This is a genomic window from Acidobacteriota bacterium, from assembly GCA_004299485.1.
Classification (GTDB): domain Bacteria; phylum Acidobacteriota; class Terriglobia; order Terriglobales; family SCQP01; genus SCQP01.
In genome coordinates this window covers 1-56,397 of record SCQP01000020.1, presented here as the reverse complement: position 1 = coordinate 56,397, position 56,397 = coordinate 1, and the positions used below count along the sequence as shown (strand labels likewise).

Sequence of the window (56,397 nt, the reverse complement as noted above, 5' to 3'; positions counted from 1 at the left end):
TGCCGGCGCCGGGACGCGCCGCTCGCACTTGCTCGCGCAGTGGTTCGGCGTACACGCTGTGCGCGCGGCGGGCGTTCATTTCGTCGGCGTAGGCGCCGATTTCTGCATCGAGGTCGCGGTCGGCGGCGCGGCAATGCAGCAGGTTGCGGGTGAGCGTTTTGAGCCAAGCCATGGTGCACTACTCCTGTGGCAGCGCCAGCGCCTGATTGACGGCGCCGGAGATGGTTTTCCAGCGAGCGGTCTCCTGTTGCAGTTGCCGGCGGCCGGAAGCGGTCAGACGGTAAAACTTCGCCCGGCGGCCTTCCTCGGTGGTGCTCCACTCCGAGGCCAGCCAACCGCGCGCTTCCATGCGGTGCAGCGAGGTAAACAGCGAACCGGGGCCGACCTGAAAGGTGCCGCGCGTAAGCTGCGCCAGGCGGTCGGCAACGCCTACGCCGTGGCGCGATTGCAGCGCGAGGGTGTTGAGAATGAGGAGATCAAGGGTTCCGGGCAGCAGATCGGTGGTTTTGGTCATGGGATGGCGTTTTCGTGTCGCAGTTCGATATCGACTACCGATATTACACTTACGCAGGGGTGCGTACAATAGTTCCCATGCAAAGTGCAATTTCCGATGCCGAAGCAGCACGCGCCCGGATGGCGGGGCTGGCGATCCGGACGCCGCTGGTACGACTGGGGCGGGAAGAGGCGCCGGAGGTGTGGTTGAAGCTGGAGAATTTGCAGCCCATCGGGTCGTTCAAGATTCGCGGCGCGGCTAACGCCATGCTGCAGCTTGGGCGCGAGCGGCTGGCCAAAGGCGTGCTGACGGCATCGGCGGGCAATATGGCCCAGGGGGTGGCGTACTGCGCGCGGCGGATGGGGATTCCGGCTACTGTGGTCGCGCCTGATACAGCGCCCCGCACGAAGCTGGACGCGATCACGCGGCTGGGCGCGCGCATTATTCAGGCGCCGTTTGCGCAATGGTGGCAGTGCTTTGCCGACCGCACCTGGCCAGGCGTGGATGCCACGTTTATTCACGCGTTCGATGATTCTGCCGTGCGCGCCGGCAACGGAACCATCGCCCTTGAGCTGTTTGAGGACTTGCCGAAGGTGCAAGCCGTGGTTGTGCCGTGGGGCGGCGGCGGGCTGGCGTGCGGCATCGCGGCAGTGCTGCGCGAACTGGCGCCTCAGGTCAAGGTCTACGCCGCTGAGGTTGAAACCGCAGCGCCGCTGACCGCCTCGCTCGCCGCCGGCAAACCCGTTGTGGTGAGTTACGAGCCGTCGTTCGTGGATGGCATCGGTAGCAAGTCGGTATTCCCGAGCATGTTTGCGCTGGCGCAAGAGCTGCTGGCCGGCTCCCTCGTGGTCTCGCTGGCAGAGGCTGCGGCGGCGATGAAGCTGGCCGCCGAGCGCAACCGCGTGATTCTCGAAGGCGCTGCGGCCTGCGCCGTGGCCGCCGCCCTCAGCGGCCGCGCCGGCGAAGGTCCGGTGGTTGCTATCGCCAGCGGCGGCAACATTGATCTCGCCAAGTTTGCCGAGCTGACAAGTAAATGAGTGCGGCAGCACCTATCGCAGACTTCGAGTTCAGCGCGCACGCGCATGGAGAGATGCGACGGCGCGAGTTGCTGGAAGCTGTCGTGCGTGGGGTATTGGCCTCCTGAACGAGCCTCTGGCCGTGGTGGTCACCGCCTACTGAACGAGTAAACTGGACAAGTACTGGAGGCGCGAGCGATGAGAGTTGCTTATGATGCGGCCACCGACTCCCTCACCGTAATCCTAAAGGAGGAGGCGGTGGTAGCGGAAAGCGACGAGGACAAACCCGGCGTCATCCTCGAGTACGACGCCGAGGGTGATCTGGTGTCGCTTGAGATCATGGACGCGTCGCGGCGCATGACCGATGCGCGGAGGGTTGACTTCCCCGAAACGGCTGGCAGCACGGCTTAGGTTAGGCGCGTTGACCGCCCGCTCCTACAGGATGGGCGCGTCCCAGCCCTCGAGGCGGTCGCGGAGGAAGGCCATGGCCTGCTCGGCGGTAGCGCCATCCACGATGCGGTGATCGAAGCTGAGGGTGAGGTAGACGACCGAACGGATGGCGATGGCGTCGTTGATGACCACCGGCGTTTTGTGAATGCCGCCGATGCCGAGAATCGCCGCCTGCGGCTGGTTGATGATGGGCGTGCCCAGCAGCCCGCCGTAGATGCCGTAATTGCTGATCGAGAAGGTGCCGTCCTGGACTTCATCGGGCGAGAGCTTCTTGCTGCGGGCGCGGCTGGAGAGATCATTGATGGCGTGCTGCAGGCCGAGGAAGTTCTTCTCTTCCGCGTGCTTGATGACGGGTACGATCAGGCCCCAGTCGAGCGAGACGGCGATGCCGAGGTTGATGTCGTTCTTGTAAACGATCGATTCCTCCTGCATCGAGGAGTTGATCACCGGGAACTGGCGCAGCATGGCGACCGTCGCCTGGCAGAAGAAGGGCATGAAGGTCAGCTTCTGGCCGGTGGTGGACTCGAAACGGGCCTTTTCCTGCCGGCGGAGGTTGTCGATGTTGGTCACATCCACGGCAAAAATCGTATAAACGTGCGGCGAGGTGCGCTTGCTCAGCACCATGTGCTCGGCGATGCGCTTGCGCATGGTCGACATGGGCTCGATACGCACCGAGCCGGGCGCGTAGCGCACCGGCGGCGGAGGGGTGTAGCTGGGTGCGGCAGGCGCGGGCGCGGCGGGTGCAGGCGGCCGCGGCACGGGAACTGCGGCCGGAGCTGCAGCCGCCGGTTTCGCACCCGATTCAATAAAGTTCATGAGGTCGCGTTTCGACACGCGGCCGCCATCGCCGGTGGCGGGCACTTGCGAAAGATCCACCTGATGCTCGGAGGCTAAGCGGCGCACGAGCGGGGAGGAGCGCACTTCGGCCTGGGTGGCAGGAGCGGAAGGTGCGGGCGCGGCAACAGGAGCCGGGGCGGACGGAGAGGGCCCTGCTTCGCGCTCTGCGCTACGCAGGGCGCCGCCGCTTTGCGGCGGCGGCGGCGCGGGGGCGGCTGCTGCAGGCGTAGGCACGGGGGCACCGGCGGTGGCGCCAGCGTCGATCACGGCCACAATGGTGTTGACCTCGACGGTTTGCCCGGCGTTGACCTTGATCTCCTTGAGCACGCCGGTGGCGGGCGACGGAATTTCGGCATCGACCTTGTCGGTGGAAATTTCAAACAGCGGCTCATCTTGCCGCACCGCATCGCCGGGTTTGCGCAACCACTTGGTTACCGTACCCTCGACCACCGATTCGCCCATCTGGGGCATCACCACGTCCACAGCCATACCTGTCCTCACTTGCCAAAGAGTTTTGCCAGCTTCTTATCGTCCCACAAATCAGGCGCTGGCACCAAGACCCGTGCGAAAACTTCGACAAATTCGCCCTCGAGAATTGTCTCGATGGCTCCCAAATCCCAGCTTCGTCCGGTTTCCCGCCGCAGTGACGTCACGCCGTGATCGCGGATGCCACACGGGATGATGAAGTCGAAGCCGCTCAGGTCGTTGTTCACGTTCAGCGCAAAACCGTGGCTGGTGACGCCGCGCGCCACATGCACGCCAATGGCGGCCAATTTGTTCGCCGGCTCGCTTGCCGTCCAGACGCCGGTCATGCCTGGCAGACGCTTGCAGGCGACGCCGCAGGCGGCGGCCGCGCGAATCAGAACCTCCTCGAGAGCACGGACATAATCGACCGGCCCCAGATCGAGCCTGCCGGAGCGTGGCGGCAGAAAGGCGGGCCGCGGGCACGAATGCAAATCTAAAATCGGATAACCGACGATCTGGCCGGGACCGTGATAGGTAACATCACCGCCGCGGTCGCACTCGGTGACTTCGATACCCCGCGCCCCCAGCGCTGCGGCACTGTGCAGCACGTTTTCGGCGTGGGCGTTGCGCCCGAGCGTGATCACCGGATCGTGTTCGAGCAGCAATAGCGTATCGGGGATCTCGCCTGCCTGCCGTCGAACGACCAGAGCCTTCTGCAGCCCCTCCGCCGCGGCATACCCTACGCGCCCGAGGTGAGCCACCCGAAGTTCCGTCGCGACTATTGACTGGCGCGGGGCCGGGCGTGGCTGCACCACGGCGAACGACGCACGTGCGTCGTTCGCCGCTTGACGCTCGGCCGGGCTGGGGGCCCCGGGAGCCCCAGCCCGGCCTCCGCATTCTGAACACTGACCACTGATCACTGAACACTGCTCTTATGCGTTAATCGTCAATCCGTAGACGCTGTTCGCGGCATCGAGCATCGCTTCATACACCGTGGGATGCGCGTGGATGGTCTCCATCAGCTCGTCGGCCGAGGCGTTCAACTGCAAGGCGAGGGTGGCTTCACTGACCAGTTCGGTGACTATCGGGCCGATCATGTGCACACCGAGCAGCGTGCCATCCCTGGCGTCGGCGACCATCTTGATGAAGCCTTCGTGCATGCCCAGAATCGTGGCTTTGGAATTGCCGATAAAGGGAAACTTGCCGATCTTGACGTTGATGCCCTGCGCCTTCGCGGCCGCCTCGGTCAGCCCGACGCTGGCCACCTGCGGCTCGCAGTAGGTGCAATTGGGCACGCGGGTGTAATCCATGGTGCGGAAGGGCTTGCCAGCCATGTGCGCGACGGCAACCATGCCCTCCATGGAGCCGACATGCGCGAGCAGCGGCGAGCCGGCCACAACGTCGCCGATGGCGTAGACGTTGGGCTCGGCGGTGCGCATGTAATGGTCAGTTTTGATGAAGCCGCGCTCGGTCTGGATTTTGGTGCGCTCCAGGTGCAGACCTTCGGTCACCGGGGCACGGCCGACCGCGACCAGGAGGTGATCGGCCTCGACTACCTGCGGCTTGCCTTCAGCGTTGGAGTAAGTGACCTTGACGCCGGCGACGGTCTTTTCGACCTTTTCGAACTTGGCTCGGGTTTCGATCTGAATGCCCTGCTTTTTGAGCGATTTTTCGAGCTCTTTGGAGATTTCCTCGTCCTCGACCGGCACGATGCGCGGCAGCATTTCGAGGATGAGCACTTCGCTGCCAAAACGGCGGTAGATCGAGGCAAACTCGACGCCGACGGCACCGGCGCCGATGATCACCAGCTTTTTCGGGATTTCCGGCAGCTTCAGGATCTCGATGTTCGTCAGGATGCGGTCATCGGCCTTCAGGCCGGGCAGCATCCGCGCGGTCGAGCCGGTGGCAACGATGATGTTCTTGGCGCGGACGGTCTGCTTGGTGCCGTCGGGTTTATGCACGTGCAGCTCGCCCGGACCAGAAAAACCCGCGGTGCCCTGCATCCATTCGACCTTGTTCTTGCGGTAGAGAAACTCGATACCCTTGGCGTGCTTGGCGACGATTTTGTCCTTGCGCGCCAGGATTTGCGCCCAGTTGACGGCCACCGAGCTGACGTCAAAACCCAGCTCTTTGGCGTTATTGAAAGTATCCATCACGTCGGCGCCATAAAGCAGCGCCTTGGTGGGGATGCAGCCGACGTGCAGGCAGGTGCCGCCGAGCTTGGGATCTTTCTCAATGCAGAGTGTTTTCAACCCATACTCGCCTGCACGGATGGCGGCCCAGTAGCCTCCCGGGCCGCTGCCAATGACGACAAGATCGTAAGTAGTTGCAGATTGCGAATTCGGGGCGGGCGTGGGCATTCCAAGCATCCTTTCGTGGGGCAACTTTCAAGGATACCCCAGCCGCACGTCCGCCCCTTGCTGCTAGAGGTTGCCGCCAGGGATGGAGCCGAAGTTGCCGGTGTTTCCTACGCGGTTCCAACTGCTGCCAGGAGGGACCCCGGTGCCGGGACCGGTGAAGGTTCCGAATTGAGAGAAGGTGATCGGCGTCGCGACGAACAGGGCTTTCGCGAAATTGTTCAAGGCGGATTGCGTCAAGGAGCAACTAAGGTGGGCCTGGACAGTGAAGCCAGCGGGCACCGTAAGAATCCCGGTCAGCGTTTCGCTTGTGCCCGCAGTCAAGACCAGGTTCGCCGGAGGCGGGAGATATTGCACCAGGGTTTTGCCGGTTGCCGGCAGACCATCACTGGATAGTTTGCAGAAAAGCGCCGTGGCACCCCTCGCCGTGATCTCAGCATGGAGCACATAGGTACCAGCGGTCAGGGGCAGGTCAATCATATCGTTGCTGGGATCCTCCAAGCTGCCGGCATAGGTAGCGCCGACGCTTGCAGCCGGTGTGCCGGCGGGGCCTTGCGGACCGGCCGGGCCTTGTGGACCCTGCAAACCGGTGGCGCCGATGGCGCCCTGCACGCCTTGCGGGCCTTGCGGACCCTGCGGACCATTGGCCCCCAGCGACAAATCGAACGTTGCGCGCTCGTGACCCCAATTCACGCCCAGCGTGAGGCTGCCGACCGGAACCGGAGAGGGCAGCGAGACTTCAATCAGGCCGGTGCTCTCCTCGTTGTGATGGCGGTGATCCTTGGCCTTGGTTGGAGACACCGGTGCAGTGCTGAATTGCAGCACGCTCAAGGGGCTGCCGTCCAGCAGCACCGCGGGCGCCGCCGGATTGGCTGCGAGGGGCCCGGTAATCGCAAGGGTGAGCGTGCCATGCGTGTAATCGGGCAGGGCGGAAACGACCGTCAGCCGAGACTGCGCGAAAGCCGAAATGGCCAGGGCGAAGCTGAGCAGGGCGGCCAGGCCGAAAGAGCGGCAAAAGTTATTTTGGGTCAGAACGTAATCTCCATGATCGAAGTAGCGCCCGCGCGCGGGTCACAGTATATCAATAGATACTACAGAGCCGCCATCATGCCGCCCCGCAATCGGCCGGCCGGGCTCAGCGTCACTGCGCTAGAATGCGCAGGATGGTGGTGACTCCCTTTGTTTGGCGGCCGGACGCAACTGCGGTTGCCGATCTGCGGGCGCGGCTGCGGGCCACGCGCTGGCCGCATGCCCTCGCCGGCTCCGACGAGGTGCGTATGGCTTTCCGCTGGGGGAGCTGCAGGCGATTTGCCGCACCTGGGCCGAGGAGTTTGACTGGACGGCGGCGGAGCGGGCGATCGCCGCCACGCCGCAGTTTACCGCCGCGATCGACGGCTATCGCATTCACTTCGTACATGTGCGCAGCGCGCGACCGAGGGCAAGGGCGCTACTGCTGACGCACGGTTGGCCGGGATCATTTCTCGAATTTCTGCCATTGCTGCCGCTGCTCGATGATTTTGACCTGGTCGTCCCCAGTCTGCCCGGATTTGGTTTTTCCAGCATCCCGCAGGCGCTCGGCTGCAACACTTTCGCGATTGCCGAGGTGTGGGCGCAGCTCATGACCGCGCTCGGCTATGAGCGCTTCGGCGTGCAGGGCGGTGACATCGGCGCCAGCGTGAGCACGATTCTGGCGTGGAAACACCCCGAACGTGTGCTCGGCATTCACCTCAATTACTTGCCGGGCTCCTACCGGCCGCGGATCCGCGCGGGTGAGCGCCTGAGCGCAGAAGAAGAGGCATTCTTTGCAGCACAGGTGCGTTGGGCAGAAGCGCACGGCGGGTACGAGCATGTGCAGAGCACCGAACCGCAAACGCTCGGCTATGGCCTGAACGATTCACCGGCCGGGCTGGCGGCGTGGATTTTGCAGCGATTCCGGGACTGGAGCGACGGCGCGGGACCGCTGCGCGACTGCTTCCCCCTGGATGACCTGCTGGCCAACGTGTCGCTGTATTGGCTGACGGGGACCATCGCTTCCTCCTGCCGGCTGTACCGCGAGTGCGCCGGCGCGCCGCTCGCGCTCGGTGCAGGCGAGCGCATTGCACCCCCGATGGCCTTCGCGCGGTTTCCGCAGGAGATTTCCTCGCCGCCACGCGCCTGGGTGGAGCGGGGCTACAACGTCACCCGCTGGACGGAAATGCCGCACGGCGGCCACTTTGCCGCCCTGGAGGCGCCGGAACTGCTGGCCGCCGACATCCGCGCCTCCTATTGACTGGCGCGGGGCCCGCTAAGGCGTAGCTCGTATATACTCTCCGAGAGGTAACGCTTATGGGTGAGTCCATCCTGCAACATAACCAGGGGCCGGCCGCCGTCTGGAGTTCCGGCGGGGCCAACTACGACCAGATCAGCCGGCAAATCGCCAGTGCGCTGGAGCACTGCGTGGAGCGGCTGGCGCCGCAGCCGGGCGAGCGCATTCTCGACGTCGCCACCGGCACCGGCTGGACTTCGCGCCTGCTGGCCCGGCGTGGCGCCCGGGTGACCGGCTGCGATTTCGCCGCCGACGCTCTCGCCACCGCCCGCACGCTGGCGCAGGCGGAGCATCTCGACATCACCTACGATTTGGGCGATGCCGAGCGGCTCCCCTACGCCGACGCGCAGTTCGATGCGGTGGTTTCCACCTGCGGCGTGATGTTCGCCAGCCACCAGGAAGCCGCGGCGGCCGAGCTGGCGCGCGTGTGCCGTCCGGGCGGACGGCTGGCGCTGGTCACCTGGCCGACCGACAGCTCGGTGTTTGACATGTTCAAAATCCTGAAGGAGTACATGCCGGCGCCGCCGGTGCCCGCGCCGCCCTCGCCCTTTGCCTGGGGCAGTTCCGATCATCTGTGTGTGCTGCTTTGCCGGGCGTTCGATTTGAAATTTGAGGAAGGCGTCAGCATGTATTACGGACCGAACGGCGCTGCCGCCTGGGAAGCCTTCGTCACCGGTTACGGCCCGGTCAAAAAACTGGCAGCTTCGCTCGATGGAGCGCGGCGCGCGGAACTGGCAGAGAAATTTGCCGCCCTGCACGACGCCCACGCCACGGCACTGGGCTTCGCGCTGCCGCGCAAGTACCTGCTTACGCTGGGCATGCGCCGGGCCTAAGGCACGCTGGACTAGGCTGACGCCGCAGGGCCGCGCCCGGCGGGAGCCTGCAGCTCGGGCATAGGGGCGGCGGAGAAAAGCCGCCGCGTGGGGCGGGCCAACAGTGCCGCCCAGTGCGCCGATTTGCTGACGCGCGCGCTGTCGCTGGAAATGCCAGTGTTGGCGTACATCTGGCGGTAGAGCTTCGAAATCAGCAGGAACGCCAGCCGTCCCTTCAGGCTGCCGACGCAGCGGGAGCGCCCCCAGATCGCCTGCATGCTGTAGAACTGATCCCACACCCCCTGCGTGCGGGAGCGGATCTCCTCGGCCGGCATGGTGGGATGCGGCACGTACACCTTGGGACGCAGGGCCTGGGGAATGAGCCAGTGCCGGGAGAGCGGCACGCCGGCTATGGGCGGCGCTTTCGAGGCAACCGTATCTTCCCATTTCTTGAAATCGAGCGTGCCGGGAAACGGCGTCAGCATGACAAACTGGGCGAAGGTGATGTGGGCGCGCAAGGCGACATCGAGGGTGGTGGCAAACGTCGCAGGCCGGTCGCTGGGCAGCCCAAAGATGAACGAGCCGAGAACGTGCAGGTCATTCTCGCGGAACGCTGCCAGCCGCCGGACCAGCTCCTCGCCGCTGGAGTTGAAGTCTTTGTACACGTCTTTGAGGCCCGCAGGAGTGACCGCTTCGATGCCCACCAGGGCGCCGCAGATGTGGGCCTTGCGCATCGCCTGGAGAAATTCGGCATCATCGGCCGCCTCCATCGTGATCTGGGTGAAGAAAACCAGATCCGCCGGCAGTTCGGCAAGCTGGCGCATCAACTCGAAGCGTTCGCTGCGGATGGCGCGCAGCTCGGCCAGCCGGGCAACTGCTTCCGGCGAACTCCGGGTTTGCACCTGCCGCTCCGCCAGCCGCAAATCATTGAGTGAGGCGGGGTAGAAGTTATCGTCCGCGAGGGCGATGAAGCGGTAGCCGCGGCGCCGCAGCTCGACCACTTCGCCCACCACCAGCTCGGCCGTGCGCTGGCGGGGCTTCTGGCCGTCAGTGCGCCACACCGAACAGAAGGAGCAATGCTTCGGACAGCCCCGCACGGTTTGCACCGAACCCCACATGTAGCGCCCCGGCGGCAGCAAGTCCCATCGCGCCGGCAGGAACTCCTCCGCGCCCACCCGGCCACCATCATAGGTCGCCTGCAGCAAACCGGAAGCGCAATCATCGAGCACGCGCCGCCAGATGACATCGCCGTCGCCACGCACGATGGCGTGCGCCTGGCCTTCGGTGCGCGCTTCCTCAGGGAACAAGGTGGCATGTATGCCGCCAAAAATCACCGTCGCTCCGCGCGCACGGAGCTGGCGCCCCAGCTCGTAGCCGCGCAGCGCGTTGCCGGTGTGGATTCCAATGCCACAAATATCGCCCGGCTGAACCGTCAGCGGGTCAAGCGCCGCCAGACATTCATCGCTGATGATCGGATCGCCATAGCGTGCCGGGGTGGCCGCGGCCAGTACAAACAGCCAGCGCGGCGTGATCACCGCAGTGCCAAAGGAAAGATGGCTTGGGTTGATAAGGTGAATGCGCACTGCTGCGATGGTAGTCGCATTAGCGAGGCTATGCACGGATAATCGGCGCTGCCGCAAAATGGACAAGAGGTACACTTTGCAGCGTAGCGGGGTGCCGATCCCGTGTACACTGACGCAAGTGACTGCTGGGGGGTGAAAAGGGATCGCTCATGAGAAAGTGGCCGATGTCTGGTTGGGTTTTAACCGTTCTGCTGGCGGCGCTGCCGCTGAGCGCTGCAGCACAGCAAGGGAAACAAGCAGAGGCGCCCACGGCGGCCAAAGAGGCGCAGACGGCGAAAGCTCCCCAAGAGCGAGCTGAGGTCAGCCACGCCACGGTTACGATCAACGGTCAGACGATTCATTACACCGCGACCGCGGGGACGCTGCTGCTCTATAACGACAAGCAGGAGCCTACCGCCAGCGTTTTCTACATCGCCTATACCAAAGACGGTGTCGCGGATCCTGCGACGCGGCCGGTCATGTTTGCCTACAATGGTGGCCCGGGCGGAGCGTCGGCACTGGTGGATATCGGCGGATTCGGTCCCCGCCGGATTGATTTTCCCAAGCCCGGCGACTTCGCCGCCTATGCGCCGCCCTATCGCCTGGTGGATAACGGCGACAGCATTCTCGACGCGACCGATCTGGTCTTTGTCGATGCCGTGGGCACCGGCTACAGCCGCATTCTCCAGGCCGGCAATCCGAAGATGTTCTACGGCATCAGCGAGGACGGCGCTACCTTCGCGCAGTTCATCGAGCGCTACCTGAAGCACTTCCATCGCTGGAATTCGCCCAAGTTCCTGCTCGGCGAAAGCTACGGCACCACGCGCAACGCGGTGCTGGCCTACGATCTGGTCAACGACGGCGTGTATCTTAACGGCGTCGTCATGTGCTCGACGGTGTTGAACTTCGCTACATCGAGCTTCGGCAACGATCTGGGATACGAAACTTACCTGCCTTCGTACGCCGCCGCGGCGTGGTATCACCACCGGGTCACGCCGCAGCCGGCGAGTCTCGAAACTTTCGTCGAGCAGGCGCGCAAGTTCGCCGCCGGGCCGTATGCCACGGCGCTGTTTGCCGGCGACACTCTGCCGGAAATGCAGGAGAAAGCTATCGCCGATCAACTTCAGCACTTCACCGGCGTTCCCGCCGATCTGTGGATGAAGTCGCATCTGCGCATTTCGCTGGGCATGTTCATGCGCCGGCTGATGGGTCCGGAAGGCCCGGAAATCGGCCGTTACGATTCCCGCTTCACCGGTCCCGAGCTGGAGCCGCTGATGCCCGTGCCCGGCGACGGCAGCGGGGAACCTTCGTCCAATGCGGTAATGGGTGCGGTCACGGCAGCGTTCAATCATTACTTAAGCCAGACGCTGCATTACACCAGCAAGCGCCTCTACGCGCAGCTCAGCTTCGAGGTGAACCGGCAGTGGAGCTTGAAATACCAGCCGCCGTTGAGCGCGCTGCACGGCGGTTTTGGCAGCGCTCCGAACGTGGCGCCCGCGCTGGCGGTGGCCATGAATAACGACCCCGCGATGCACGTGCTGTTCAACAACGGCTACTACGACATGGCGACGCCGTTTTTCGCTACCGAGTACACCGTAGCGCACATGCCAGTGGCGCCGTCGGAGCGCAGCCACATCGAGTTCAAGTACTACCCGGTGGGCCACATGCTATACATAAACCCGGAGGCGCTGCCCGCGCTGCATAAGAACATCGATGCCTTCATCGCCGCGTCAGCGCCGAAGGCGCAGTAGGGGCGCTCAGGCGAGCCGTTCGCACTCACCGGCGCTGAGGTGCGCTTGGCAACATCTGGCGGCAGCTTGGAGGAGTCCTGAGCGCCAGCGGGCGGACCCTGCCGGGAATCGAAGCCCGCATTCCAAGCGACCAACGGGAGCGACCAGGGCAAAAAGTGGCGAGCCACAACGGGATGTACCAGTCCCCTTCTTGCCATTCGGTTGCCGACCGGCGCGACGCGGCCTCCGTCAGAAGATCTTCCCGACTCCGTGCTCGATATCGGGCCAAAATTCAGCCTCAAGATTGAAGATCGCGGTGCCGCCGAAGTCCCAATAGAGGCGGGAAACGGTGTGATTGAAGTTGCGCTCGTCTTTCGGGTAGTACAGGTTTGAGCCAGTGGCGGCCAGCAACGAACCTGCGGTGGCGCCGCTGGCGAAGGTCCAGCCGCCGCTGTCGGTTCGGGTGACGAAGACCCGCGACACCGCGTACCAGACGCGCGCGCGGAAGCTCGCCTGCGGCCCCAGACGGAAGTAGCGCGGGTCCTGGTGCAGCCAGGAGATGAACAGGTAATCGCCAAAGAAGCTGGAAATATTGGCATCGAGCATAGCCGAGCCGTAACATTTGCCGTAACTATCCAGGCCGCTGCCGTAGCCGCAAAAGCCGTCTTTGCGGGAGTGTTCGAGGCCGGCCTCGACCGCATCCGCCGCCCGGCCGATGGGGTCGTAGGCGCCTTGCGCCCATTCGAGGAATTTTTCGTGCTGCGTCATCGGCACGAACTTGTGCTGGTAATCCACGTTGTAGGCAGGGATCACGAAGAAGATGTGCTTGGGCGACTTCTCCGTTGCGGGTTTGGGCTGCTTCTTGCTCTGCTTCTTATGGGCCTGCTGCGGGCCGGGCAAGGCCGCCCCTTTGCTGGCTGGCGGCGTACTCTGTTGGCACGCGGCCCGAGGCAACAATCCGGTCAAGGACAGAGCCACGACCGTTAGGCCGGCACAGATCAAGACGCTGGGAACGCGCGGTCGGTTGGTCAATTTGGTAAAGCTCAATCTAATAGGCAGACGCACAGGACGCGGATTTCGTTTCCGTCATATTGACGGTTAGATGCGGCTTTAGCGACTTGGCAGCGCTTTTGGGGGACGCAAAACAAGCGGACTTCGAGCCGGAACGCCATTGCGCGAGTGCTGGAGTTTGGTGACCGGCGCGCCTACGCCTGGCAGACCTCGCTGTTCCCCGCTGCTGAGGTCGCCCACGTCATCCGTAGCGAGCACCGTCTGCCGCGACGCTCGGCCGGCTTTGGGGCGCTCGTGTACAGCATCCCTGCCGGCGAGGTCACGGCTCTCAAGGAAACGGCATGAGCGCGGCGCGGGCGACCCTCCTGCTATGATGAGGGGCGAGCCGTACTATTCAGGAAAGCCGGAGAGGTGGCCGAGTGGCTTAAGGCGGCGGTTTGCTAAACCGTTGTACGGTCAAAAGCTGTACCGGGGGTTCGAATCCCCCCCTCTCCGCCAGATTTCAGTCGATTTCAGCCAATTCAATCCGCATCCTGACTGTCCTATGCCAAGGCTCGTTGGCATTTGTTGTCATATATAGCAACACTCGTGGGCCTAGCGCGGGAGCCGTGGGGGAAACTAGGAACACCGGGACAATCTCGTGGTTTAAACCTGCTTTGCGGGACTTTGAGAGGTCCCCGCAGGCGTGCACTCCGTATGTCTCGGCGCACTGACAATTGCCGCCGAGGACGCCAAGGCCGACGTCGCCAAACCAATGCAGGGTCTCGACTCCGGTATCTTCGAAATCGCCTTGCCGTTTAAGGGCGAAGCGTACCGGGCCGTCTATGCCGTACAGCTCGACGATGACATCTGGGTGCTACACGCGTTCCAGAAAAAGGCGAAAAAGGGCCGTGCAACGCCGGAACTCGAGATCGAACTGATCAAAGAACGGCTGAAAAGGTTGAAGGAGATGCTGGCATGAAAGATAAAACCGACGTGGTGCGAGGGAGCGGAAATGTCTTTCGCGACCTGAAGCGCGACAGCGCCGACGTAGAGCAGTTCAAGGCGCTCCTCGCGGCTGAGATCATCAAGGCTACCGACCGTGAGCATCTGAGCGTGCGGGCAGCAAATCGACGAACCGGCATCGCCGCCGCGGATTTTTCGAGCATCCGCAATGCGAACCTGGGCCGGTTCACCGTGGACCGGCTTATGCTCATCCTGAACCGGCTGGGCGCAAGGGTCGAAGTCCGGGTACGGATACGCCGCAATCGAGCAGCGTAGAACGGGCTAATCACGGCACGCATCCCGGCGCGGGCAGCGTGCCCGTTGGCGCTTCAGCGCATCAAAGTGACGTGTAAGCTGGGTTATGCCTCGGTTTAACACGGCAGTGCCCCTGCTTTGGCTGCGTCTCGACGCCGGCCGCACCTACCCGTTTGTACCGGGCTTGACGATCGCCCCGATCCCCGATTGGCTACGGGGCGACACCGGAATCCTTAACCGCTGCTTGAGCGGAAACGATCGCGCGCTCCTCAAGGAATGTTCGCATTGTCTGTTGTTCGATTACGCGGCCGAGGCGCTGCACGCGCCTGACCCTGGGTGGGTGCAGGGAATGCCACACTCTATCCAGGACGCCAAAGCAGAGCAGGCATTCATCGTTAATCTCGCGCTGTGGCTGCGTCGTCCCACACCCGTCGGTTTCACTTTTGTCGCCCATGCCCCAGAGTCGAACGGCGAGTTCGTCATACAGAGCGTTGAGGCAGGGCATCAGCCGTTCTTGTGTCTCCGCAGGGAACGTGATCAGCAGTACAGCGAGCCAGATCTGGAGGCTGCCGCCGCATTTTACGAAACGCTGGTTGCGATCCCACGCGCCTCCTCGCCGTGGGCGGCAATCCGAACGCTAACGATTGCGCTGCGTACGATGGCGTACGACCTGCGCTTCCTTCTTTTTTGGATGGCGCTGGAATCTCTGTTTGGCACGAGTTCCGGAGAGCTGGCATTCAGGATCTCCCAGCGCATAGCATTTTTCATCGGCGACGATGACCTAGATTCGCGCAAGATCTTCGCGTTCATGAAGCGCAGCTACGGTCTGCGCTCGAAGATCGTACACGGCGTTCGTGCGGGTGCCGCTCACGAAATGGGCATCTCTGAAGAGAGTCTTTACGGACTCGAGACATGCGTACGGCGGGCGCTTGGGATAATTCTCCAGGACCGGGATATGCGAGCCAAGTTCATCGACCAACGCGCGACGGTTGAGAAGTATCTCGACCAGCTCGCGTTTTCGAAGCGGGGTGACCCGCCGACCGGCGTCTCGACAGCGAAATGATCCGGTGCGGCCACCTCCCAAGAGGTTCGTATGGCACACTGACTCTGCAGTCAGTTGGCGAAGGACGAAGCACCTGTTCCGACTTATTTCTGAAAGCCTGTCGACTCGCGGGGGTCACATGGTGCCGCGGGCGATGGGGAGGTGGCGATAGACCCAGTCTTTGGCGAAGCTGCGAGGGAGCACGAGGACGCGCAGGCGGGTGAAGCCCATGGCGTGCAGGGCGGCAAACGCGGGGCGGATGTTGGGGCACTTGGTCATGGGGCAGCAACCGCAGTAGACCACCAGATTGGTTGTCCGCGGCAGCGGGGCGGCCCATGCCTTCAAGGCGGCCAGGCCTTGCGGACGCGAGGGGGGTCCGGCAAACGCGGCGCCGGGAACATGCGCGCCGCGATAGAGGACCTGAAAGCCAGCGCAGACTACGACTGGGCGCGCAGTACGGTCTGGATTCTTGAGTTCCTTCACGAGTGCATCGGGCATGACCGTCTCGGCTGTCGTCCAGCGCTGGGCGCTTTTCTGCGCGCCGACGGTTACGCTGCCCAGCGCCAGCACGCCGCCCAGAAGAATTGCCATCACCGCGGTACGTTGTGCCTTTCGCATTCGCCTTGCCTCCCGCTCTGGACGTAATTGTACGCCGTCGGTGCGCTACTGTTGACCTATGCCCACCCGGGTTACCATCGATGACCGGCTGATCGAGGCGGCGAAGCGAGTCGGCGGGCACCGGACTAAAAAAGAAGCTGCGACCGCCGCGCTGCGCGAGTACATCGCACATCAGGAGCGGCTGCGCCTGATCGAGATGTTCGGACAGGTGGACTTCGATCCGGCCTACGACTACAAGATCGCACGACGCAGGCCGAGGCAGCCTATTGCGTGACGGTGGTGGCGCGGCCGCGGGATTCGCCGCGCAGCCAGATGTAGAGCGGGGCGTGGGGCGAGGGCGGCGGCCAGGGCATGGCGATGGCCAGCGTCTGCGCGGCAGAGGACGGATTGACGCGCATGGGGACGCTGGTGACGGGGATGCCGGTCGAGGCGTTCCAGCCGGTTTTAGCGATCAACTGCAGGTTGTCGCCGCTCAGCGTGCCGGCAAATTCGCCGGGCGCGGCACTCTGATCGGAAAGCGTCAGGGAATGAATGCGGGGCAGCAGCACCACGCGGCCGAGGAGGTAGGCGTTCGAGTTGCCGGCGGAGGCGTCGGGAACGATCATCTGCAGGTCGCAGCCAGGGGCGCCGATTTTGCCAGCCACGGCGGCGAGGTAGTAACGTCCGTTGCCGCTCGATTCCAGCTCGGCGGTGCCGGAGGTGTCGCCGGCGTGCAGGGTCAGCGGCTGAATCTGGTCATTGGGTGACTGGCAGCGCAGATGTACCTCGGTCACGGGCGGCGCGTGCTCGATGGTGAAGGCAAAATTCACGGTGGCGTCGGCGGGCAGCTCCTTGGGCTTCAGCGCCACCGTTTGGCCGGCGTTCACGCTTTGATCGACTGCACTGATGCGTGGCCGCGGACCGAGTACGTTGATTGCGTGGGCTAGCCCGAGCGGGTCGGCTGAGCCGACGACGTAGACCTTGGCGGAAAGAACCTGGCCGGGCTGCGCGCTGGCGGTCAAGTGAACGATTGCTGGGCGCTGGTCGAGGCCATTCGCGGGAATCGAGGCCGGCAGCCTGGCCAGCGTGATGTCTGCATCCGCGCTGGTCAGACGTGCAATCCGCTCCAGGTGCGTGCCGTGAAGCGTGATCCTCTGTGAGCCCTCATCCACGTTGGCGCGAAAAGCATCGACGCGTGGGTTGGGCGGCAGCACCGTAAGCGCTAGCTCACGCGCACTGCCGGCGGCCTGCTCCAGTCGCAATTGATGCACGCCAGCGGCCAGTTGCGCGGTGTCGATCGTCACGTGTAACTGCTTGCCGCCGTCGGCCAGTGCGAACGGCTCGCTCGCGCCGGCCAGCTCGACCTTGTTCACGAGCGAGAAATTGGTGCCGGCCACTGTCACTGTGACTACGCCCCCCTCGGCAATCAGCCTGGCCGCATCGCCGGGCGCGAGCGTGGCGCCTTGCAGTCCGGTCGGCGCCTGCACGGCGATCGTGCCGGCGACGTTGACCGGCGTCCAATCCCACATGGCGGCAAGGTAATAATCGCCGGTCAAATGGGAATCATGCGTCAGATCGAGCGTGAGCGTATCGTTTAAAGCTCCGGGAGCAACCTGGACCTTGATGGACACGGGCTTGCCCTTGACCGGAACCAATTCCCACTGCCGCGCACGCATCAGGTCACGCAATTGCGCCACGCTGGCACAGGTGACCTGCAGGCGCGCATTGGTGCCCGCTGCGAGCGTCGCGGTTGTGGCTTTGGCCAAGCGCACCGACGGCGCTGTGCCGGTTGGCAAGTTCGCCATCCATATATAGACGGTATGCTTGTTGGGCGGCGGCGCAGTGTTGGCGCCGCACAAGCGCGCGCCACCCGCGTCGGGCTGCGCGAAGGCGCCCTGAAACTGCATTCCCGGAAACATGGTCTTGTGCAGGGCGCGGAAAAGCGGCATGGCGTCGCTGGCCAGCCCCATCACCGGACCGTAATAGAGCGTAGCCAACGCGGTCGCCGTGCTGGTCGAACCGGCAGTGAGGTCGGCATGCTTCGAGGGGCCAGGCTCGGCCGTCGGCGGCGCCACCGCGGCCAGCATCACCGCGGCCTCCTGATCCGGCGGCAGTGCCGGGTTCGCCTTAGGCATCGCGACGCCATATTCCCGCGAATACTGCTTGAGCAGTGTATTCAGGTCGAGCGTACCCGGCGGCGAGTTCTCATAGCGCGCCAGCAGTGCCACCAGCGCTTCGACGCGTGAGGCCTGCTCAGCGTAGGTGATGAAATGAGCTACCAACTCAGGATGCTGGTCGAGCATGCGGCGCGTATTGTTCGCGTTCAGGCCCTTGGGGCCAAACAGAAATGCAATCGCAGCCGTCTGTTCGGGCACTTTCCAGGACGCGGTCCGGTCGGCGCGTCCAGTAAAGACCGCGAGATGGGCGCTGGCGCTATAGGCGGCCGGCACCAGCAGCGCTGCGACACGCGCTGATTTCCGCCACTCCGGCGGCAGCGCCTGCGGCGCGTAGTGCAGGACGTCACCCTGATCCAGATTGTTGATTTGGGTAAACGGGATCGCGGCGCTTCGCCCCGGCGCACTGACCTGCAACTGAAATCCGGTCACGAAACGCCCGCCCGGGCAGGGAGCGCCCTGCGCAGCGGCGCCGGAGGCCGTCAAAAGGCCCAGCGCAAGCACAAAGCAGGCAAACGAAACGGGATATCGTGCGCCGAAAACTCGCATAGCTGCTCTCGCCAGAACCGAATAGGTCTATTGTAGCGGGAGTAGCGAGTCCAACGACCGGCGGCCATCAGTGCGAGCTCAGCAATTTCCCCGGGGAAGCTTGTAGGGAAAGAATCAGTTGGTTGAAAGGCTTTGGCTGGGAACCACTTGCGTTCGGTCCCCAGGAGTATTGGGCGGAAAAGCGGACACTGCCGAAATCGACTCCCGCGCCGAACATGCGAAGCCAAAATGTATGATTGCCAATGCCGGCTTGCGTGGCAATCGCCTCAGGAGCAATTTCGCGCCCGAAACTGAAATCACAGAAAATGTCGCCGGTGTTGTTCAGCGAGAAAACATCGCTATAGACCTCAACGGGCAGTTGCACGATTCCGGCAGTGACGTTGGATCTCGCCCCCGAGCCCGACACGTTGGCGCCAAGCGAAGGTGCGAAAATAGCGAGGACCTGAGCAGGGCCAAGGCCCTTCTGCAACAGCGGCCACTGGCCCCGGATCACGAGATTGCCGCCGTGAAGGAGCTGCTCCACACTCTCCTGTTGTGCCGTCGGCTTCGCGGTGCTGCTGCCGGCGGGGCAGTTCGACGCGTCCGGGCAGCCGACCGAGTTGACCTTGCCGCTCAGGGTCAAATCGAAGCCGGGTGCGAAGCGTAGCGATACGAGATTGGCGCCTACGGTCAAGGTGCTGGCCGAAGCCGAGTACAAGAAGCTCATCTGGGTAGCGAGTGCGATAGGCGACGAACCCGAGGCGTCGTCGAACCAGCACTGTACCACCGGCGCTGGTGCGCCCATGAGCGGCAGCCAGGTATGCGCCGGCGCGGGGCAGCCATCCGCCGCGCCTCCCAGCACCGGCACCGAGATCGTTGTGCGCGTGACGGAACCCCCTTGCTGCGGGTACTCGACAAATGTCACCGCCAAAGCTTCCTCCGTCAGGCCTATCTGGCGCGGGCTGAACCAGACGATCAGGTCACAGGTCTTGCTGAGAATATTTTCCGGGCAGGTGGTTACGGGTAGGGGACTGGCGCAGGTTGCACCCTTTTTTCCGGCCGCGTCCTGGCACATAGCGAAGGCATTGACTGCGGAGCCGGTCAGAAAACTGGTATCTGCAGCGCCGGACGGGTCGCGGAACGACACGGCGCTTATGTACCAGGCCCGGTCGGGTTTGCTATTGGTCATGCTGATGTGCACCGGCGCCGAGCTGTTCAAGGGCAGCCAGATCGACTGATCTTTCATTTTCACCGTAATCCCCTGGTCACGTGCGCTCGGTTGCGCCACGTTCCCCGGCGACACACGAGCGGCCGTGCGGGGCCCCTCTCGGGAACCGGTAATCTGCCCAGCCAGACACGGCGCCAAAGCTACCGCGACAGTCAGTATTGCCGTCCGGAATCCGAAGCGGTTGCCTCCAAGGCCCATTTGGACCACCTCGGCAATAGGGATCGATCTTTCGCAGGCTTTTCCTTCAACGATTTCACATTCGCACAAAATAAATCTGCGGGTGGGCGGGGCTGGTGCGTATTCCACAGTAGAAGCCGATGGAGACGGAGGCATTCGAGCAGGCGGTGCGGGAGCACCAGCGGATGGTGTTCAGCATGGCGCTGAACGCGTTGCGCAACCGCGCGCTCGCCGAAGAGATCGCCCAGGATGTGTTCCTGGCGCTGCTCGAACATGGCGGCCGGATCGAGTCGGCTGCGCACCTGGTGTATTGGCTCCGGCGCGTTACCGCGCGGCGCTGCATTGACCAGATGCGGCGGCAACGCTTCCGGCGCTGGCTGCCGTTACGCGACGTGCACGCGGCCGCGAGCCCGGCAGCCGGGGCGCCCGGGCGTGATCCGCTGCTGTCGCAGCGGCTGGCACGGCTGATTGCCGCCCTGCCGGCGGCGACGCGCGTCGCGCTGGTACTGCGCTATCAGGAAGACCTGGAGCCGGCCGATATCGGGCGGGTGCTCGGCATCCCGGAAAACGCCGTCCGCAAGAAACTACGGCACGCCCTCACGAGTTTGAAATTACGTCTCACGCCGCCACGGCCATCGGACGTGGCGGAAGCCCACCTGGAGCAGCAATGACTGAAGCCGAACTGGAACAACATTTGCATGATCTGTACCGCAGCGAGGACCCGCCTGCGGTGTTGACCGGGCGCATTCTGGCACATGCCCGCAAGGCCCGCGCGCGCACCCATGGCCCCTGGCTGCAGCAGCGCGCGGCCCTGGTCAGCCTCTGCGCCCTGCTGCTGGCGGCGTGTGCGTATATCGCTATCGGTGTGGTGCACCGGCGGCAAGTCCAGGCGCAACGGGCGCAGGAAGCGCAAGCGCGGCTGGCGTATGCGCTACAGATCACGACCGGCGAGCTGAATTGGGCTGAAGCGCAAATCGCCGAGGACATGCACGCCGGCCAGAGAGGGGCAGACCGATGAAAAAGCTCGTCCATTGTCTGTACGCCATGCTCACGGTGGCCGCGCTAGCAGGCGCGCTCGCAGCCCAGCAGCCGGGCCGCATTCAGCTCACCTTCAACGGCCTGGCGCAGCGCGCCGCGGAGGTCAGCGACGTGACCCTCGACGGTCCCATGCTGCAAGTCGGCATCCGGATGCTCTCGGCCAAGGAGGCAAACGACGGCAACGGCCAGGCGCGCCGTGTTCTGCAGCAACTCCAGGGCGTCTACGTCAAAAGCTTCCGCTTCGGCCACCGCGACGACTATTCGTCCCGCGACCTCGCCGCAATTCACCACCAGCTTGACGCACCGGGGTGGTCGCGCATTATGAGCGTCCACAGCCACCGCGGCTGCCGCACCGTGGACATTTACCTGATGGCCGCCGGCAAAGGCGTGGCCGGCATGGTGATCATTGCCGCCTACCCGCGCGAGCTGCGGGTGGTGAACCTGGTGGGGCCGATTGATCCGGCCGCGCTCAGCCAGCTTGGCGGGCACTTTGGCATCCCCAGCGTGAACCCGAGGAATTAGCCATGAAAAACCGTACGCTCGTCCCGATCCTCACCCTCGCTCTCGCCGCCCTTACGCCGGCGGCACTCGCCGCGCAAGCCGCCGCTGCGCCCACCGATTTCGCGCAGCTCACCCAGCGCGTCTCACGGGCACTGCACGCGCAGCCGCATCACCGCCGCCTGATCGGCGTCTCGCAGTTGCTCGTGCGTGGCGCTGGCCATATCGGCTCGAAGGATACCCATCTGGCGCTGTTCGATCTGCCCGGCGAGGCGTCGCCCTCCGAACGTGCGCAACTCAACGCGGTGCTGGCAGCCGCGCTCACACCGCCGTGGCAGTTGCTCGAGCATCGCACCGCGCGCTACGGCGAAAAGGAGACCTGGATTTTCGCGCGTCCCGAAGGCGCGCGTGTGACCACCGTCGTCTGCCTGCTCGAACGCGGCCAGGCCACGCTGGTGATGGCCAACGCCGATCCGCAGGCCGTGCTTGACAGTCTGCAAGGCGAGGGCATCATTCTCTGGGGCAACAAGTCCGTGGTGCGGGGCCTGTGGGGCGGCCTGGGCGATGGCTCCGGCTTCGGGCCTGGCATCGCCTTCGCTACACCTGCGGGCGTAATCAACATGGTGCAGGTGCACGGCAGCGCGCAGGTCACGTTTGAGAATTATCTCAAGACCACGCTCGGCTTCCGCTTCGATCCCACGGGCGGCAACCTGCAGACCTATAGCCTCGATCTGACCGGCCGCTATCAGGTCAGCCCCAATGAAGATTTCTTCGGCCTCGGTCCCACCAGCCCGGCGCAGCGCGCCATGTACGACTTGCAGGAGCGCGGCCTGCGGCTGACGTTTGGCGTACGGCCGGCGCAGGCGCTCAGCTTCGGCGTGGGCGAAGACTACTCCGGCACCCGCGTGTTTGGCGGCCGCGAGGGCGGCTTCGCCAACGCCCAGGCGATCTTTGCGACGAGCGCGATTCCCGGCCTGGCGCGCGGCGCCAATCTACTCAGCACCTTCGGTTATTTCCAGCTCGACACGCGCGATTTTCCGCTCAGCCCACATCGCGGCGTTTACCTGCGCCTAAGCGCGTCGGACAATAACGGCACCGGCCACAGCAACTTCGGTTACTGGCATTATCAGGCCGACGCGCGCGGCTATCTGCCGCTGACGGAGTTCAGCGATGGGCTCGCCTGGCGCGGCCTCAGCATCTGGAACGTCGCCAAGCCGGGCGAACAGGTGCCCTTCTTCGATCTGGCGCGGCTGGGCGACAGCTCCCTCCTGCGCGGCTACCGGCCCTATCGCTTCTATGGCCTGAACGCGGTCGCTTCGAGCCTCGAATACCGGCATTATTTCTCCGACGATTTCGGCGCCTTCCTGTTCGGCGACATCGGTCAGGTCTACGACGTCCGCTCCCAGCTCACGCGCTCGAACATGCGCCACACCTGGGGCGCGGGCCTGCTATTCAACGACAACCGCCGGAAGACGTTTTTCAAGCTCTACTTCGGCATCACGCCCGATGAAGGCCACCGCTGGTTCCTGACGCTGGGCCCGACCTTCTGAGCCTCACTTCAGTCGGAATCACAGCCGAGCGCAAAGCGCAGCGCGGCGCAAACCTGTTCCATGCGCTTCGGGCTGAGCTGGGCGAGCAGCGGCCCCAAGCGGTCCTGGCGGACGGTGATCGCGCCGTGCAAATTCACCGCACAAGGGAATTTCATGCCGTCATCCTCGTTGAGCACGACTTCCGAGGGCACGCCGCGAATCGATGAAGTAACCGGCGCGACCGTAGCCATCGACAGCAGCCCCAGCGCACTGTCGCGGGTGAGAACGACAACCGGCCGGCGCTTGTCCGGGGGAGCAAAGGTGTAGAGCCGCACCTCCCCTCGCTTCACCATCGCCGCATATCAGTCCTCAGAGACGGCCTGACTTTCCCAAAACTTGGCTTCTTCGATGTCTTCGGGAATGCGCTTATAACCTTCGCGCTCCTGATCTTCCCATGCCTTGATCTGTTGCCGCCTTAGGTACTCGCGCAACGCCTCGCGTATCAGCGCCGAACGATTGCGTTTGGTGCGGCGCGCCTCAAGATTGGCCGCCTGCAGAAGCTTGTCGTCGAGCACCACCTGCACGATCATCGACGGGCGCGGAGCCTCGCGTGGATCGTCCACGGTGAACCTGGCAGCCCCAGCGTTGCTGGATCCACGCCGTGTTTTTTGCCGTGGGCGGTTCGCTACTGCGCGAGATGCGCGGCCCGCCGTGCGAACGGCGCGGCCCCCGCGTTTTGCTGTTGAACCCATACCACAGTATATTCCACAGCATGGCCGCAAGCCTGAGGGGTCCGGCGTACTTTGTGCCCGTAGTTAGGGCGCCCCAGCGCACTCAGCAACCCCAGCCTACAGCGACGCGGGGCTGACGACGCAGTGCTTGCAACGGCTGGCGAAGTAGACAATGGCGCCGCTGGCGGCGGCAGCGGCCAGGGCTTCGCCGGCGACGGTGAGCAACGGCACGCCGGGGCCTTTCATGGCGACCGGCGGCGGCAGCGCCTGTGGATCGCGGAACTTGACGGTCTTGCCCGCCGGTACGGCGTAAGCGCCGGCGGCGGAGCGGATGGCGACCGCACCCGTCACGGCGGTCACATAGACTTCACCGGAGAAATCATAGACATTGAAGCGGCTGCGGGCGCTCGCGGGCCACACGATGCGCGCCGCCACCGCAACCGGCAACTGGCCGGCAATTTCGACCAGGCCCGATCGCAGGCGGATTTGCGTCGTACCACCGGCGTTCTCCATCCGAAAACGGGTGTTGGCGGCGGCCAGAAGCGAGGCGCCGGGCAGCACCAGCCGCGCGCTGCCGTTGGCGTTGGTGGCAATCACGTCGCCGGGCAGGAGTGCCGAGCCGGCGCTGGCCGTTTGGCCATTGATGGCAACTGTCCCTGCCGTCGGTGTGACGATGGCGCCCGGCGCAGCAACGAGCGGCAGGCCGGCAACAAGGACAATCAGGCTCAGGGCAGTGACAGGGCAGCGAAGGCGCATGCGAGTAGCTCCTCGGGACATGGTAGCGTGAAAGGCGGAGGAATTTCATGCCGCCAAAACACGAAGACGCCCGGTTGATTTTGAAACTGTACGATTTGCGCCGCGAAACGGTGATGCGCAAGGCGCGCACCTGGTTTGCGCAGGAGTTTCACCCGGCCAGCGCCGACGACTACATGGCTACGCTACGCAGCGATAACAGTGCCTACCTGCGCCAAGTCGTGTCGTTCTGGGACATGGCCTGCGCACTGGTGCTGCAGGGCGCCATCGACCAGGAGATGTTTAACGCCACCAACGGCGAGCACATGTTCGTGTTTGCTAAAATCCAGCCGTTCCTCGCAGAACTGAGAAAGAAGCAGAATTCTCCCAACATGCTGACCAATCTGGAGAAGGTGGTCCTGGCGCGGCCGAACGCCCAGGAAATCCTGAACCGCATGCGCGAAAACCAGAAGCAGACAGCGCAAGCAGCGCGGGGATAGCGGGGCCCGGAGTTTGGCCGCGGCGCCCGCCATCATCGAAGCCCGGAGCGTGCAAAAGTGGTTCCCGGGTCCGGAAGGACGGCGCATCGAGGTCATCGCGCCGACCGATCTGGCCGTGTACCCGGAGCAGGTGCTGGCGCTGCTGGGACCGTCGGGATCGGGCAAATCGACACTGCTGCGCATGCTCGCCGGGCTGGCAGCGCCATCGAGCGGCACGGTGCTCTGGCATGGCGAACCGCTGCGCGGCCAGGTCCCAAACGCCGCCATCGTGTTTCAGGGCTTCGCGCTGTTTCCCTGGCTGACGGTGCAGGAAAATGTCGAAGCGCCGCTGGAAGCGCGCGGCCTGGATGCAGGGGCGCGCACAGCGCGGGCGCTGCGCATGCTTGACACCGTCGGCCTCGACGGCTTTGAAACCGCCTTTCCCAAAGAGCTTTCCGGTGGCATGAAGCAGCGCGTGGGCCTGGCGCGGGCGCTGGCGGTCGAGCCCGAAGTCCTGTTTATGGACGAGCCATTTTCGGCCGTCGACGTGCTCACCGCCGAAAACCTGCGCGGCGAGCTGATGGATTTGTGGCTGCAGCACAAGCTGCCGACGCGGGCTATCTTCCTGGTGACCCACAATATTGAAGAAGCCGTGCTGCTGGCGGATCGCGTCATCGTGCTGGCGCGCAATCCTGGCCGCATCCGCGCCGATTTTGCGGTGCCGCTGGCGCACCCGCGCGAACGCAAAGAAGCGCGCTTCACCGAATACGTCGATTACATCTACACCATCATGACCCGACCGGAGGCCGAGTTGCCGCCCGCCCCTGGCGTTCCCGCGGCAGCGCGACCGGGCGCACCCAGCTACCCCATGCTGCCGCATGCGCTGCCGGGCGGCATTAGCGGTCTACTCGAGCTGCTGGTCGACCGCGGCGGCCACGCCGATCTGTACCAGTTGGCCGACGACCTGCAGATGGAACTCGACGACCTGCTGCCCACACTCGAAGCCGCCTCGCTGCTGGGCTTTGTAAAACTCACCGAGGGTGATGCCGACATCACGCCCGAGGGCCGAGCCTTTGCCGCCGCCGACATTTTGCAGCGCAAGGAACTGTTCCGCCACGCGGCTCTGGAACATGTGGCGCTGCTGCGATTGATGGAAGGCACGCTGCGCGCCAAGGCGGACCATACCATGCCGGAGGATTTCTTCCACGATCTGCTCGACGAGCACTTCAGCGAAGCCGAAGTGCAGCGCCAGCTCGACACCGCGTTAAACTGGGGCCGCTACGCCGAACTCTTCGACTATGACGCCGAAACCGGGCTGCTGACCGCGGCCGAACCGGTTTCTCCACCAGGAAAAGAATGAGCGAGCGCCGCCAGCCCGCGGAGCAGCCGAGCGGCGCGCGAGGGGGGCCGTGGTCGCTGCTGCCGCTGGGCGCGTGGCCGCACGTCAGTGATATTTTTCTCTTTGCCGCCGTCTTCGCGGGCATCTACGCCTTCGCCCACGTGGCGAGTAACTGGCTCGGGCCGGCGGCGCCGCACGTCGTCATCGAGAGCAATCCATGGTTTCTGTTTGGCTATGCGGGCGCATCGCTGCTGCGCATGCTCATTGCCTACGTGCTCAGCCTGGCGTTCGCCATCGCCTACGGCTACTGGGCCGCCAGCAGTGCGACGGCCGAACGGCTGCTGATCCCGCTACTCGACATTCTGCAGTCGATCCCGGTGCTGAGCTTTTTGCCGGGCGTGATGCTGGGCATGGTGGCGCTGTTTCCGGGCCAGCAGATCGGCATCGAAATGGGCGCCATTCTGCTGATCTTTACCGGCCAGGTGTGGAATTTGGCGTTCAGCTTTTACGCCTCGCTGCGCAGCATTCCCAGCGAAATGCGCGAAGCTTCGCGCCTTTATGGCTTTACCTGGTGGCAGCGTTACCGGCAAATCGAGATGCCGGCGGCGACGATCGGGCTGGTGTGGAACTCGATGATGTCGGTCGCGGGCGGCTGGTTTTTCCTGATGGCGTGCGAGCAGTTCGAGCTGGGCAACCGCGACTTCCGCCTGCCCGGCCTGGGATCGTACCTGCAAACGGCAGCCGGCGCCGGCGACACGCATGCCATCCTCTGGGGCATCGCCGCCATGGTTATCGTGATCGTGCTGCTCGACCAGGTGCTGTGGCGGCCGCTGATCGCCTGGTCCCAGAAATTCAAGCTGGAGCAGGGCGCGAGCGCCGAATCGGCCAGTTCCTGGATGCTGGACTGGCTGCGTCAGTCGCAAATGCTGGCGCGCTTGCACGATGCCGTGGTCGCGCCGCTCACCGAGCGCATCGCCATGCGGGCCGCGCGTATTCCGCCCGAGCAGTCCGGCGCGCCCCCCAGCGGCGTGCGACGCTGGGCGCGGCGTAGCCTTGCCGCCGCCGGCATTCTGGTCATCGCCTACGCGGTAGCGCGCGCGGCGATGCTGCTGGGCGGGCTGAGCCCTGCCGAGGTCGCCGACGTGGGCAAGGGCCTGGGCACGACGCTGGTGCGCGTCTTCGTGACGCTGGCGATTGGCGCCGCCTGGGCCATCCCCACCGGCGTCGCCATCGGGTTGAACCCGAGGCTCGCGCGCATCGCCCAGCCGCTGGCGCAAATCGCCGCGTCCATTCCGGCGACGGCGCTGTTCCCGGTGGTGCTGCTGCTGCTCATCGGCTGGGGACGCGGCATGGAGCTGGCCGCGATCGTGCTTATGCTGCTGGGCACGCAATGGTACATCCTCTTTAATGTGATCGCCGGAGCCACCGCGCTACCCACCGAACTGCGCGAGGCGGCGCGCGTGTTCCGCTTCCGGCGCTGGGACCGGTGGCGGCGGCTGATTCTGCCGGGCATTTTTCCCTATCTCGTGACCGGCCTGATTACCGCCTCCGGCGGCGCCTGGAACGCCAGCATCATTGCCGAGTATTTTCACTTCCGCGGCCGCATTTTTGCGACCGTCGGCATCGGCGCGCTGATCAGCCACGCCACCGACACCGGCAATTTCCGCCTGCTGCTGGCCGCAACAGTCGCGCTGGCCGTGGTCGTCGTGCTGCTGAACCGGCTGGTGTGGCGGCCGCTGTACCGGCTGGCGGATACGCGGTTCCGGCTGGAGGGGTGAGAAGTATTTCAGTAAGTCAGTTCGAAATACACCCGAGCGGGGGGATGCGCCCGCAAGCCCTGGGCCGCTATGATGGCGCCGAGTGCAACCCTTGCTTTATGCGGCGCTGGCGCTCGCCTGCGGCATCGCGGTGGCGGCCAGCGGTTCAGACCTTTGGCTGGCGCATGGAGCGCTGTGGCTTCTGTTATTGCTTGCGGCTGCGGCGCTGGTGGCGGTGTGGCGTGAGCGGCGGCGAACGGCGGCGGCGCTGGCGCTGACCTTTTGCCTGCTGCTTGGTTATGCGCGCGCGAGCGGCGCGCTGCGGCAGCCACCACACGCGGGCGGCGCGCTGGTTGCCACGGCCTGGGTGCTTGAGCAGCAGCCGCGGGAGCGCGTGTTTGTCACCGGCTATCTTCGCGACCGGCCCACGCTACTGTACGACAGCGGCACGCCCAGCGCCGTGCGGCTCGACTTGCAAGCCATTAGTCTGTCGGCCGGCGACGCCAGCCGCGACATACGGCCTGCTCGCGGCGGCGTGCGGCTCTACGCCTATCCGCCGCGCAAGGGGAACGGCCTGCACTGGGATTCGGCACTGCTGCAATTGCAGGCGGGCGCGGGGCTGGCGGTCAATGTGCATCTGCGGCCGCTGCGCTCGTATGGCGATCCTGGTGTGCCGGATTTCAGCGCCAAGGAACAGCGCCAGGGCATCGTGGTCACCGCGACGCTGCCGCTCGACGCCTGGCGGCGCTGGCCGATGGCACAGCGCCGCAGCCCGATCGCTGCGGCCCGCGCGCGCGTATGGGGATGGCTCAGCGCGCGGCTCGATGCCTTGGCGCCGCCGGCGCGCGCTCCCCGCGCCAACGCCCTGCTGCGCGGCATGCTGCTGGGCGACGTGGCGCGGCTCGACGAAACCACGCGCACCGACTTTCAGATTGATGGCGTTTACCACCTGCTGGTGGTTGCCGGGCTGCATATCGGCGTGCTGGCGTGGGTTCTTTGGACGCTGCTCAAATGGCTGCGCTGCTCGCCGGTGGTCACGGGTCTGATTTGCCTCTTGCTGCTCTCCGGCTACGCCTGGGTGATTGCCGGGCGCACGCCTACGCTACGTGCGCTGCTGATGCTGGCGCTCTACGCTTGCGCCCGATTATGGTACCGCGAGAGACAGGCACTGAACGCGGTAGGCGCGGCGGCACTGATCCTGTTGCTCTGGCGCCCGCTCGATTTGTACAGCGCCGGGTTTCAAATGTCGTTTGGCGCGGCGCTGCTGCTCGCCGGGGTGGCGCTGCCGCTGCTGCTCGCCGGCTCGCATGGCTGGCGGCGCGCCACCAAGCGCTTGCAGAACGTGGCTTACGATGAGGCCTTTGCGCCCAAGCTGGCGCAGTTGCGGCTCGACTTGCGGCGCATCGCTGAAAATCTCGCGACGATCTGGAAGCCTTTGGGCTGGCGCGTGTGGCCTTCGGCGTTGCGCTTTGTCATTTTCATCTACGACGTCGCTCTGATTTCGCTGGTGCTGCAAGTGGGCCTCGCAGTGTTCAACACCGTCTATTTCCATCGCGCCAACCCCTGGTCGGTGCTGGCCAATGCGGTGCTGGTGACTGGCGCCGGAATTTTGATTCCGCTGGGTTGGCTGGCGGTTCTGCTGCCCTGGAACAGGGTCGGCGCTGCCGCAACCGGCTTCGCCAAAGCCATGCTGTGGTTCGCCGCCTGGATGGCGCGCTGGCCGGCAGCGAACTGGCGCATGCCCTCGCCGCCGAGCTGGTTTCTGCTGCTGTGCGGCGCGGGCTTGATCGCCTGGCTGATGGCCTGCACTGCGGGGAAACAGCGCCAGCGTTTGGGGCGGCAGGTGGCCGTTTTCAGCGCCGTCGCCGCCGCGCTCGCACTGGGGCTGGCGCTGGCGCCTTTTTCCCCGCGGCTGCCGCCTGGGCTGAGCGCGACGATCCTTGATGTCGGCCAGGGCGACTCGATCTTTGTCTCCTTTCCCGATGGACGCACCATGCTGGTTGATGGCGGGCCGCGCAGCCCGCGCTGGGATACCGGCCAGGAAATCATCGCGCCCTTTCTGTGGTCGCTCGGCCTGCATCGCGTGGACGCGGTACTGCTCACCCACGCGCACAACGATCATCTTGGCGGCCTCCGCACCGTACTCGATGATTTTCGCCCGCGCGAAGTCTGGGTCACGCGTACGCTGCCTACCGATGCGCCCACGCACGCCTTTCTGCGCGAGGTCGCCGCCGGCAATTCCCGGCTGCGCCGGCTCGACACCGGCGATGTCTTCCGCGTGGGCGCCAGCCAGATTGCGGTGCTGCTGCCGCGGCCCGCGTATCAGGCCGGCCCCGCGCCCAGCAACGATGACTCGATGGTTGTGCGTGTAACCTACAACGGTGAGAGCATGCTGCTCGAAGGCGACGCCGAAGGCGTCGGCGAGCACTGGATGGTCGATCACCACCTGCACCTGCTGAGCGCGGTGCTCAAGGTCGGCCATCACGGCAGCAAGACCTCTTCGACGCCACAGTTTCTGGCCGCCGTGCATCCCCAGGCGGCCATCATTTCCGTCGGCGCCGATAATTCCTACGGCCAGCCCGCACCCCAGGTTCTGGCCGACCTGCGCCGTGCCGGCGCGCGGGTTTTCCGTACCGACCGCGATGGCGCCATCCAGTGCCGGCTGCAAAATGGCCGCCTGCACGTATTTTTATTCCGTCGCATTCCCGGAACTTAGCGATTACAATGGGCGCGTTATGGCTACCCCACGCGCCTACACCCGCCACGCAACGGTTCTGCTCGTTGCGACGCTTTGCGTCGCCGCCGCGGTCGCGCAAGCCCCGCAACATTCGCAGTACCCGGTGCTGCCGTCGGAGTTCCCAGCGGACTTCCTTCCACCGCAGCAGCCGCAGCCCTACACCGTGCGCATCGCCGCAGTGCCCATGCGCGACGGCACTAAGCTCAACACCGTCATCCTTATTCCCAAGGGTGTCACCCATGCCGGCATCGTGCTCACCCGCACGCCCTACAACGCCGACGGCCGGCTGCGCTCTGCGGCCAACGATCCCATCCTGCGCGCGGGCTACATCCGCGTCATTCAGGATGTGCGCGGCAAGTACGGCTCCGAGGGCGACTACATCATGAACCGTTATGTGCTCGGGCCGTTGAACCCGACGCCCGTTTCCGATGCCACCGACTGCTCGGATACCATCTCCTGGCTGGTCAAGAACGTGCCCGAAAGCAACGGCCGGGTCGCCACCATCGGCATTTCCTACGACGGCTTCGAGGCGGCGATGTCGCTAGTACATCCCAATCCGCATCTGGCGGCGGCGATTCCGGAAAATCCGATGGTCGATGGCTGGCGCGGCGATGACTGGTTTCACTACGGCGCGTTTCGCGAACAGTTTCTTCCCTACATTTATCAGCAGGACTCCTCGCGCGGCGGCGTTCATAAATGGTGGCAGAACTACACCGACGACTACACCATGTGGTTGAAGGCGGGTAACGCCAGCACAGTCGCCGAGGAGCACGGCATGCAGCAAGTGGGCTTCTGGCGCAAGCTGGTCGAGCACCCGTCGTACGACGCGTTCTGGCAGGGACAGGCGGTCGACAGGATTCTGGCCCAGGAGCCGCTGACCGTACCCACGCTGCTGGTCGCCGGCGAGTGGGACCAGGAAGACATTTACGGCGGTCTCGCCATCTATCGCGCGCTCGACGCGATTCCCTCCGACCGCCCCAACTTGTATTTGGCCATGGGGCCGTGGTATCACGGTCAGGAAGCGCGCGGCGGCACGCACCTGGGCGCGATTCAGTTCGGCTCGGACACCTCGGCCTATTTCACCGAACACATCCTGCTGCCCTTTCTGGCGCAGCACCTCAATGCCGATGGCCCCGATGCGCATCTGGCGCACGTGAATGCGTACGTAACGGGCGCCAATCGCTGGGAGCAGCTCGCAAGCTGGCCCGCCTGCGGCGGCGATTGCAGCATTCAGTACCAGCCGCTCTATTTGCAGGCGGACCACGGCCTCGGTTTCGAGAAGCCGGCGGCCAGCGGCAAGGCCTACAACCAGTACGTCTCCGATCCTGCCAACCCGGTGCCGTACCGGCCGCGTCCGGTGCCGGCGGCACAATCAGCCACCTGGCACGAGTGGCTGGTGGGCGATCAGCGTTTGGTCTCCGGCCGCCCCGACGTCGAGATTTATGAAACCCCGGTGCTCACCCATGCCGTGCGCGTCAGCGGCATTCCCAAAGTTCATCTGGTAGCTTCCACCAGCGGCACCGATTCCGACTGGGTGGTCAAGCTCATTGACGTCTATCCCAACCGCGATTTCGTAGAGCCCGACATGAGCAGCTACGAGCTGGCTGTGGCCATGGACATTTTCCGCGGTCGCTACCGCACGAGCTGGTCACATCCGGCGCCGCTGACACCGAACGAGCCGCTGCTGTACCAGTTCAACCTGCCCGTGGCCAACCACGTCTTCCTGCCCGGCCATCGCATCATGGTGCAGATTCAGTCGAGCTGGTTCCCGCTCTACGACCGCGACCCGCAGACCTTCGTCTCCAATATTTTCAAGGCCAGGCCTGCGGATTACGTCAAAGCCACCCAGCGCATCTACCACGCGCCCGGCCACGCCACCTACATCGACCTGCCGGTCGCGCGGCAACAGTAGCGACAGGCTCACTGCCGCGTGCCCGAAACGGGAAGCCGCTACCGCGAAGGGGGGCTAGCCCGGTGGCCCGCCGCGTCGTAGAGTCGCTGCATGCTTGGGATTATCTTGGCCGTCTTGGTCGCGCTTGCGATTATTCAGATCACGGGTAGCGCCATCACCGCGGCGGTCATTCTGGGCGCGGCAGTGTTGTCAGTGCGTATCTGCGTGTGGTGCGTACAGCGCATCCTCAAATTCGTGATCGACAGGCAAGACCGGGAACCTGCATCCGCTACCGCCCCATCGGCACCGCCCACCTTCGAGGAGTATTGTCGGCGGGAGTTCCCGTGGCTGACCAGCCCGTCAAGCAGCAGCGCAGACAGAGGCAAAGGATCCGACGATAGGGCGCGCGCCGAATGCCGAGCTGGTCAGCGACACAAACCCACGCGGTCCACAGCCTTATGATGCCACCGTGCCGCGGGTGATTTCGTAGAGCAGATTCACGCTGCCGTCCTGCGCGGGGCGGTCAACGGGGCCGACGAGGCGGGCGCCAATTTTTTCCAGGGCATGGCGCGAGCGCTGGTTGTTTTCGCCGGCGCGGAAGACAACGCGGTCGAGCGACTGCAGAGCGTGGGCGACCAGCAGCCGTTTCATTTCGCCGTTGTAGCGGCCGCCCCAGTAGGCGCGCTGCAAAAACGTGTAGCCAATTTCAATTTGGCTGGGCGGGCCTGGCTTGTACTCGTAGTAACGCGTGCTGCCGATGATGTGGCCGTTCGCACGATCGATCACTACGAAGGCGCCGCCGGAGGCGAGAGCGCCGTCGAAGTATTTCTGAAACACCGGCCGCGTGTAGCGGATGGACTCGGGGTGCTGCTCCCAAATGAGGGGGTCGCTCGCGGCGGCGTACAGCGCCTCAAAGTCGTCCGGCCGCAGCGGCCGCAGTTGCACTAAGGTCCCGGTGAGCGTGGGCTGTGGATCGAAAGCCATGCTTCTATTTTCAACAACTCTTCCGGTCTTCCGGTCCAAGATTGTGCATCCGGCGCCGCAGCCGGGAATCGAAGACGGAAGTAGCCTAAGATCAAGGAGTTAGCCTAGGAGGATTTGGTATGAACGGAAAATGGCAGCGTGCATTTATGGGGGCAATGATTACGGCCGCGCTGACGGTGGGAGCGTTTGCGGCCTTGAAGCCGGGCGAGCAGGCGCCGAAGTTTACCGCTCAGGCGAGCCTCGCGGGCAAGGACTTCACCTTCTCGCTGCGCCAGGCGCTGGCGAAAGGGCCGGTGGTGGTTTATTTCTTCCCTTCTGCCTTCACCCAGGGCTGCGACATTGAAGCCCACACCTTCGCCACCGAAAAGGCCAAATTCACCGCCGTGGGCGCCACCGTCATTGGCGTTTCAGCCGACAGCATCCAGCGTTTGAACGCCTTTTCCGTTGACCCCAAGTACTGCGCCAAGCAGTTTGCCGTGGCCTCGGATGCCGGCCTCAAAATCGCCAAAGAATATGGCTTAAAGACCTTTGCGGGTCGGCCCGGCATGAAGGACGTGCGTGGCGTGGACATCGGCCACCCCTTCATCGAGCGCACCACTTTCGTCATTAATAAGGCCGGCCGCATCGTCGCCGTCTACTCGAGTCAGGCCGATCACATCAGCGCCGCCCAGCACGTCGCCAAGGCACTGGCCGAAGTCCAGAAGCTACAGGCCGAATAGCGCCACCGGTCAGTGGGGGTAGGGGTGGTGCGTCAGAATGGCGCAGGCGCGATAGATCTGCTCCAGCGCCACCAGCCGGGCCAGCTCGTGCGAGAGCGTCAGCGGCGAAAGCGATACACGGCCGGCGGCTGCGTGCGTGACCGCGGCAGAGAAGCCGTCGGCACCGCCTACCGCAAAGACGACCTCCTGGCCGGCGTGCGCCGTGGCTTCGCGCTCCAGAAACGCGGCGAACTGAGGCGATGTGAAGGCGCGGCCGGCCGGGTCGAGCAGCCAAAGCCGGGTGCCTTCTGTCCGGCGCAAAAGCTGCCGCTCCGGCTCGCGGCCCGCCAATTCTTCCGTGCGCAGCGTAGCAAACCGGGAAAATGCCGCCAAACGGCCCAGCGCCTCCTCGGTTGCGGCGCGCGTCAGCGGCGATTTCGTCTTCCCCACCCAAACGAGGGCGAGCTTCAGACCCGGCATGGCAGCCCCATGTTAGCCTGAGTAGGGGATCTGGAATGACCGCCTGGGTACAAGTTGGCCTGAAAAAAACGGTGCTCGATCCGCAGGGCAAGGCGATTCAGGACGCCTTACAGCGGCTGGGCTACGGCGCGATTACCGAACTGCGGCAGGCGAAACTGTTCGAGGTGCGCTTGCCGGACGGCGTCGATGAAGCGGAAGCCAGGCGCCAGGTGGAACGCGCCGCGCGCGAAGTGCTGACCAATCCGGTTATTGAAGATTTCTCCATCCGCTGGGAGGCGTAGCAGCGCGACATGTGCGGCATCGTTGGCTACATCGGCAACAAGCCGGTCGTCCCGGTCATTCTGGATGGCCTGAAGCGGCTGGAGTACCGCGGCTACGACTCCGCCGGCATCGCCGTGGTCCGCAATGGCACAACCGGGCCAGCGACGCTGGAAATCCGCCGTGCACAGGGGAAGCTGCGCAACCTGGAAGAAGCCATTCGCGCACAGCCGCTCAGCGGCCATTACGGCATCGGCCACACCCGCTGGGCGACGCATGGGCGACCGACGGAAGAGAACGCCCATCCCCATCGCGACTGTCACGACGAAATCGTGGTCGTGCACAACGGCATTATCGAGAACTACATGGCGCTGAAGCACGAGTTAACCGCAGCCGGCCACACCTTCCGCACCGAAACGGATACCGAAGTGGTGGCCCACCTGGTGGAAGAGCAGATGCGGCAGGGCGCACAGACGCTGGAGGCCGCCGTGCTGGCCGTGCTGCCGCGCCTGAGCGGCGTCTACGCGCTGGCCATCATTTCGACCCTTGATCCGGAAAAAATCGTGGCGGTGCGCAACGGTCCGCCGGCGGTTATTGGCCTTGGCAACGACGAGTTCTTCGTGGCCAGCGACATCCCGGCGCTGCTGCATCATACCCGCGATGTCTTTTTCCTCGCGGATGGCGACGTGGCCGTACTCAATCCGCATGGCGTCCGGCTGATGGATTTTCAGGGGCATCCGGTGAACCGCGAGATCACCCACATCACCTGGGATCCGATCATGGCGGAAAAAGGCGGCTTCAAGCATTTCATGCTCAAGGAGATCTACGAGCAGCCGCGGGCAGTGCGCGACACGCTGCTGGGCCGCATTTCGCGCGAGCGGGGCGAAGTGTTTCTGGACGAGATGGAGTTGACTGCAGAGGACTTCCGCAGCCTCCACTCTGCCCGCATCGTCGCCTGCGGCACCTCCTGGCATGCGGCGCTGGCCGGCAAGTTCATCCTGGAGGCGCTGGCGCGCATTCCGACCGAGGTCGACTACGGCAGCGAGTTCCGCTACCGCGACCCGCTGGTGCAGCCGGATCAACTCACCCTCCTGATCTCCCAGTCGGGCGAGACCGCCGACACGCTGGCGGCGCTGCGCGAGGCGCGCGAGCGCGGCTCGAAAACGCTCGCCATTGTCAACGTGGTGGGCAGCATGCTGATGCGCGAGGCGCAAGGCGCGCTGGTCACCCACGCCGGGCCGGAAATCGGCGTGGCCTCGACCAAATCCTTCACCACACAACTGGCGGCGCTGGTGATTCTCGGCCTTTACCTGGGCCGCACGCGCGGCACGCTCAGCGCCGATGCGGCCCGCAGCCTCATGGCCGAACTCGACAAAATTCCCGCGAAACTGGAGTCCCTGCTCAACCGCGATGAGGAGTATGAACTGCTGGCGCGGCGCTTCTATCGTGCCCGCGATTTCCTCTATCTCGGTCGCGGCATTCACTACCCCATCGCGCTCGAAGGCGCTCTGAAGCTCAAGGAAATTTCCTATATTCACGCCGAGGGCTACCCGGCTGGGGAAATGAAGCACGGTCCCAACGCGCTGATCGACGAGAATCTGCCGGTGCTGATTCTCGCCGCTCACGACCCCGATGACGCCGCCTCCGTGACGCGCTACGAGAAGACGCTCAACAACTTGAAGGAAGTCAAGGCGCGCGAGGGCGAAGTGATCGTGGTGGCCAATGCGGGCGACACGAACGTGCGCGAGGACGCCGATCACGTCATTGAAATTCCCAGCGCACCGGAACTGCTGCTGCCCATGCTCGAAGCCGTACCCCTGCAGTTGCTCGCCTACCACATTGCGGTGCGCCGCGGCTGTGACGTGGATCAGCCCAGAAACCTGGCAAAATCGGTGACGGTGGAATAGCGCGCGGCATCAGAGGTTGTGTGCGCATCTTGTGCGTCAACACCGGCTCCTCCAGCGTCAAGCTGGTACTGTGGGACGGCACGCAGGAGCTGCTCCGTGCCAAGGCCGAGACCCTGCGCGGCGAAGCGCAATTTGACGCCGCCGTCACCTCTTCGCTGCACTCGCTTCCTGCCGCGCCCGACGCCGTCGCGCACCGCATCGTCGCCGCAGATACTGCCTGGCCCGGCGCCCGGCGGCTGGACGCCGCGCTCCTGCAGGAGCTGGAAACGCGGGCGCCGCTGGCGCCCGACCATCTGCCGCAGGCGCTGGCCGCCATCCGCGCGGCGCAAGCCGCCTTCCCGGCTCTACCGCAGTTGGCGTGTTCCGATTCCAGCTTTCACCGCACGTTGCCCGAAGTGGCCCGCCAGATCGCGCTGCCGCGCGAGCTGCGCCAGCGCGGCTTAGCCCGCTATGGCTACCACGGGCTTTCGTGCGAGTCGGCGTTGGCGGCGTTGCGTGCCGAAGGCCCGCTTCCCGGGCGCCTCGTCATCGCCCATCTCGGCAACGGCTGCAGTCTTACTGCCGTGCGCGACGGCCGGAGCGTAGAAACGACGATGGGCTTCACGCCGCTGGGCGGCCTGGTCATGTCCACGCGCAGCGGTGATCTCGATCCCGGCGTGCTGCTCTACCTGCTGCGCGCCGCCGGCTACACGCCGGATGCGCTCAACCTCCTGTTGAATCAGGAAGCTGGCCTGAAGGGTCTTTCCGGCATCAGCGGCGACATGAAGGCGCTACTCGCCGATGCGCGCCCGGAGGCGCAGCTCGCCGCCGCGGTGTTTGTGCATCAGGCGCGCAAGCACCTGGGCGCGCTGGCTGCGGTGCTCGGGGGTGTAGACCTGGTGGTCTTCACCGGCGGCATGGGAGAAAATTCCGCTGTCATCCGCGAGCGCATCTGTGCCGGCATGGATTGGCTCGCGCCCCATCGCTCCCTCTCTGTCCGCGTTATTCCCGCCAACGAAGAACTCGTCATGGCCCGCCAGGCCGCCGCGGTGCTGGCTGACCCGTAAGGAGGCTTTATGTTCCGTTTTGATCCACAGCTTTCCAGCGCGGTTACTGGTCCACTCTCCCCGGAAGCACTGGCCGCGCTTGACCACTACTGGCGTGCCGCCAATTACCTCACGGTCGGGCAGATCTACCTCCAGGACAATCCCCTGTTGCGCGAACCGCTGTGGCCGGAGCATATCAAGCCTCGCCTCTTGGGTCACTGGGGCACCTCGCCGGGATTGAACCTGATCTATGCCCACTTGAATCGTCTGATCCGTAAGCGCGAGCTGGATGCCATCTACCTTGCCGGCCCCGGCCATGGCGGCCCGGCGCTGCTCGCTAACGTCTACCTTGAAGGCACGTACAGCGAGATCTACCCTGCAATCGCACGGGATACAGCCGGTATGCTGCGCCTCTTCCGGCAGTTTTCCACTCCCGGAGGCGTGCCCAGCCACGTCAGCGTGCCCACGCCCGGTTCCATTCACGAAGGCGGCGAGTTAGGTTACGTGCTTGCGCACGCCTTTGGCGCCGTGCTCGACAATCCGGACTTGCTGGCCGTCGCGGTTGTGGGCGACGGCGAATCGGAAACCGGGCCGCTGGCCGGCTCCTGGAAGAGCGTGGACTTTCTCGACCCGGCGCGCGACGGCGCAGTTTTGCCGATCCTGCACCTGAACGGGTACAAGATTGCCAGCCCCACCATTTCCGGCCGCACACCCGATGCGCGGCTGTTCGCGCTGTTTGCGGGCTACGGCTACGAACCTCTGCTGGTCGCCGGTGATGAACCGGAGCCGGTGCATCAACGCCTGGCTGCAGCTTTGGATTATGCCGCCGACCGGCTCGCGGCGCTCCGCCGGGGCGAGCTGCACGGAGCGCAGCGGCGCTGGCCGATGATCCTGCTGCGCACGCCCAAAGGTTGGACGGGGCCGAAAGAATGGAACGGTGTGCCGATTGAGGGCACCTTCCGCGCCCATCAGGTGCCGCTCAAAGACGTACGTAGCAACCCGGCACAACTGGCCGCGCTGGAGACCTGGATGCGCTCCTACAAGCCGGAGGAACTCTTCGATGGCAAGGGCGCACCACAGCCCGCTATCACTGCCTGGGCGCCACAAGGCGACCGCCGCATGGGTGCTAATCCTCACGCGAACGGGGGCAAGCTCCTGCACGCGCTGCAGCTTCCCGATTGGCATGCGCAGGCGCTGCCGGTGCCACAGCCGGCGCGTGAGCACCACGAATCCACGCGCCAACTGGGCCGCTGGCTGCGCGAGCTGGTACGCGCCAATACCACAAATTTTCTACTGACCTGCCCGGATGAGCTGGCCTCCAACCGTCTCGATGACGTGCTGACGGCCACCGGCCGCCGCTGGGCGCTGACACGATTGCCATTCGACGACCACCTCGACGCGGAAGGACGCGTGTTCGAAGTCCTCAGCGAACATCTCTGCGAAGGCTGGCTTGAAGGCTATTTGCTGACCGGGCGTCACGGCCTGTTTGCCACGTACGAGGCCTTCGCCATGATTGCCGCCTCCATGCTGGTGCAGCACACGAAGTGGCTCGAAGCCTCCCTGGCGCTGCCTTGGCGCGCGCCGGTGGCTCCGCTCAACCTGTTGCTCACCTCGACCTGCTGGCGGCAGGATCACAACGGTTTCAGCCATCAGGGTCCCGGTCTGATTGACGTGCTGCTCAGCAAGCGCGGCACGGTTGCCCGCATTTACTTTCCACCTGACGCCAATTCGCTGCTGGCCCTGGCGCAACGCTGCTTCACGGAACGCAACACCGTGAATCTCCTGGTGATCGACAAACAGCCGCAACTGCAATGGCTTGATGCCGCCGCAGCCGAGGCACACGCCGCCGCCGGCGCCAGCGCCTGGGACTGGGCAAGCACGCCCGAGGCCGAACAAGTCGATGTCGTCCTCGCCGCCTGCGGCGATGTGCCGACACTGGAGACCGTCGCCGCCGCCTGGTGGCTGCGCCACTATGCCCCGGAGCTGCGGCTGCGTGTGGTCAACATATGCGATCTGATGTGCCTGTTCACCCCGGACGTGCATCCCCACGGTCTGAGCGAGGAGCGCTTTGCTGAGCTTTTCACCGCCTCGAAGCACGTCATCTTTGCCTTCCATGGCTATCAGCGTGCCGTCCATTCGGTGTTGCACGGACGTCCGCACGCCGACCGTTTTCACGTGCGCGGCTTCGTCGAACAGGGCACCACCACCACGCCCTTTGACATGGTGGCGTTGAACCACATGAGCCGCTTCGACCTCGCTGCCGAGGCTCTACGGCGCGCATATCCGGAAGGCGCGCGGCGGGACGCGCTGGTCCGTCAGTGCGAACAGGCCATCCGGGACGCGGTGGCTTATGCCGGAATCCATTTTGAGGACGCACCCGAAATTCGGAACTGGACATGGACCGAGCCGGTGCCCCTAAGCGGCGCGCCCGAACTGGCGGCGTAACTCCGGCTTCGCGGCCTGCAGAATGCGCTGCCGCGACACAGGCAGATTGCGGCCGGCGCGATTGATGTAAAAGTTCAGCATGGACATAGCGGACTGCAGGGGCGTGCCCTTGCGCCGGGAGCTGGCCAGCGCCGAACGTTGCAGAGAGGCCGCAATTGCCCGCGGCGTATTGAGTTTGAACACGCCCGGCTCCAGGTCCAGCGCATTGCTGTTGCGCGTAACTTCCTGCGACCAATACTTCCGTTTTTGCGGCTTCGCCACGGTAATCCCACCCTGTGGGCCGCGCGGCCTCGCCGCGCTGGATGCCCGCGATGGATCGTTAGATGGCGCCAAGCACTTCGGCTGCTGCCCGCTGTCCGCTGGCGACCGCGCCGCCCACGGTGGCATGGTGACCGCTATTGTCCGTCGCCTCACCGGCAAAAAACAGGGATTGCGAGAGCGGCTGGGCGAGGGCGGCGTGGGCATCGGCGCCGCCGACGCAAGCGTAGCTGTAGGCGCCGCGCGACCAGGGATCGGCTTGCCAGTCGTGCGTGTGGACTTCAATCAGATTGCGATCGAGGAAACGCCGCGACACGCGCAATAGTCCCGCCAGGCTGTCCAGCGCCCGCGCGCCGATCTCCGTTTGCGTCATTCCGGCAAGGGCGGCCGCGTGCGGTCCTCCGGCCCAACCAGTAATCTGCTCCGCGTGCGGATCCTTCCACCAGGTCGGAAAGGCTCCGGGGCCGCCAAACAGGAAGCGCAAGTCCGCCAGCGAGCCGCCGGTCGCTCCCCGGATGTCCCTCCAGATGCGGCTCTCCAACCGCAGCACCGCGCGCACCGCGCCGCCCATCGCCAGGGCCTCGAGCGCGGCGCGCTTGCTCGTCAGCGGCGGCACAAACGTCACCTCGTTGCGCTGCAAAATGCTGAGCGGCAGCGTAATGATCGCTGCCCGGGCGGCGATTTCCTGTGCCGGTGTGGCTACGACCACCGATCCCGGCCCCCAGGCGATCCGGCGCACAGGGCTGGCCAATTGGATCTCGCCCGCAGCGTGCAGCCGCCCGAGCCACTGTGAGTAGCCACCGCGCGGCCGCCGCGGCTGACCCCACTCCCCATCCGCCGCGAACTCCCGCTGCAGCGACGTAACGCTGATGCGGGCGGGATCCGCTGCCTCGTAGCCTTCAATGAAAGCCAGTGCCCGCGTGCGTGCCTCTTCCGGCAGGTCCCGGCAGTGATCGTTCAGAAATTCGGCGAACGACTGATCCGGCCCGCGAGCTGCCTCCAGGCGCTTGGACACTTCATCGGCGCCCTCGGCCAATTGGCCTACAGGAACCAGCTCGCCGTCGACTACCGACCAGTCCTGTCCTTCCGCTGTCGCTGCGGCTTCCGGTTCAGTAACGCCGCCGTGGATAAATTCCGCGCCCAGCTCGACAGGCGCCGGCCAGCCATGGGGCTTGATCGTCCAGATACGGCCGCCCACGCGCTCGCGCGCCTCGAGCAGCAGTGCATCGCAGCCGGCTTCCCTCAGCTTCTGGAACGCCGCCAGTCCTGCCGCCCCCGCGCCCACCACGATCACGCCAAACATTAGTGGGGCACCGTTGCCTTGCTGGTTAACACTTTCGTCGTGACCCGGAACTGGCGATAGTCGCTGCAGGTCTCATCCATCAGCAGATTGAATTGCTTGACGAGGAGAAACCGCGCCACGATGTGCCCGCTAAGGCTCTTTTCGAACCAGTGTCCATCCACGTACTGGTTGGTGATGGTGAGAAAGCTGTTCGGTTCAATCCGCGCCAGCACCCATCCCACGCTCACCGTCTGGAGAATACGGATAAACACCTGCGATGTGGCAAAGCTGCCCTTGCTGACCCACACGGTTGCCGCCACACGTTGCAGCAGCTTCAGATGCTTGTCACGCGGATGGTAGCCGGCTCGGGGCGTCAGCGTCACGGCATAGCAGTAGCACCCGGCCGGCGCCTGCTCCTGCGCAAACGCCACGTCAAACGCATCCGGGATCGCCTCGAGCAGCTCCTGTCTCTCTTTGTGCTCTTCCGCCTGTTCCGCGAGCGCCTTCGCGTGCGCCTGCGGTCCGCTGTGCTTGCGGATAAATGCGGCTGCTTTGCGCGCCTGCTTTGCCGCGTCCTCCGGTGAGAGCGGCTTACCCTTGCGGGCAATCACTTCGTCATATTCAACGCCGTCCACCTCGGAAACGGCCTCGGTTTCATCAGATCGCACGTTCGGTGGTTGGCCATCCTTGCCCGGCGATGAGATAATGTCGCGTTCGTGGTAAGCATAGTTTTCGAGCGCCGCATCATCTTGCAGGGCGCGCGCCGCGGCGCGCTGGATAACTTGATAGGCCGAAAGCTGCTCCGGCGCCTGCGCCGCCAGTGACCCTGAAGCCAGGGCCACCGCGAAAGCGGTCAGCAGGACTGGATGCCGCATTCCTCATGCTAGCATTGGCGCGTGCAGGTCACATGACTGACCTATTTGGGTGGATGTGTATCCACCTTAGAATCGATAGTCAGCGCTGACGATTGATTCATCTGTGCGCTCAAACGGCGCCGAAGTCTGCCATGCCGCCCTCGGCTTCGGATCCATGCCCGGCACCGGCGGCAGACCAAAGAGGGCGTCCGTAAGCGTCAGCCGGAAGCGTTGACCGGCGCGCAGCGTCAGCACCAGGTCGATGCCCGCAGGAGTCAAGCCGTGATAGGCAAATCCCCAGACGATGCCATCGGCCGGATAGCGCTTGCTGGGCGGATCCAGCCGGACGGCCTCGCCGTTGAGCACCGCCCCCAGCGGGATCATGCCCGGTTGCAACTCCACCGAAAGCGTCTCGGCCCCACGCAGCGAGGCGAAGTGCAACCAGAGCGTGCGGAAACCGTGCGCGGCCGTATCACTCTCGATCTGGGCCGTGGGCGGCGGCAATGGCAGTGCGGGCGCGGAGGCTGTCAGCATGCGACCGTCGCGCGCCGGACGAGCGCCGAGGAATTGCGCCGTGAAGGTATCCGGCGCAGGATCGTAGCTCACCCATCGCGCCGTCGCTTGCGTTCCCTTCCAGTGCTCGCGATAGACGATGCTATCCGGCTGCGCCCGCTGCGCGGCAAGCCCATTGCGTGCCAAACCGGCGACGCCCAGCCCCATGCACAGCGCCAGCGCCGCTGCGGTCAGCTTCCAACCCAGCCGGACCAGATAGGGTGACAGCGCAATCAGAACGAGCGCGAACACCGCCAGTCCAGCACCCGCCTGCGCCCAAGGCAGCAGCATCAGGAACATCCAGGTCAGCGGCGCCAGCAAAAGCGCCAGCGGCAGCGCTCCCAGCCCCAACAGGCCGCCTTGACGGAAAGCCGCGCGCTCACCGGCTCCGGGCGCGAAGAAGATTACAATCCAGGCGGCGAGCAGCGCCAGCAATGGCCACAAGAATCCGAACGCGCCGCCCGGCAGCGCCTCCGCCAATGCGACCGCGCTCACCAGCAACCATAGCAACGCACCCAAGCCTAGGCCAGCGGCGCGCACCCGCCGGCCGAAGACGTTGTAGATCACTGATGCCACCAGCAGCGCCCACGCCAGAATCGCCAACCCAAGCAGCACGGGGCGATAGGGCTGGCCTTGCGGAATCCAGCGCCAGCCCGGATGCAGCCACTGCAGCAGCGTCCAGACGCCAGCCCCGGACACGGCACAGGCGAGCAGCACCAGCAGACCAATACCGGCGCCCGCCAACAAACTGCCGCCGCTTACGGCCTTGCGCGTAATGCCCACAATGCAGGCGGCGATGAACAGCAAGATCGCCAGCAGCGCAAAGGCGTTCATCTGGTTGAATGAGTAGGTCACCAGCGCGTGACCGACGGGAGCAAAATAGGCGCGGTCGTGCCCGCGCGGATGGTTCAGGTCAGCGTTGCCCAGCGTACGCGCCATCGCCAGCATGGCATGCCCCTGGTTCTGCAGCGTGCGCAAACTGAGATTGGCGGGCGAGTCGAGCGGCGAATGGTAATAGTCGAACCCGCCGGTGTAGGCGAAGTTCAAGCCAGCCAGTCCGGCGTGCTTAAAGACCGAAAGATCGGTGTCGTTGGGTAGGCGCTGGTAAATAGCGTACATGAGCGAGCTGGCGTTGGCGCCGGTATGGGCGGCGGCAAATTCATGCACCAGCCAGCTATTGCCCCGGCTGGTCTCGAACATGTAGCTCGGACCGGCGTTGCCGCGTCCCTCGAAGTTCACCACCACGCCCACGCGCGGCCGCAACGGGTCGTGGGCCACAAAGCGCGCCGCGCCCAGCATGCCGGCTTCCTCGCCATCACTGAAAAGCGCGATCACGTCGTGCCGCAGCGGTGAGCCGGCACGCAACGCCCGCAGAGTCTCCAGCATCGCGGCCACATTGGCGCCATCATCGCCCGCGCCCGGGCCGCGCGGCACGGAATCATAATGCGCCACCAGCATCACCGCTTTGCCCGCAGGCTCGGTGCCAGGCAGCACTGCGGTGATGTTTTCCACATAACCGGCATCGAAATGGGGACCTTGCAGCGGCAAATATGACGTGCCCGCGTGCACCGTCCCTTGCAGCCCGAGGTCGCGCAGTTGCGCCAGGATGCCGTCACGCACTGCATCATGCGCCGCCGTACCCAGAGAATGCGGGGCGCGATCCCAACTCTGCAGCAGCGCCAGTGTCCGTGCGGCGGAAAACTCGCGTGCCGGCGCATCGGCCGTCTCGGGGCGCGGCGGTGCTTGCAGCAAAATCTGCAAGGCCGCGACCAGCACCAGCGCAATCAGGCAGCCGGCGGCTGCCCAGCGGTCCGCGGTGGGGGACAGTCGCATAGGCCGGATTGTACACTGGTCAAATGCGGCTTGGCTCGATTGCGCTCTTCGCGGCGCTGCTCTTGGCGGCACAGCCCTTGCACGCGCAGATGTCGATGGAAACGCATGATCACTCCTCGACCGATCGCTTCCTCAGCTATCTCCTGCAACATGGCGGCTCCGGCACCAGCGCCGAGCCCGCTTCGACGCCGCTGGCCATGCTCATGACCTCCTCTGGCGGCTGGATGTTTATGCTCCACGGCCTGGCATTCGCTACCGATCAGCAGCAGAGCGGACCGCGTGGCTATGACAAGTTTTTCTCGACGAACTGGATCATGGGCATGGCCTCCCGGCGATTGGGCCAGGGCCAACTCACCCTGCGCGCCATGTTCAGCCTCGAGCCCGCGACCATTACCGGGCGGCGGTATCCCCTGCTCTTGCAGACCGGCGAAACCGCTTTCGGAAACCCGATCGTCGATGCCCAGCACCCGCACAACTTCTTCATGGAGATCGCCGCGCTCTACGACCGCAAGCTCGGCGATCACACGCTGCTGAGTTTCTATGCCGCACCCATGGGCGATCCCGCCATTGGTCCCACGGCCTTTCCGCATCGCGCTTCGGCCGCTGATGATCCGATCGCTCCGCTCGGCCATCACCTCGAAGACTCCACGCATATTGCCGCCGACGTCCTTACCGCTGGTCTGGCCTACCGCTTCGTTCGCCTCGAAGGCTCGGCCTTTCACGGCCGCGAACCCAATGAAAACCGCTGGGCCATCCAGTCCGGCGCGCTTGATTCCTATTCCTGGCGCTTGACCGCGAGTCCGGCGCCCGACTGGAGCGGACAGTTTTCATGGGCGCACATTCACAGCCCCGAAGCGCTGCAGCCGCAGGAAGATCAAATCCGCATGACCGCGAGCGTGATGTACAACCGCAAACTCTCTTCGGGCAACTGGGCGAACACGATCCTTTGGGGCCGCACGCGTGGCGTGGGCGGCAGCAACGTTCTGAATGGGTATCTACTGGAATCAACTCTCGACCGCGCCCCCAACCACTTTTGGACACGGGTCGAAAACGTGGACCGCAGCGATGATCTGCTGCTGGGCGGCGTGCCCCAGCCTCCGGGCTTTGCCGAGCGCTTTCTCGCCCGCGTGCAGGCCTTCAGCTTCGGCTACGGCCACAACCTACCCTCACCCGCCTGGCTTACGACCATGCTGGGGGCCCAATGGACGCTGTATCGCACGCCTGATTCATTACGCCCGATCTACGGCGCCCATCCGCAGGGCGTGGCCGCTTTCCTGCGCTTCCGGTTGGGCGAGTGACTCAGCGCCCGCCGGCGATAGCGCCGATGATCAGGAACGGTTCGCTTCCGTTGGCCACCGCCTCCGGCAGAAGCGCGTCGATCGCATCGTGCGACAAATCCTCGCCGCAAGCGTAATAACGCACATACGCCCGGCGCGTGCCGGTGTCGTGGTCGCGCACCGTGCCGCAGAGCATGGGATAGCGGGCTTCCAGCGCGTCCAGCACCCGTTGGGTAGTCACCGGCGCCGCCACCTCCAACTGCGCATCGCCGCTAAGGCCCGCCAGTACCCGCAGCGGGTGCGGTAACACCACGGTCACCATCGCTACGGAATCACCTGTGCTTCGACCGACAACACTGCGGGCAGGTCGTGCACAATCGCCTGCCAGCTCTCGCCGCCATCCGCCGAGCCGTACACCTGCCCGCCGGTCGTGCCGAAGTACACGCCGCAAGGATCCAGCTTGTCGACCGACATGGCGTCGCGCAGCACATTGACATAGCAATCGCGCTCGGGCAATCCGCGGCTTAGCTCCTGCCACTCGTTGCCGCCCGTGCGGCTGCGATACACGCGCAGTTTGCCCTCAAGCGGAAAGTGCTCGCTGTCGCTCTTGATGGGTACGACGTAGATCGTTTCCGGTTCGTGCGCATGCACGTCGATGACGAAGCCAAAATCAGTGGGCAGATTGCCGCTCACCTCACGCCAGTTGTCGCCGCCGTCGTCGGTGCGCATCACGTCCCAGTGTTTCTGCATGTAGAGCGTCTGCGGCCGTGCCGGATGCATGGTCACGTGATGGACGCAATGCCCGATCTCCGCGGTGGGATCCGGTAAGAAGTTGGAGCGTAACCCGCGGTTGATCGGCGTCCAGCTCGCACCGCCATCCAGCGAGCGGAAGGCGCCTGCGGCGGAAATGGCAACATAAATGCGCCGCGGATCGGCAGGATCAGCAATGATGGTGTGCAGGCACATGCCCCCCGCGCCCGGCATCCAGCGCGGCCCGGTGCCGTGGCCGCGCAGGCCCGCCAACTCCTGCCACGTCCTGCCGCCGTCGCGTGACTGAAACAGCGCCGCATCTTCGATGCCGGCATAGACCTGGTCCGGGTTGCCCGGCGCCGGCTCCAGATGCCACACCCGTTTGAACTCCCAGGGATGCTGCGTGCCGTCGTACCACTGGTGCGTGGTCAGCGGCTTGCCCGTCGCCTCCGAGGTGTCGTAGACGAATTTGTTGCTCTCGCCCTTCGGCATGCCGTTCGGCGCCTTGGCCTGCTCACCCGGCGGCGTGCCCGGCTGCAACCAACTCTTGCCGCCATCGTCGGAGCGCTGGATGATCTGGCCAAACCAGTCACTTACCTGGGAGGCATAGATCCGGTTGGGATCATCGGCGGAGCCTTTGAGGTGATACACCGGCCAGCCCGGAAAGTGCGGCCCGTCCACTCGCCAGTTCTTCCGCTTCGCATCCGCCGTTAAAATGAACGCGCCTTTACGCGTCCCAATCAGCAACCGCAGCGAGCTCATTCCGGAATTATATCCCGAGCGAGACTTTGGGAACCCGCCCCGCCTACTCGGTCCTAAATCTGCAGCAGGTGGATCGTGAAACCACGCTGGCTGCTGATTGCCCTCCTGCCACCGACTCTTGCCGCGGCACAGGAGCCGAACCCGCCCGGACGGTCGAGTTCAGCTCCGCGGTGGACCTCATTGAATGCTCTGCCTCGCCCGCGATTGCACCCGCCGTCGCCGCCCTACTGAACAATATCGTAAATGACGGGGTTGGGATCGTTAGGCATGACCAACACGCTGCGCGCGTGCGTTGGAGAGATGATGTAGGTAACGAAAGTGCCACTGGAACTGGTGACACGACCGTTGCTCGCCACCGTCAGAGTCCCGGATGCGGCAACCGGTGAGGGGATCGTGCCCCGCGAGAAGTCCTCCACGGTACCCGTGACATTTCCGGCGCTGTCGACCGTGATCACGCCGATCTCCAGCGTGTAGGGCTGAACGCCGCTGGTAGGAGTTACAGGCCCCGCCAAGGGCGCCTCCGTGCTCTCCACGAAGGTTCCCGCTAAGGATGCCTGCGTAAAGGGGCCTGTGGATTGTGCATAGAGCACCATCAGGTTGGCGGTGCCACTGAGGTTTACACCAAAGCCGCTATCGGGGCCGGTGAGATAGCCCGCCATGGTCTGGATGCCGGCGCCGGTGATGGTGAAGCGCCCGTTTGCGGCGGAGGTTATCGCATAACTGAGGCCCGTGCCGAAGGGCTGATTCAGCGCGACCGTGCCACCGTCATTGGTGTCCAGAGTGCCGCCGGTCACGGCGCTCACGCCATCAAACGTCACTAGGCCCAGGGCAATGTGTCCGGAACCCGTCGCGGTGGCTGACATGTTTGCGATCACCGCGTTGCCGCTGAGCGACGCCGTGCTGTATGGCCCACCCGTTTGCGCCTTCACCTCACCCGTCAGTGCCGGCAGTGCGGTCGTATTGGAGACAAACAGCACCGCTGTCTTAGCTGAAAGCACATAGAATCCCAGCGTGGTGCTCGTGCTCCCGGCGGTGGTCGTCACCGTGCCCCGGCCGTTGGCGTCAATGGCGGTCGCCGTGCCTGTAAAGGCTTGACTCGTGGTGGCCGTCCCTCCGTCATTTTCATCGAACAGGCCATTGCTGATGACGCCGTTGGCGGCGAGCGTGAGGCGGCCGGCCTCGACGAAGGTCGCGTCCGCGCCGCTCAGTTCATAGGCGTAACTGCCGTTGAAGGCGGTCAGGCTGAAGGCCGCGGAATTCTGCCGCCCCAGCCTGCCGGTCATGAGCGCGTGGCCATCGGTTTCAACCAGCGCGCCCGCAAGGGCCACACCGTTGCTCAAGCTGCCCGCTGCGATCGCAAAACTGTAGGAGGCGCCGCTGGCGTCGTGGAAGGCAAGCGTGCCTAGGCCATTGCTGCCAACCGTATAGGTTCCGCCGGTGATCGCCGTGGCAGCATGGTCGGTCACCATGCCGTTGACGTCGTATTCGCCTCCGGTGACAGTACCGCTGCCGTCGAGAGTAATGCTGCCGGCAATGGCGGACTGCTCGGTGGCCTCGGGATCCGAAGCCAGCAAAGCATACTGGCCCTTGAGTTCGCCGTCCAAGTTGGCGCCGGCGGCCGCGTTCACCGTCAGCGACAGCGCCTTCGTCGCCTTGGCCGGTGTCGCCGCGCTGTCGGTCACCTGCACAGTGAAGCTGGAGGTCCCGACCGTGGGGGGTGTGCCGCTGATGACACCACCCGGGGACAGCGTCAACCCTGATGGCAGCGTGCTGCCCGCGGCCAGGCTCCAGCTATAGGGCGCTGTGCCTCCGGTCGCCGCGAGCGTAGCCGAGTAGGCCGAGCCGGCAATCGCACCGGCAAGAGCAGTAGTGGCGATCGTCAGCGCCGTGGTGGCCCCGCTGATGGTCAGACTGAACGCGGCCGCAGCCGAACTCACCTTGGCCGCATCCGTCGCCGTCACCGAAAAATTCGATTTTCCAGCCTCCGTGGGCGTGCCCGAGACCACCCCTCCCGAGGTCAGACTCAGCCCCGCCGGGAGCGAGCCCGAGCTCACCGCCCAGGCCAGCGTGCCCGTCCCGCCGCTGGCGGCGAGCGTGGCACTGTAGGTCGTGCCGACGGTTCCATCGGGAAGCGAGGAGGTGGTTACCACCGGTGGCGGATTCACGGTGATGCTCACACTGGCGGATGCCGATGTGGAGGCCGCCGAGGTTGCGGTCACCTTGGCGGTCACGGCACTGCTGACGGTGGCCGGAGCCTGATACGTCGCCGTGGTACCGGTTTCATTCGCAAGCGTCCCGCCTCCGCTCACGGCCCAGGTCACTCCCTTATTCGATGAGTCATTACTGACAGTATCAATTAGTGCCACGCTCTGCCCCTGATCTATGGTCTGTGCCGCGCCCGGCGTCAGCGCCACTGCAACCGCCGGAGGCGGCTGCGGCTTGTTGATGGTGGAGCTGGAACTCCCGCCGCAGGCGGTGAAGCTTAAAACCAGCAAAAGAGCTCCTGCCCCAGCGGTACCACGCAAATTGGCAGATGTCAGGCACATCATCATGATCGGGATTCTCCTTAGCGCGAGACCCGGAACCTTATGGCGCCAATGGCCCCGCTGGCGAGAGTAGGCGCCTCCACCCCGGGGAAGCGCAAGCGTAAAGGCACGCAACGATTAACTTTGCGCACTAATTCGCGGGTTACAATTGGCTCACTATGGCGGAAGAGCGCCTGGAATCCTGGAAAGAGATCGCCGTCTATCTGCGCCGTCAGGTGCGCACCGTCCAGGGCTGGGAAACGCGCGAGGGCCTGCCGGTTCATCGCCTGCAGCACGCAAAGCTCGGTTCGGTGTTCGCATACAAGACCGAGCTGGATGCCTGGCTGGTGGCGCGCGCCGCTTGCGTGAAACGAGCTGCCCCAGCGGATGAGTCCCCGGAGCCATCCGGACTGCCACATTCACCCCGGCCGCGGCTACAGGCCTTCGTCTATGCCGGCTGCAGTGTCGCCGTCGTCGCCGCCGGCCTGCTCGGCTGGCGCTTCGCTCGCGCCAACGGGGTCAGCGCACGGCCGGTGCCGCTCGCGCAGCGCTACTTCGCCGCGGCCACTGGCATCCACGGCCACGTGCGCCTGCTGGCCGCGCCTGCGGCCAATCTGCTGGCGGTGAGCCCGGACGGCCGCAGACTGGTGGCGGCAAGTTGGAAGGGCGAAGTCGCGCTTCTGGACCCGCATTCGGGCGCCATTTTCCGTCAGTGGCGTCTCGCGCCGCCAATTTCCAGCCTCGTCGTTTCCCCCGATGGCCGCTGGGCCTATCTCATCTCCGGAAACTCTCGGCTGACCGAGATCGATCTCCACAGCGCACGCCTGCGCACGCTCGCACTCGAGGGCTCTACCGCAGGCCTGGCGCTTTCACCCGACGGCCGTTTCCTCTATGTTGCCTTTCCCTACGCCGGCATCGATCGCCTGGACACGCGCACGCTGGCGCGCACGCACTGGAATGTCAGTGCCTGCCCGCAATCGCTCGCTGCCTCACCCGACGGCCGGCGGCTCTTTGTCGGCTTCCAGTGCGGCGGCCCGGGTGGTTCGGATGGCCACGATGCCATTGGTGCTCTGGATGCCGCGACCGGCGTCCTGCTGAGCCATTTCGCGGGACCACCGCGCGTCGGCAGTCCGCTCGCGGTGTCTCCCGACGGCAATGAAATCTGGTCGAATAGCGGTGCTTGCGCCGCCCCGCAGTTCGATCATCGGGGCTGCCCATTTGTGCCGGCCTCGCTGCTCCAAGTCTTTACCGGTCCCGGCTTGCGCCTGCAGCATACCGTCGCCATTACCACGCGCGCTCCGCAGCCGCAGTTTGGCGCCCTCGCGTTCCTGCCCTTCGGCGAACGATTGCTCGATGGCAACTATCTGCTCTCCAGCACCCGCTACGCGCGCCTGGAAGTTCTGCCGTCCAGTTTCTCGAATGTTAGCGCCGCAGCCGTCACCCGCGACGGCGCGCATTTGTACCTCGCTATGGTCCACCAGGGCCGGACCACGATCGCCGACTTCACCCCCAACCCGGCCGCCTGCACCCCGCCGACGCAGGACCTGACGGATTGGTGGCCGGGCGACGGTAGCGCCGACGACGCCTGGGGCATGGTCAACGCCCGTCCCTCTGCTGCGGTTACCTACGAGCCGGGCCCCGTCGGCCAGGCCTTCGACCTCACCCAGCCCGGCGCTTACCTCACCCTCGGCGCCGACGGCGCCCTGGATTTCCGCCTCCACCGTTTCACGCTCGCGGCGTGGGTGAAATTCACCTCAGCCGGCGCGGCGCCTGTCCTCACCAAAGCGCGCGGCTGGTATATGGGCCGCGATGCTGCGGGGCTTTTTGAGTTCTGCCCCCAGGGTGTCAATCAACCCGGCTGCCTGCGCAGCCGCGTGACGCTGGCCTCCGGTGTGTGGCACCACATCGCCGTGACGGGTAATGACAGCGGTGCGCTTGCGCTCTTTGTCAACGCACATGCCGTCGCCGCCGCGCCCGCCGCGCCGCTTCAAGCCGCCTCCCGCTTGCCCGTCTATGCCGGCGCCGATTCCGCCCGGCATCAATTTTTGCGAGGCTCACTCGATGAACTCATGCTTTTCCGGCGTGCGCTGACGCCGGCGGAACTGCGTCAACTGGCGCGCATGCCTGCCTGTCTTGCCGCCGCGCCCGAACCGTAGCCAATGGATGCGCATGCGGATTTCCTTGCTGTACAGCCCCAGGCTGTTGCCCTGCGGCAGTGGCAGTACCGATCCGTTGTGCCGCGCTGGCGCCAGCCGGATGATGAGTCCGGCGCCTTTGGGAAAGGCGATATTCTGGCCGCACGCCACAAATCGCGAATAAATTGTGCGGGCGGAGCCGACGTAGCCCAGACCCACCGCCAGCGGCCGCAAGTGGCCGATCAGCATCGCCACGGCTGTGCCCCAGATGCGCAGTTGCGTTCCCGAGGCTGCGTTTAAAGTCCAGGCGTTGTCGGCATCGCCGGCGATGGCGCTGTTGAACAGTAGAATGCCGAGAGCCAGCTCGGGCGCCGCTTTGGCGCGGCCGTGGTCACGTTCCCCTCGCTGTCGAGCTTGAGCGGCTAGCGGCTGCTTGGCGGCTGCCCCTGCCAGACCCAACGGCCTTGGGCCGAGCCGGCGTTCCCGACGACATCGGCCCCAAGATCGCCTCGCTGCGCTCGGGTGACAATCACTGGGTCAATGCCCAGCGCATTGAAGTCTCCGGCGGCGCCGCGTTGTAATTTATTGGCCGCCGCCGCCGGCGGTTGAGATCAGCTTCACCTGCGTACCGCTGTGCAGAATCAGATTGCCCTGCGGCACGCTGAGCGTGCTACCGGCTCCGGCTTCAGCGCCGCTGCCGACCGAAATGCGGGGCATGGGCATCGGCATAGCCATGGTGCGCGTATTCGCGGCCGCGCCGAGCGCACCGCCCGCAGCCGCGCCCAGTCCTCCAACCGCGCCGCCGAGGTTCAGCCCGCCACCGGCTGCTCCGCTGGCCATCGGCGAGGGCGGCGCCATGACTGGCATGGGCGGCGGCATCATCGGCATAGGCTGCATCGCAGCCGCGCCCGCAGCCGCCTGCGTCACGCTCATGACCGCCAGGTGCACCGGCGTCGTTTCACCCTGGGCGGTGGTGGCCTGATCAAAGAGCACGCCAATACGCGAGGGCGAGTGCTCATCCTTGGCGGCCAGCACCGAAGTCACCCGGCCGCTTAGCCGTGTGCCTTTCGGCAGCACGACCTTGCCGTGTTCCTTCACCGCTGAAGTCGTGACCGCGCTAACCCGATCACCGACCTTCGCCTGCTGTGCATTCAAGCTGGATTGCAGCTTCGCGTTTACCCTGGTGCCCGCTGCCAGCTTCGCCTGGCTCTGCGCGAACGCCATCCCCGCTCCCAAGGCAACGACCAATAACAGTCTGACTGCTCGCATATCAGCCTCCTCTGTGCGCTTCTACTTGCAAGACACTGGCCAAAGCACAAACTACTGACAGCAAAGGGATTGCCCCATCACCCGCTGACAGGGACGGCACATTTTTCCCGTTCGCCGGGTATTCTGATGAGTGGAGTGGGATCCCGGTAGATACCTGCATTTCGCTGAGCCACGCACACGCGTGGTCCGCGACGTGGTGGCGCGGCTGCAGCGACATCTTGCGCCTGGGAGTGTTCGGCATGCCGTCGATCTAGGCTGCGGCCCGGGCAATAGTACTGCGGTGCTCGCCGAGACCTTTCCTGAAGCCGAGCTGAGCGGCCTCGACGAGTCGGAAACCATGCTGCAGGCCGCGCGCGCCGCGCACCCCGGCCTGCGCTTCGAGATCGGCGAGATCACCGCTTGGGCCGACGGACCCGCCGGCACGCACGACCTGGTCTTTTCCAATTCGGCGCTGCAATGGGCCGATGATCACGCCGTGCTGCTTCCCAAACTACTCCGGCGCGTTGCCCCCGGCGGCGTCCTGGCTTTTCAAGTCCCCGCCGGTGTGGACACTCCCGCTTGCGCTATCCCACGCACGCTCGCCGCCTCAGCCCTCTGGCGCGAGTGGTTCGGTGATAACCGCATCCGCCCCTGGCATTCCGAAAGTCTTGCGGTCTATCACGACGTGCTCGCGCCCCACGCCGCCGCGCTCGACCTCTGGGACACCGATTACGTCCAGATCGTCTCTGGCCCCGAGGCTATCCTCGACTGGTATCGCGGCAGCGGTCTGCGCGTCTATCTCCAGGCCCTGCCCGACGACGCCTCCCGCACCCGCTTCGAGCAAGCCTACCTCGCCGCCCTCCGCGCCGCCTACCCGCCCCGCGCCAACGGCTCGGTCCTCTTTCCCTTCCTCCGCCGCTTCGTCATCGCCCGAGGCAAGTGACGTAAATAAGGGCAAGGCGCGAATGAGGTCATTCGATTTTCAAATCGTGATCGAAAAAGAAATCGACGACCCCGGCTACCTGGCCTACTGCCCTGCCCTGCAGGGCTGCTTCAGCAACGGTGCAACCGGGCTCTTGATCAACAACGGGAGTTGGGGTGAGTGGAGGGATTCGAACCCTCGGCCACTGGAGCCACAATCCAGCGCTCTACCAAGCTGAGCTACACTCACCGCACGGGAGCGGCCGCGGAGCCGCGACCGATGCCAGTATAGCATCGCGGCGGGGCTGTGCTCTGCACGCTCACAGGTCGAATGGTGATAGCATCTCGACCTCCGCCGCCGCGCCTCGCGCGAGTCGAGCGTCCACGGTCAGCAACGGGCAGTGAATGAGCCGGGCCAGTGCGACATACTCCGCATCGTAGGTCTTCGCCCATCCCAAGCGCTCGGCGATCGCCCAGGCTTCCTGCCGGAGCTGCGCGTGGCTGTGTCGCGCGATGGGGGCACGCGCCACTGTGGCCCGCGCGGCCTCGGCGAGTTCAGCCGAAATCGCGCGCCGCCACAACATCGAATGGAGTGCGGAGGTGACTTCCGACCAAAGCAGTTCCGGCGCTACTGCCTGATGCCGGCGCAATCGCCCCAGCCCTTCCGGCACCATAACTGCGCCAATGACGAAACTGGCGTCGACCACGAGCATGACCTTTTAATGTTCCGATCTTTGCCGCCGCAATTCGGCAACCACATCGGGCATCGGCTCGCCTGTTACCGTTTTCCGCAGCCAGTCGGGAAGCGGAACAGTCCCGGAGGCTTCGGGAAGATCCGCCGGGTCAATAAAGTACTGCGTCCCGAGTTTGCGCGCACGCAGCCGCCCGCTCCTGACCCACCGCCGCACGGTCTCCGGATCACGGCCCAACCGCTTCGCCGCGGCAGGGATAGTTAACTCCATGCGTTGTAGTATACAACAGCATCATGTCAGGACCTCGGCACGAATTGCTGTCGCTCGCGCAATTCCGCGGCGTCGAGCTGATAGGCCTTCGCGTTTACCTTAGCCGCTAGCCGCGGTCCGCTATGGCAGCGAGCGGACGCGGGCGGTGAGGGTGGTGACGCCTTGCTGGAAGCGGGTGGCGAGTTCGGTGGGGACGACATGCACCAGGGCGCGGCTGCCCCAGAGCAGGTCGGGCGCCAGGCGCGACTGCTGCACCAGGCCGGGTTGGAACGGGTAGGCGATCATCACCGCCAGCACCGCCATGCAGAGCAGCACGCCACGGACCAGGCCGAGACCGGCGCCGAGCAATCGGTCGGGCAGCTTCAGGCCGACGGCGTGCATCGCGGTGCGAATCAGCCGGCCGATCACGGCCGCGGCGATCAGCACCAACACCAGAATCAGAATGAAGCCGCAAAAATGCGCCGCTTCGGGCACGCCAATCCAGTGG

The 56,397-nt window shown here is 64.9% G+C and carries 52 protein-coding genes, 2 tRNA genes and 3 pseudogenes (1 of these 57 only partly in view); 28 read left to right on the top strand and 29 right to left on the bottom strand.

All coding sequences use genetic code 11. From position 1 onward, the window contains the following. Positions 1-172, bottom strand: partial view of an ABC transporter permease gene (locus EPN33_14680; GenBank protein ID TAN20609.1) — the start only. It extends 2,405 nt beyond the left edge of the window; only the first 172 of its 2,577 coding nucleotides appear in the window; it begins with the start codon at positions 170-172; the stop codon falls past the left edge of the window. A 6-nt stretch (positions 173-178) separates the two neighbouring features. After that, positions 179-514, bottom strand: a complete 336-nt coding sequence (locus EPN33_14675) for a PadR family transcriptional regulator (GenBank protein TAN20608.1) — start codon at positions 512-514, stop codon at positions 179-181. Between the two features lie 77 nt (positions 515-591). Here EPN33_14675 and EPN33_14670 point away from each other — a divergent pair, with 77 nt between their 5' ends. After that, entirely contained in the window at positions 592-1,530 is a 939-nt protein-coding gene (locus EPN33_14670; GenBank protein ID TAN20607.1) for a pyridoxal-phosphate dependent enzyme, read from the top strand. 177 nt (positions 1,531-1,707) lie between these two features. Further along, complete coding sequence (locus EPN33_14665) at positions 1,708-1,920, top strand: DUF2283 domain-containing protein (GenBank protein ID TAN20606.1); 213 nt, start codon at positions 1,708-1,710, stop codon at positions 1,918-1,920. 24 nt (positions 1,921-1,944) lie between these two features. Here the strand turns inward: EPN33_14665 and EPN33_14660 are convergent, their stop codons facing one another. The 4 genes and pseudogenes from EPN33_14660 to EPN33_14645 all read right to left on the bottom strand — a co-directional run bounded on the left by EPN33_14660 (position 1,945) and on the right by EPN33_14645 (position 6,269). Then, entirely contained in the window at positions 1,945-3,285 is a 1,341-nt protein-coding gene (locus EPN33_14660) for a 2-oxo acid dehydrogenase subunit E2 (protein TAN20605.1), read from the bottom strand. Between the two features lie 8 nt (positions 3,286-3,293). Next, complete coding sequence (gene lipB, locus EPN33_14655; GenBank protein TAN20604.1) at positions 3,294-4,181, bottom strand: lipoyl(octanoyl) transferase LipB; 888 nt, start codon at positions 4,179-4,181, stop codon at positions 3,294-3,296. 12 nt (positions 4,182-4,193) lie between these two features. Then, positions 4,194-5,621, bottom strand: a complete 1,428-nt coding sequence (gene lpdA, locus EPN33_14650) for a dihydrolipoyl dehydrogenase (GenBank protein ID TAN20603.1) — start codon at positions 5,619-5,621, stop codon at positions 4,194-4,196. Between the two features lie 537 nt (positions 5,622-6,158). Then, positions 6,159-6,269: pseudogene (locus EPN33_14645) on the bottom strand (collagen-like protein). A gap of 512 nt (positions 6,270-6,781) precedes the next feature. Here EPN33_14645 and EPN33_14640 point away from each other — a divergent pair. Continuing rightward, positions 6,782-7,887, top strand: a pseudogene (locus EPN33_14640) (epoxide hydrolase). A 56-nt stretch (positions 7,888-7,943) separates the two neighbouring features. Beyond that, positions 7,944-8,756: a class I SAM-dependent methyltransferase gene (locus EPN33_14635; protein TAN20602.1), complete on the top strand. Its 813-nt coding sequence runs from the start codon at positions 7,944-7,946 to the stop codon at positions 8,754-8,756. A gap of 11 nt (positions 8,757-8,767) precedes the next feature. Here the strand turns inward: EPN33_14635 and EPN33_14630 are convergent, their stop codons facing one another. Further along, entirely contained in the window at positions 8,768-10,318 is a 1,551-nt protein-coding gene (locus EPN33_14630) for a radical SAM protein (protein TAN20601.1), read from the bottom strand. Between the two features lie 149 nt (positions 10,319-10,467). Between EPN33_14630 and EPN33_14625 the strand changes: the two genes are divergently transcribed. After that, the gene (locus EPN33_14625; protein TAN20600.1) at positions 10,468-12,048 is read left to right on the top strand and encodes a peptidase S10; all 1,581 of its coding nucleotides are present in this window, start codon (positions 10,468-10,470) and stop codon (positions 12,046-12,048) included. A 228-nt stretch (positions 12,049-12,276) separates the two neighbouring features. Here EPN33_14625 and EPN33_14620 read toward each other — a convergent pair whose 3' ends face one another. Next, on the bottom strand, positions 12,277-12,927 hold the full coding sequence (locus tag EPN33_14620; protein TAN20599.1) for a hypothetical protein: 651 nt from the start codon (positions 12,925-12,927) through the stop codon (positions 12,277-12,279). Positions 12,928-13,443: 516 nt separating this feature from the next. Here EPN33_14620 and EPN33_14615 point away from each other — a divergent pair. From EPN33_14615 to EPN33_14600, 4 genes are all read left to right on the top strand, one after another. Then, a tRNA-Ser gene (locus EPN33_14615) sits at positions 13,444-13,536 on the top strand. A 187-nt stretch (positions 13,537-13,723) separates the two neighbouring features. Further along, positions 13,724-13,999, top strand: a complete 276-nt coding sequence (locus EPN33_14610) for a type II toxin-antitoxin system RelE/ParE family toxin (GenBank protein TAN20598.1) — start codon at positions 13,724-13,726, stop codon at positions 13,997-13,999. Next, positions 13,996-14,298 (top strand): XRE family transcriptional regulator, encoded by a 303-nt coding sequence (locus EPN33_14605; GenBank protein ID TAN20597.1) that lies wholly within the window; start codon positions 13,996-13,998, stop codon positions 14,296-14,298. Before EPN33_14610 ends, EPN33_14605 begins: the two co-directional genes overlap by 4 nt. A gap of 85 nt (positions 14,299-14,383) precedes the next feature. Continuing rightward, positions 14,384-15,340: a hypothetical protein gene (locus tag EPN33_14600; GenBank protein TAN20596.1), complete on the top strand. Its 957-nt coding sequence runs from the start codon at positions 14,384-14,386 to the stop codon at positions 15,338-15,340. Between the two features lie 114 nt (positions 15,341-15,454). On the opposite strand, the gene EPN33_14595 is transcribed toward EPN33_14600, so the two are convergent. Continuing rightward, complete coding sequence (locus EPN33_14595; protein ID TAN20595.1) at positions 15,455-15,937, bottom strand: rhodanese-like domain-containing protein; 483 nt, start codon at positions 15,935-15,937, stop codon at positions 15,455-15,457. A gap of 58 nt (positions 15,938-15,995) precedes the next feature. On the opposite strand from EPN33_14595, the gene EPN33_14590 reads away from it, so the two are divergent. Then, positions 15,996-16,211: a type II toxin-antitoxin system VapB family antitoxin gene (locus EPN33_14590; GenBank protein TAN20594.1), complete on the top strand. Its 216-nt coding sequence runs from the start codon at positions 15,996-15,998 to the stop codon at positions 16,209-16,211. Here the strand turns inward: EPN33_14590 and EPN33_14585 are convergent. Further along, positions 16,201-18,639, bottom strand: a complete 2,439-nt coding sequence (locus tag EPN33_14585; protein ID TAN20593.1) for a hypothetical protein — start codon at positions 18,637-18,639, stop codon at positions 16,201-16,203. The two genes, EPN33_14590 and EPN33_14585, sit on opposite strands and share 11 nt — an antisense overlap. 67 nt (positions 18,640-18,706) lie before the next feature. Continuing rightward, on the bottom strand, positions 18,707-19,870 hold the full coding sequence (locus EPN33_14580; protein ID TAN20592.1) for a hypothetical protein: 1,164 nt from the start codon (positions 19,868-19,870) through the stop codon (positions 18,707-18,709). A gap of 293 nt (positions 19,871-20,163) precedes the next feature. Here EPN33_14580 and EPN33_14575 point away from each other — a divergent pair, with 293 nt between their 5' ends. The 4 genes from EPN33_14575 to EPN33_14560 are packed head-to-tail and all read left to right on the top strand — an operon-like array spanning position 20,164 to position 23,109. Further along, on the top strand, positions 20,164-20,694 hold the full coding sequence (locus EPN33_14575) for a sigma-70 family RNA polymerase sigma factor (protein ID TAN20591.1): 531 nt from the start codon (positions 20,164-20,166) through the stop codon (positions 20,692-20,694). Then, complete coding sequence (locus EPN33_14570) at positions 20,691-21,041, top strand: hypothetical protein (GenBank protein TAN20590.1); 351 nt, start codon at positions 20,691-20,693, stop codon at positions 21,039-21,041. The genes EPN33_14575 and EPN33_14570 overlap by 4 nt, the downstream gene beginning before the upstream one ends. Next, positions 21,038-21,583 (top strand): DUF4252 domain-containing protein, encoded by a 546-nt coding sequence (locus EPN33_14565; GenBank protein TAN20589.1) that lies wholly within the window; start codon positions 21,038-21,040, stop codon positions 21,581-21,583. The genes EPN33_14570 and EPN33_14565 overlap by 4 nt, the downstream gene beginning before the upstream one ends. Before the next feature lie 2 nt (positions 21,584-21,585). Continuing rightward, the gene (locus EPN33_14560; GenBank protein ID TAN20588.1) at positions 21,586-23,109 is read left to right on the top strand and encodes a hypothetical protein; all 1,524 of its coding nucleotides are present in this window, start codon (positions 21,586-21,588) and stop codon (positions 23,107-23,109) included. Between the two features lie 8 nt (positions 23,110-23,117). On the opposite strand, the gene EPN33_14555 is transcribed toward EPN33_14560, so the two are convergent. From EPN33_14555 to EPN33_14545, 3 genes are all read right to left on the bottom strand, one after another. Then, entirely contained in the window at positions 23,118-23,441 is a 324-nt protein-coding gene (locus tag EPN33_14555) for a type II toxin-antitoxin system PemK/MazF family toxin (GenBank protein TAN20587.1), read from the bottom strand. A 9-nt stretch (positions 23,442-23,450) separates the two neighbouring features. Continuing rightward, complete coding sequence (locus tag EPN33_14550; GenBank protein TAN20586.1) at positions 23,451-23,840, bottom strand: ribbon-helix-helix protein, CopG family; 390 nt, start codon at positions 23,838-23,840, stop codon at positions 23,451-23,453. A 96-nt stretch (positions 23,841-23,936) separates the two neighbouring features. Beyond that, entirely contained in the window at positions 23,937-24,575 is a 639-nt protein-coding gene (locus EPN33_14545) for a hypothetical protein (GenBank protein ID TAN20585.1), read from the bottom strand. A 47-nt stretch (positions 24,576-24,622) separates the two neighbouring features. On the opposite strand from EPN33_14545, the gene EPN33_14540 reads away from it, so the two are divergent. From EPN33_14540 to EPN33_14520, 5 genes are all read left to right on the top strand, one after another. Continuing rightward, entirely contained in the window at positions 24,623-25,051 is a 429-nt protein-coding gene (locus tag EPN33_14540) for a hypothetical protein (GenBank protein ID TAN20584.1), read from the top strand. Between the two features lie 13 nt (positions 25,052-25,064). Next, positions 25,065-26,390, top strand: a complete 1,326-nt coding sequence (locus tag EPN33_14535; protein ID TAN20583.1) for a nitrate/sulfonate/bicarbonate ABC transporter ATP-binding protein — start codon at positions 25,065-25,067, stop codon at positions 26,388-26,390. Next, positions 26,387-28,147, top strand: a complete 1,761-nt coding sequence (locus tag EPN33_14530; GenBank protein ID TAN20582.1) for an ABC transporter permease subunit — start codon at positions 26,387-26,389, stop codon at positions 28,145-28,147. The genes EPN33_14535 and EPN33_14530 overlap by 4 nt, the downstream gene beginning before the upstream one ends. An 82-nt stretch (positions 28,148-28,229) precedes the next feature. Further along, positions 28,230-30,842 (top strand): ComEC/Rec2 family competence protein, encoded by a 2,613-nt coding sequence (locus EPN33_14525; GenBank protein TAN20581.1) that lies wholly within the window; start codon positions 28,230-28,232, stop codon positions 30,840-30,842. 19 nt (positions 30,843-30,861) lie between these two features. Next, complete coding sequence (locus EPN33_14520; protein TAN20580.1) at positions 30,862-32,775, top strand: CocE/NonD family hydrolase; 1,914 nt, start codon at positions 30,862-30,864, stop codon at positions 32,773-32,775. Between the two features lie 435 nt (positions 32,776-33,210). On the opposite strand, the gene EPN33_14515 is transcribed toward EPN33_14520, so the two are convergent. After that, positions 33,211-33,738 (bottom strand): N-acetyltransferase, encoded by a 528-nt coding sequence (locus tag EPN33_14515; GenBank protein ID TAN20579.1) that lies wholly within the window; start codon positions 33,736-33,738, stop codon positions 33,211-33,213. Between the two features lie 119 nt (positions 33,739-33,857). On the opposite strand from EPN33_14515, the gene EPN33_14510 reads away from it, so the two are divergent. Then, positions 33,858-34,457 (top strand): peroxiredoxin, encoded by a 600-nt coding sequence (locus EPN33_14510; protein TAN20578.1) that lies wholly within the window; start codon positions 33,858-33,860, stop codon positions 34,455-34,457. 9 nt (positions 34,458-34,466) lie between these two features. Here EPN33_14510 and EPN33_14505 read toward each other — a convergent pair whose 3' ends face one another. Then, the gene (locus tag EPN33_14505; GenBank protein TAN20577.1) at positions 34,467-34,916 is read right to left on the bottom strand and encodes a 23S rRNA (pseudouridine(1915)-N(3))-methyltransferase RlmH; all 450 of its coding nucleotides are present in this window, start codon (positions 34,914-34,916) and stop codon (positions 34,467-34,469) included. Between the two features lie 35 nt (positions 34,917-34,951). Here EPN33_14505 and purS point away from each other — a divergent pair, with 35 nt between their 5' ends. From purS to EPN33_14485, 4 genes are read left to right on the top strand one after another with little or no spacing between them, the layout of a single operon-like run. Beyond that, complete coding sequence (gene purS, locus EPN33_14500; protein TAN20576.1) at positions 34,952-35,197, top strand: phosphoribosylformylglycinamidine synthase subunit PurS; 246 nt, start codon at positions 34,952-34,954, stop codon at positions 35,195-35,197. A gap of 9 nt (positions 35,198-35,206) precedes the next feature. Then, the gene (gene glmS / locus EPN33_14495) at positions 35,207-37,081 is read left to right on the top strand and encodes a glutamine--fructose-6-phosphate transaminase (isomerizing) (protein ID TAN20575.1); all 1,875 of its coding nucleotides are present in this window, start codon (positions 35,207-35,209) and stop codon (positions 37,079-37,081) included. 8 nt (positions 37,082-37,089) lie between these two features. Then, positions 37,090-38,127, top strand: coding sequence for an acetate kinase (locus EPN33_14490; protein TAN20574.1), 1,038 nt, complete (start codon positions 37,090-37,092; stop codon positions 38,125-38,127). 9 nt (positions 38,128-38,136) lie between these two features. Next, entirely contained in the window at positions 38,137-40,551 is a 2,415-nt protein-coding gene (locus EPN33_14485) for a phosphoketolase family protein (protein ID TAN20573.1), read from the top strand. Here the strand turns inward: EPN33_14485 and EPN33_14480 are convergent. The 4 genes from EPN33_14480 to EPN33_14465 all read right to left on the bottom strand — a co-directional run bounded on the left by EPN33_14480 (position 40,522) and on the right by EPN33_14465 (position 45,330). Further along, positions 40,522-40,938, bottom strand: coding sequence for a DUF3175 domain-containing protein (locus EPN33_14480; GenBank protein ID TAN20572.1), 417 nt, complete (start codon positions 40,936-40,938; stop codon positions 40,522-40,524). The two genes, EPN33_14485 and EPN33_14480, sit on opposite strands and share 30 nt — an antisense overlap. Next, a complete protein-coding gene (locus EPN33_14475) occupies positions 40,871-42,112 on the bottom strand; it encodes an FAD-dependent oxidoreductase (protein ID TAN20571.1) in 1,242 nt (413 codons plus the stop codon). The genes EPN33_14480 and EPN33_14475 overlap by 68 nt, the downstream gene beginning before the upstream one ends. Next, positions 42,112-42,966: a hypothetical protein gene (locus EPN33_14470; protein ID TAN20570.1), complete on the bottom strand. Its 855-nt coding sequence runs from the start codon at positions 42,964-42,966 to the stop codon at positions 42,112-42,114. Before EPN33_14470 ends, EPN33_14475 begins: the two co-directional genes overlap by 1 nt. Before the next feature lie 66 nt (positions 42,967-43,032). Continuing rightward, positions 43,033-45,330: a M20/M25/M40 family metallo-hydrolase gene (locus EPN33_14465; GenBank protein ID TAN20569.1), complete on the bottom strand. Its 2,298-nt coding sequence runs from the start codon at positions 45,328-45,330 to the stop codon at positions 43,033-43,035. A 23-nt stretch (positions 45,331-45,353) separates the two neighbouring features. Here EPN33_14465 and EPN33_14460 point away from each other — a divergent pair, with 23 nt between their 5' ends. Beyond that, entirely contained in the window at positions 45,354-46,628 is a 1,275-nt protein-coding gene (locus tag EPN33_14460) for a hypothetical protein (protein TAN20568.1), read from the top strand. 1 nt (position 46,629) lies between these two features. Here the strand turns inward: EPN33_14460 and EPN33_14455 are convergent, their stop codons facing one another. The 3 genes from EPN33_14455 to EPN33_14445 all read right to left on the bottom strand — a co-directional run bounded on the left by EPN33_14455 (position 46,630) and on the right by EPN33_14445 (position 50,671). Further along, entirely contained in the window at positions 46,630-46,929 is a 300-nt protein-coding gene (locus EPN33_14455; GenBank protein ID TAN20567.1) for a hypothetical protein, read from the bottom strand. A 2-nt stretch (positions 46,930-46,931) separates the two neighbouring features. Further along, complete coding sequence (locus EPN33_14450; protein ID TAN20566.1) at positions 46,932-48,119, bottom strand: exo-alpha-sialidase; 1,188 nt, start codon at positions 48,117-48,119, stop codon at positions 46,932-46,934. Positions 48,120-48,343: 224 nt separating this feature from the next. Then, entirely contained in the window at positions 48,344-50,671 is a 2,328-nt protein-coding gene (locus tag EPN33_14445) for a hypothetical protein (protein TAN20565.1), read from the bottom strand. A gap of 152 nt (positions 50,672-50,823) precedes the next feature. On the opposite strand from EPN33_14445, the gene EPN33_14440 reads away from it, so the two are divergent. Then, the gene (locus EPN33_14440) at positions 50,824-52,800 is read left to right on the top strand and encodes a hypothetical protein (GenBank protein TAN20564.1); all 1,977 of its coding nucleotides are present in this window, start codon (positions 50,824-50,826) and stop codon (positions 52,798-52,800) included. Here EPN33_14440 and EPN33_14435 read toward each other — a convergent pair. Further along, the gene (locus EPN33_14435; protein ID TAN20563.1) at positions 52,699-53,238 is read right to left on the bottom strand and encodes a hypothetical protein; all 540 of its coding nucleotides are present in this window, start codon (positions 53,236-53,238) and stop codon (positions 52,699-52,701) included. The two genes, EPN33_14440 and EPN33_14435, sit on opposite strands and share 102 nt — an antisense overlap. Here EPN33_14435 and EPN33_14430 point away from each other — a divergent pair. Further along, a pseudogene (locus EPN33_14430) lies at positions 53,238-53,360 on the top strand (3-oxoacyl-ACP reductase). The gene EPN33_14435 and the pseudogene EPN33_14430 overlap by 1 nt on opposite strands. A 1-nt stretch (position 53,361) precedes the next feature. Here the strand turns inward: EPN33_14430 and EPN33_14425 are convergent. Beyond that, on the bottom strand, positions 53,362-54,048 hold the full coding sequence (locus tag EPN33_14425) for a hypothetical protein (GenBank protein TAN20562.1): 687 nt from the start codon (positions 54,046-54,048) through the stop codon (positions 53,362-53,364). Positions 54,049-54,178: 130 nt separating this feature from the next. On the opposite strand from EPN33_14425, the gene EPN33_14420 reads away from it, so the two are divergent. Then, a complete protein-coding gene (locus EPN33_14420) occupies positions 54,179-54,970 on the top strand; it encodes a methyltransferase domain-containing protein (protein TAN20561.1) in 792 nt (263 codons plus the stop codon). Positions 54,971-55,121: 151 nt separating this feature from the next. On the opposite strand, the gene EPN33_14415 is transcribed toward EPN33_14420, so the two are convergent. The 4 genes from EPN33_14415 to EPN33_14400 form a co-directional block, all read right to left on the bottom strand. Beyond that, positions 55,122-55,198, bottom strand: a tRNA-His gene (locus EPN33_14415). A gap of 70 nt (positions 55,199-55,268) precedes the next feature. After that, positions 55,269-55,661, bottom strand: coding sequence for a PIN domain-containing protein (locus EPN33_14410; GenBank protein TAN20560.1), 393 nt, complete (start codon positions 55,659-55,661; stop codon positions 55,269-55,271). 6 nt (positions 55,662-55,667) lie between these two features. After that, positions 55,668-55,910, bottom strand: a complete 243-nt coding sequence (locus EPN33_14405; GenBank protein ID TAN20559.1) for a DNA-binding protein — start codon at positions 55,908-55,910, stop codon at positions 55,668-55,670. A 120-nt stretch (positions 55,911-56,030) separates the two neighbouring features. Further along, the coding region (locus tag EPN33_14400) for a CvpA family protein (protein ID TAN20558.1) at positions 56,031-56,397 on the bottom strand (367 nt) is incomplete at its 5' end.

Excerpts from the sequence above, each read along its gene's own strand:
- EPN33_14675 (TAN20608.1), bottom strand. The coding sequence starts at position 514 with ATGACCAAAACCACCGATCTGCTGCCCGGAACCCTTGATCTCCTCATT.
- EPN33_14670 (TAN20607.1), top strand. The coding sequence starts at position 592 with ATGCAAAGTGCAATTTCCGATGCCGAAGCAGCACGCGCCCGGATGGCG.
- EPN33_14665 (TAN20606.1), top strand. The coding sequence starts at position 1,708 with ATGAGAGTTGCTTATGATGCGGCCACCGACTCCCTCACCGTAATCCTA.
- EPN33_14660 (TAN20605.1), bottom strand. The coding sequence starts at position 3,285 with ATGGCTGTGGACGTGGTGATGCCCCAGATGGGCGAATCGGTGGTCGAG.
- lpdA (TAN20603.1), bottom strand. The coding sequence starts at position 5,621 with ATGCCCACGCCCGCCCCGAATTCGCAATCTGCAACTACTTACGATCTT.
- EPN33_14635 (TAN20602.1), top strand. The coding sequence starts at position 7,944 with ATGGGTGAGTCCATCCTGCAACATAACCAGGGGCCGGCCGCCGTCTGG.
- EPN33_14625 (TAN20600.1), top strand. The coding sequence starts at position 10,468 with ATGAGAAAGTGGCCGATGTCTGGTTGGGTTTTAACCGTTCTGCTGGCG.
- EPN33_14605 (TAN20597.1), top strand. The coding sequence starts at position 13,996 with ATGAAAGATAAAACCGACGTGGTGCGAGGGAGCGGAAATGTCTTTCGC.
- EPN33_14600 (TAN20596.1), top strand. The coding sequence starts at position 14,384 with ATGCCTCGGTTTAACACGGCAGTGCCCCTGCTTTGGCTGCGTCTCGAC.
- EPN33_14595 (TAN20595.1), bottom strand. The coding sequence starts at position 15,937 with ATGCGAAAGGCACAACGTACCGCGGTGATGGCAATTCTTCTGGGCGGC.
- EPN33_14590 (TAN20594.1), top strand. The coding sequence starts at position 15,996 with ATGCCCACCCGGGTTACCATCGATGACCGGCTGATCGAGGCGGCGAAG.
- EPN33_14585 (TAN20593.1), bottom strand. The coding sequence starts at position 18,639 with ATGCGAGTTTTCGGCGCACGATATCCCGTTTCGTTTGCCTGCTTTGTG.
- EPN33_14575 (TAN20591.1), top strand. The coding sequence starts at position 20,164 with ATGGAGACGGAGGCATTCGAGCAGGCGGTGCGGGAGCACCAGCGGATG.
- EPN33_14570 (TAN20590.1), top strand. The coding sequence starts at position 20,691 with ATGACTGAAGCCGAACTGGAACAACATTTGCATGATCTGTACCGCAGC.
- EPN33_14565 (TAN20589.1), top strand. The coding sequence starts at position 21,038 with ATGAAAAAGCTCGTCCATTGTCTGTACGCCATGCTCACGGTGGCCGCG.
- EPN33_14560 (TAN20588.1), top strand. The coding sequence starts at position 21,586 with ATGAAAAACCGTACGCTCGTCCCGATCCTCACCCTCGCTCTCGCCGCC.
- EPN33_14555 (TAN20587.1), bottom strand. The coding sequence starts at position 23,441 with ATGGTGAAGCGAGGGGAGGTGCGGCTCTACACCTTTGCTCCCCCGGAC.
- EPN33_14550 (TAN20586.1), bottom strand. The coding sequence starts at position 23,840 with ATGGGTTCAACAGCAAAACGCGGGGGCCGCGCCGTTCGCACGGCGGGC.
- EPN33_14545 (TAN20585.1), bottom strand. The coding sequence starts at position 24,575 with ATGCGCCTTCGCTGCCCTGTCACTGCCCTGAGCCTGATTGTCCTTGTT.
- EPN33_14540 (TAN20584.1), top strand. The coding sequence starts at position 24,623 with ATGCCGCCAAAACACGAAGACGCCCGGTTGATTTTGAAACTGTACGAT.
- EPN33_14530 (TAN20582.1), top strand. The coding sequence starts at position 26,387 with ATGAGCGAGCGCCGCCAGCCCGCGGAGCAGCCGAGCGGCGCGCGAGGG.
- EPN33_14520 (TAN20580.1), top strand. The coding sequence starts at position 30,862 with ATGGCTACCCCACGCGCCTACACCCGCCACGCAACGGTTCTGCTCGTT.
- EPN33_14515 (TAN20579.1), bottom strand. The coding sequence starts at position 33,738 with ATGGCTTTCGATCCACAGCCCACGCTCACCGGGACCTTAGTGCAACTG.
- EPN33_14510 (TAN20578.1), top strand. The coding sequence starts at position 33,858 with ATGAACGGAAAATGGCAGCGTGCATTTATGGGGGCAATGATTACGGCC.
- EPN33_14505 (TAN20577.1), bottom strand. The coding sequence starts at position 34,916 with ATGCCGGGTCTGAAGCTCGCCCTCGTTTGGGTGGGGAAGACGAAATCG.
- purS (TAN20576.1), top strand. The coding sequence starts at position 34,952 with ATGACCGCCTGGGTACAAGTTGGCCTGAAAAAAACGGTGCTCGATCCG.
- glmS (TAN20575.1), top strand. The coding sequence starts at position 35,207 with ATGTGCGGCATCGTTGGCTACATCGGCAACAAGCCGGTCGTCCCGGTC.
- EPN33_14485 (TAN20573.1), top strand. The coding sequence starts at position 38,137 with ATGTTCCGTTTTGATCCACAGCTTTCCAGCGCGGTTACTGGTCCACTC.
- EPN33_14480 (TAN20572.1), bottom strand. The coding sequence starts at position 40,938 with ATGCCACCGTGGGCGGCGCGGTCGCCAGCGGACAGCGGGCAGCAGCCG.
- EPN33_14475 (TAN20571.1), bottom strand. The coding sequence starts at position 42,112 with ATGTTTGGCGTGATCGTGGTGGGCGCGGGGGCGGCAGGACTGGCGGCG.
- EPN33_14470 (TAN20570.1), bottom strand. The coding sequence starts at position 42,966 with ATGCGGCATCCAGTCCTGCTGACCGCTTTCGCGGTGGCCCTGGCTTCA.
- EPN33_14465 (TAN20569.1), bottom strand. The coding sequence starts at position 45,330 with ATGCGACTGTCCCCCACCGCGGACCGCTGGGCAGCCGCCGGCTGCCTG.
- EPN33_14460 (TAN20568.1), top strand. The coding sequence starts at position 45,354 with ATGCGGCTTGGCTCGATTGCGCTCTTCGCGGCGCTGCTCTTGGCGGCA.
- EPN33_14455 (TAN20567.1), bottom strand. The coding sequence starts at position 46,929 with ATGGTGACCGTGGTGTTACCGCACCCGCTGCGGGTACTGGCGGGCCTT.
- EPN33_14450 (TAN20566.1), bottom strand. The coding sequence starts at position 48,119 with ATGAGCTCGCTGCGGTTGCTGATTGGGACGCGTAAAGGCGCGTTCATT.
- EPN33_14445 (TAN20565.1), bottom strand. The coding sequence starts at position 50,671 with ATGATGATGTGCCTGACATCTGCCAATTTGCGTGGTACCGCTGGGGCA.
- EPN33_14440 (TAN20564.1), top strand. The coding sequence starts at position 50,824 with ATGGCGGAAGAGCGCCTGGAATCCTGGAAAGAGATCGCCGTCTATCTG.
- EPN33_14425 (TAN20562.1), bottom strand. The coding sequence starts at position 54,048 with ATGCGAGCAGTCAGACTGTTATTGGTCGTTGCCTTGGGAGCGGGGATG.
- EPN33_14410 (TAN20560.1), bottom strand. The coding sequence starts at position 55,661 with ATGCTCGTGGTCGACGCCAGTTTCGTCATTGGCGCAGTTATGGTGCCG.
- EPN33_14405 (TAN20559.1), bottom strand. The coding sequence starts at position 55,910 with ATGGAGTTAACTATCCCTGCCGCGGCGAAGCGGTTGGGCCGTGATCCG.